Source organism: Pseudomonas sp. ZY71 (assembly GCF_036542145.1).
In the GTDB taxonomy this organism is placed as follows: domain Bacteria; phylum Pseudomonadota; class Gammaproteobacteria; order Pseudomonadales; family Pseudomonadaceae; genus Aquipseudomonas; species Aquipseudomonas koreensis_A.
This window is the reverse complement of sequence record NZ_CP144274.1, coordinates 228,945-286,615: the sequence shown is the minus strand read 5'-3', so window position 1 is coordinate 286,615 and position 57,671 is coordinate 228,945. Positions and strand designations below refer to the sequence as shown.

The 57,671-nt window shown below is 59.5% G+C and carries 50 protein-coding genes (1 of these 50 only partly in view); 25 read left to right on the top strand and 25 right to left on the bottom strand.

Going from position 1 to position 57,671, the window contains the following annotated elements; all coding sequences use genetic code 11:
- The 7 genes from VY732_RS01215 to tauD form a co-directional block, all read left to right on the top strand.
- Positions 1-1,443, top strand: partial view of a Tex family protein gene (locus VY732_RS01215; RefSeq protein ID WP_016986272.1) — the 3' portion only. 882 nt of this gene lie to the left of the window's left edge; only the last 1,443 of its 2,325 coding nucleotides appear in the window; its start codon lies beyond the left edge, outside the window; its stop codon occupies positions 1,441-1,443.
- Positions 1,443-1,826 carry a PaaI family thioesterase gene (locus tag VY732_RS01210; protein ID WP_331693498.1) on the top strand — a complete coding sequence of 128 codons (384 nt, stop codon included), beginning with the start codon at positions 1,443-1,445 and terminating at the stop codon, positions 1,824-1,826. The genes VY732_RS01215 and VY732_RS01210 overlap by 1 nt, the downstream gene beginning before the upstream one ends.
- A gap of 213 nt (positions 1,827-2,039) precedes the next feature.
- Complete coding sequence (gene gshA / locus VY732_RS01205) at positions 2,040-3,623, top strand: glutamate--cysteine ligase (RefSeq protein WP_331693496.1); 1,584 nt, start codon at positions 2,040-2,042, stop codon at positions 3,621-3,623.
- A 329-nt stretch (positions 3,624-3,952) separates the two neighbouring features.
- Positions 3,953-4,930 (top strand): taurine ABC transporter substrate-binding protein, encoded by a 978-nt coding sequence (gene tauA / locus VY732_RS01200; RefSeq protein WP_331693494.1) that lies wholly within the window; start codon positions 3,953-3,955, stop codon positions 4,928-4,930.
- Between the two features lie 16 nt (positions 4,931-4,946).
- On the top strand, positions 4,947-5,741 hold the full coding sequence (gene tauB, locus VY732_RS01195; protein WP_331693491.1) for a taurine ABC transporter ATP-binding subunit: 795 nt from the start codon (positions 4,947-4,949) through the stop codon (positions 5,739-5,741).
- Entirely contained in the window at positions 5,738-6,577 is an 840-nt protein-coding gene (gene tauC / locus VY732_RS01190) for a taurine ABC transporter permease TauC (RefSeq protein ID WP_137218321.1), read from the top strand. Before tauB ends, tauC begins: the two co-directional genes overlap by 4 nt.
- A 142-nt stretch (positions 6,578-6,719) precedes the next feature.
- Positions 6,720-7,562 (top strand): taurine dioxygenase, encoded by an 843-nt coding sequence (gene tauD, locus VY732_RS01185; RefSeq protein ID WP_331693488.1) that lies wholly within the window; start codon positions 6,720-6,722, stop codon positions 7,560-7,562.
- Positions 7,563-7,772: 210 nt separating this feature from the next.
- Here tauD and mgrA read toward each other — a convergent pair whose 3' ends face one another.
- The 3 genes from mgrA to VY732_RS01170 form a co-directional block, all read right to left on the bottom strand.
- Positions 7,773-8,810: an L-glyceraldehyde 3-phosphate reductase gene (mgrA, locus tag VY732_RS01180; RefSeq protein ID WP_331693486.1), complete on the bottom strand. Its 1,038-nt coding sequence runs from the start codon at positions 8,808-8,810 to the stop codon at positions 7,773-7,775.
- 110 nt (positions 8,811-8,920) lie between these two features.
- Positions 8,921-10,240 carry an LLM class flavin-dependent oxidoreductase gene (locus VY732_RS01175; RefSeq protein WP_331693484.1) on the bottom strand — a complete coding sequence of 440 codons (1,320 nt, stop codon included), beginning with the start codon at positions 10,238-10,240 and terminating at the stop codon, positions 8,921-8,923.
- A 1-nt stretch (position 10,241) separates the two neighbouring features.
- Complete coding sequence (locus VY732_RS01170) at positions 10,242-12,467, bottom strand: TonB-dependent receptor (protein ID WP_123592926.1); 2,226 nt, start codon at positions 12,465-12,467, stop codon at positions 10,242-10,244.
- Positions 12,468-12,672: 205 nt separating this feature from the next.
- Here VY732_RS01170 and VY732_RS01165 point away from each other — a divergent pair, with 205 nt between their 5' ends.
- A complete protein-coding gene (locus VY732_RS01165; RefSeq protein WP_123592925.1) occupies positions 12,673-13,710 on the top strand; it encodes a LacI family DNA-binding transcriptional regulator in 1,038 nt (345 codons plus the stop codon).
- A 5-nt stretch (positions 13,711-13,715) separates the two neighbouring features.
- Here the strand turns inward: VY732_RS01165 and VY732_RS01160 are convergent, their stop codons facing one another.
- On the bottom strand, positions 13,716-14,180 hold the full coding sequence (locus tag VY732_RS01160) for a type II toxin-antitoxin system HicB family antitoxin (RefSeq protein ID WP_401042953.1): 465 nt from the start codon (positions 14,178-14,180) through the stop codon (positions 13,716-13,718).
- The gene (locus VY732_RS01155) at positions 14,177-14,359 is read right to left on the bottom strand and encodes a type II toxin-antitoxin system HicA family toxin (protein ID WP_128606395.1); all 183 of its coding nucleotides are present in this window, start codon (positions 14,357-14,359) and stop codon (positions 14,177-14,179) included. Before VY732_RS01155 ends, VY732_RS01160 begins: the two co-directional genes overlap by 4 nt.
- Before the next feature lie 387 nt (positions 14,360-14,746).
- On the opposite strand from VY732_RS01155, the gene VY732_RS01150 reads away from it, so the two are divergent.
- A complete protein-coding gene (locus VY732_RS01150) occupies positions 14,747-15,007 on the top strand; it encodes a hypothetical protein (RefSeq protein ID WP_077570197.1) in 261 nt (86 codons plus the stop codon).
- A 24-nt stretch (positions 15,008-15,031) separates the two neighbouring features.
- On the opposite strand, the gene betT is transcribed toward VY732_RS01150, so the two are convergent.
- Together betT and epsC are read right to left on the bottom strand one after the other, a co-directional pair.
- On the bottom strand, positions 15,032-16,993 hold the full coding sequence (betT, locus tag VY732_RS01145) for a choline transporter BetT (protein ID WP_176470116.1): 1,962 nt from the start codon (positions 16,991-16,993) through the stop codon (positions 15,032-15,034).
- A gap of 467 nt (positions 16,994-17,460) precedes the next feature.
- Positions 17,461-18,387, bottom strand: a complete 927-nt coding sequence (gene epsC / locus VY732_RS01140) for a serine O-acetyltransferase EpsC (RefSeq protein WP_016983653.1) — start codon at positions 18,385-18,387, stop codon at positions 17,461-17,463.
- Between the two features lie 189 nt (positions 18,388-18,576).
- On the opposite strand from epsC, the gene VY732_RS01135 reads away from it, so the two are divergent.
- The 12 genes from VY732_RS01135 to VY732_RS01080 all read left to right on the top strand — a co-directional run bounded on the left by VY732_RS01135 (position 18,577) and on the right by VY732_RS01080 (position 30,951).
- Entirely contained in the window at positions 18,577-19,569 is a 993-nt protein-coding gene (locus tag VY732_RS01135) for a D-cysteine desulfhydrase (RefSeq protein WP_137218317.1), read from the top strand.
- A gap of 308 nt (positions 19,570-19,877) precedes the next feature.
- Entirely contained in the window at positions 19,878-20,678 is an 801-nt protein-coding gene (gene tcyJ / locus VY732_RS01130) for a cystine ABC transporter substrate-binding protein (protein WP_077570189.1), read from the top strand.
- A complete protein-coding gene (gene tcyL, locus VY732_RS01125; RefSeq protein ID WP_240049801.1) occupies positions 20,678-21,394 on the top strand; it encodes a cystine ABC transporter permease in 717 nt (238 codons plus the stop codon). The genes tcyJ and tcyL overlap by 1 nt, the downstream gene beginning before the upstream one ends.
- A gap of 2 nt (positions 21,395-21,396) precedes the next feature.
- Positions 21,397-22,146: an L-cystine ABC transporter ATP-binding protein TcyN gene (gene tcyN, locus VY732_RS01120; RefSeq protein ID WP_150692893.1), complete on the top strand. Its 750-nt coding sequence runs from the start codon at positions 21,397-21,399 to the stop codon at positions 22,144-22,146.
- 471 nt (positions 22,147-22,617) lie between these two features.
- A complete protein-coding gene (locus VY732_RS01115) occupies positions 22,618-23,382 on the top strand; it encodes a hypothetical protein (RefSeq protein WP_077570185.1) in 765 nt (254 codons plus the stop codon).
- Positions 23,383-23,650: 268 nt separating this feature from the next.
- The gene (locus VY732_RS01110; RefSeq protein WP_077570182.1) at positions 23,651-24,892 is read left to right on the top strand and encodes an SfnB family sulfur acquisition oxidoreductase; all 1,242 of its coding nucleotides are present in this window, start codon (positions 23,651-23,653) and stop codon (positions 24,890-24,892) included.
- Between the two features lie 25 nt (positions 24,893-24,917).
- The gene (locus VY732_RS01105) at positions 24,918-26,111 is read left to right on the top strand and encodes an SfnB family sulfur acquisition oxidoreductase (RefSeq protein WP_077570180.1); all 1,194 of its coding nucleotides are present in this window, start codon (positions 24,918-24,920) and stop codon (positions 26,109-26,111) included.
- Positions 26,111-27,469, top strand: coding sequence for an LLM class flavin-dependent oxidoreductase (locus tag VY732_RS01100; RefSeq protein ID WP_331693472.1), 1,359 nt, complete (start codon positions 26,111-26,113; stop codon positions 27,467-27,469). Before VY732_RS01105 ends, VY732_RS01100 begins: the two co-directional genes overlap by 1 nt.
- A gap of 119 nt (positions 27,470-27,588) precedes the next feature.
- Positions 27,589-28,398, top strand: coding sequence for a MetQ/NlpA family ABC transporter substrate-binding protein (locus tag VY732_RS01095; RefSeq protein ID WP_331693470.1), 810 nt, complete (start codon positions 27,589-27,591; stop codon positions 28,396-28,398).
- 2 nt (positions 28,399-28,400) lie between these two features.
- A complete protein-coding gene (locus VY732_RS01090) occupies positions 28,401-29,522 on the top strand; it encodes a methionine ABC transporter ATP-binding protein (RefSeq protein ID WP_331693468.1) in 1,122 nt (373 codons plus the stop codon).
- Entirely contained in the window at positions 29,512-30,156 is a 645-nt protein-coding gene (locus VY732_RS01085) for a methionine ABC transporter permease (protein ID WP_034151854.1), read from the top strand. Before VY732_RS01090 ends, VY732_RS01085 begins: the two co-directional genes overlap by 11 nt.
- Positions 30,157-30,324: 168 nt before the next feature.
- A complete protein-coding gene (locus VY732_RS01080; protein ID WP_331693463.1) occupies positions 30,325-30,951 on the top strand; it encodes a class I SAM-dependent methyltransferase in 627 nt (208 codons plus the stop codon).
- 206 nt (positions 30,952-31,157) lie between these two features.
- On the opposite strand, the gene VY732_RS01075 is transcribed toward VY732_RS01080, so the two are convergent.
- Genes VY732_RS01075 through VY732_RS01065 form a run of 3 tightly spaced genes read right to left on the bottom strand, consistent with a single transcriptional unit; the run spans position 31,158 to position 36,366 of the window.
- Positions 31,158-34,205, bottom strand: a complete 3,048-nt coding sequence (locus VY732_RS01075) for an efflux RND transporter permease subunit (protein ID WP_331693460.1) — start codon at positions 34,203-34,205, stop codon at positions 31,158-31,160.
- On the bottom strand, positions 34,202-35,266 hold the full coding sequence (locus VY732_RS01070; protein ID WP_331693457.1) for an efflux RND transporter periplasmic adaptor subunit: 1,065 nt from the start codon (positions 35,264-35,266) through the stop codon (positions 34,202-34,204). The genes VY732_RS01075 and VY732_RS01070 overlap by 4 nt, the downstream gene beginning before the upstream one ends.
- Positions 35,263-36,366, bottom strand: coding sequence for an efflux RND transporter periplasmic adaptor subunit (locus VY732_RS01065; protein WP_077570166.1), 1,104 nt, complete (start codon positions 36,364-36,366; stop codon positions 35,263-35,265). Before VY732_RS01065 ends, VY732_RS01070 begins: the two co-directional genes overlap by 4 nt.
- Positions 36,367-36,503: 137 nt before the next feature.
- On the opposite strand from VY732_RS01065, the gene VY732_RS01060 reads away from it, so the two are divergent.
- Complete coding sequence (locus VY732_RS01060; protein WP_331693455.1) at positions 36,504-37,700, top strand: AAA family ATPase; 1,197 nt, start codon at positions 36,504-36,506, stop codon at positions 37,698-37,700.
- Positions 37,701-38,003: 303 nt separating this feature from the next.
- Here the strand turns inward: VY732_RS01060 and VY732_RS01055 are convergent, their stop codons facing one another.
- From VY732_RS01055 to VY732_RS00995, 13 genes are all read right to left on the bottom strand, one after another.
- Positions 38,004-38,876 carry a transporter substrate-binding domain-containing protein gene (locus VY732_RS01055; RefSeq protein ID WP_016985632.1) on the bottom strand — a complete coding sequence of 291 codons (873 nt, stop codon included), beginning with the start codon at positions 38,874-38,876 and terminating at the stop codon, positions 38,004-38,006.
- The gene (locus tag VY732_RS01050; RefSeq protein ID WP_116029328.1) at positions 38,873-39,655 is read right to left on the bottom strand and encodes an amino acid ABC transporter ATP-binding protein; all 783 of its coding nucleotides are present in this window, start codon (positions 39,653-39,655) and stop codon (positions 38,873-38,875) included. The genes VY732_RS01055 and VY732_RS01050 overlap by 4 nt, the downstream gene beginning before the upstream one ends.
- Positions 39,652-40,311 carry an amino acid ABC transporter permease gene (locus VY732_RS01045; protein ID WP_331693454.1) on the bottom strand — a complete coding sequence of 220 codons (660 nt, stop codon included), beginning with the start codon at positions 40,309-40,311 and terminating at the stop codon, positions 39,652-39,654. The genes VY732_RS01050 and VY732_RS01045 overlap by 4 nt, the downstream gene beginning before the upstream one ends.
- Positions 40,292-40,957, bottom strand: a complete 666-nt coding sequence (locus VY732_RS01040; RefSeq protein WP_008083580.1) for an amino acid ABC transporter permease — start codon at positions 40,955-40,957, stop codon at positions 40,292-40,294. The genes VY732_RS01045 and VY732_RS01040 overlap by 20 nt, the downstream gene beginning before the upstream one ends.
- A gap of 931 nt (positions 40,958-41,888) precedes the next feature.
- Positions 41,889-42,686 (bottom strand): MetQ/NlpA family ABC transporter substrate-binding protein, encoded by a 798-nt coding sequence (locus tag VY732_RS01035; protein WP_007918708.1) that lies wholly within the window; start codon positions 42,684-42,686, stop codon positions 41,889-41,891.
- Between the two features lie 166 nt (positions 42,687-42,852).
- Positions 42,853-43,785, bottom strand: a complete 933-nt coding sequence (locus tag VY732_RS01030; protein WP_077570158.1) for a sigma 54-interacting transcriptional regulator — start codon at positions 43,783-43,785, stop codon at positions 42,853-42,855.
- 54 nt (positions 43,786-43,839) lie between these two features.
- Positions 43,840-44,421, bottom strand: coding sequence for an alpha/beta hydrolase (locus VY732_RS01025; RefSeq protein ID WP_077570156.1), 582 nt, complete (start codon positions 44,419-44,421; stop codon positions 43,840-43,842).
- A gap of 366 nt (positions 44,422-44,787) precedes the next feature.
- Positions 44,788-45,189: an ExbD/TolR family protein gene (locus tag VY732_RS01020; RefSeq protein WP_003220570.1), complete on the bottom strand. Its 402-nt coding sequence runs from the start codon at positions 45,187-45,189 to the stop codon at positions 44,788-44,790.
- Position 45,190: 1 nt separating this feature from the next.
- Positions 45,191-45,916 carry a MotA/TolQ/ExbB proton channel family protein gene (locus VY732_RS01015; protein ID WP_077570154.1) on the bottom strand — a complete coding sequence of 242 codons (726 nt, stop codon included), beginning with the start codon at positions 45,914-45,916 and terminating at the stop codon, positions 45,191-45,193.
- Positions 45,917-45,961: 45 nt separating this feature from the next.
- Complete coding sequence (locus VY732_RS01010) at positions 45,962-46,771, bottom strand: energy transducer TonB (RefSeq protein ID WP_331693444.1); 810 nt, start codon at positions 46,769-46,771, stop codon at positions 45,962-45,964.
- A 379-nt stretch (positions 46,772-47,150) separates the two neighbouring features.
- A complete protein-coding gene (locus VY732_RS01005) occupies positions 47,151-47,477 on the bottom strand; it encodes a hypothetical protein (RefSeq protein ID WP_137218308.1) in 327 nt (108 codons plus the stop codon).
- Between the two features lie 189 nt (positions 47,478-47,666).
- Positions 47,667-49,010, bottom strand: coding sequence for an aryl-sulfate sulfotransferase (locus VY732_RS01000; protein ID WP_331693442.1), 1,344 nt, complete (start codon positions 49,008-49,010; stop codon positions 47,667-47,669).
- Between the two features lie 23 nt (positions 49,011-49,033).
- On the bottom strand, positions 49,034-51,394 hold the full coding sequence (locus tag VY732_RS00995) for a TonB-dependent receptor (protein ID WP_331693441.1): 2,361 nt from the start codon (positions 51,392-51,394) through the stop codon (positions 49,034-49,036).
- A gap of 165 nt (positions 51,395-51,559) precedes the next feature.
- Here VY732_RS00995 and VY732_RS00990 point away from each other — a divergent pair, with 165 nt between their 5' ends.
- Positions 51,560-52,504 carry a LysR family transcriptional regulator gene (locus tag VY732_RS00990; RefSeq protein ID WP_116029333.1) on the top strand — a complete coding sequence of 315 codons (945 nt, stop codon included), beginning with the start codon at positions 51,560-51,562 and terminating at the stop codon, positions 52,502-52,504.
- A gap of 190 nt (positions 52,505-52,694) precedes the next feature.
- On the top strand, positions 52,695-54,311 hold the full coding sequence (locus tag VY732_RS00985; RefSeq protein ID WP_331693440.1) for an alkaline phosphatase family protein: 1,617 nt from the start codon (positions 52,695-52,697) through the stop codon (positions 54,309-54,311).
- A 197-nt stretch (positions 54,312-54,508) separates the two neighbouring features.
- Here VY732_RS00985 and VY732_RS00980 read toward each other — a convergent pair whose 3' ends face one another.
- A complete protein-coding gene (locus VY732_RS00980; RefSeq protein ID WP_331693439.1) occupies positions 54,509-55,417 on the bottom strand; it encodes a TauD/TfdA dioxygenase family protein in 909 nt (302 codons plus the stop codon).
- Positions 55,418-55,598: 181 nt separating this feature from the next.
- Here VY732_RS00980 and VY732_RS00975 point away from each other — a divergent pair, with 181 nt between their 5' ends.
- Positions 55,599-56,519 carry a LysR family transcriptional regulator gene (locus VY732_RS00975; protein ID WP_064117472.1) on the top strand — a complete coding sequence of 307 codons (921 nt, stop codon included), beginning with the start codon at positions 55,599-55,601 and terminating at the stop codon, positions 56,517-56,519.
- Between the two features lie 95 nt (positions 56,520-56,614).
- Here VY732_RS00975 and VY732_RS00970 read toward each other — a convergent pair whose 3' ends face one another.
- On the bottom strand, positions 56,615-57,628 hold the full coding sequence (locus tag VY732_RS00970) for an ABC transporter substrate-binding protein (protein WP_331693438.1): 1,014 nt from the start codon (positions 57,626-57,628) through the stop codon (positions 56,615-56,617).
- Positions 57,629-57,671: the final 43 nt, after the last annotated feature.

Genomic DNA, 57,671 nt, shown 5'->3' with positions numbered 1-57,671 from the left:
CTGCGTGACGGCGCCGAAACCGAGGCGATCAACGTGTTCGCGCACAACCTGCACGACTTGCTGTTGGCCGCACCGGCCGGCCCGCGCGCCACCCTGGGCCTCGACCCGGGCCTGCGTACCGGTTGCAAAGTTGCCGTGGTCGACTCCACCGGCAAACTGCTGGATCACGCCACGGTTTACCCGCACGTGCCGCACAACAAGTGGGATCAGACCATCGCCATCCTGGCCGCCCTGTGCGCCAAGCATTCGGTTGACCTGATCGCCATCGGCAACGGCACTGCCAGCCGCGAGACCGACAAACTGGCGATCGAGCTGATCAAAAAATACCCAGCGATGAAAATGACCAAGGTCATGGTTTCCGAGGCCGGTGCATCGGTGTACTCGGCGTCGGAACTGGCGGCCAAGGAATTCCCGGATCTCGACGTATCGATCCGTGGCGCCGTTTCCATCGCCCGTCGTCTGCAGGATCCACTTGCCGAGTTGGTGAAAATCGATCCGAAATCCATCGGTGTCGGCCAGTACCAGCACGACGTTTCGCAGCTGAAACTGGCGCGTGGTCTGGACGCTGTGGTCGAGGACTGCGTGAACGCCGTTGGCGTTGACGTGAACACCGCTTCGGTGGCGCTGCTGGCGCGGATCTCCGGCCTCAACGCCACGCTGGCGCAAAACATCGTCGCGCACCGCGACGAGCACGGTGCGTTCAAAACCCGTGCAGCGCTGAAGAAAGTCGCGCGTCTGGGCGAAAAAACCTTCGAACAGGCGGCCGGTTTCTTGCGCGTGATGAACGGCGACAACCCGCTGGATTCCTCGGCGGTGCACCCGGAAGCCTATCCGCTGGTGCAGCGCATTGCCGCTGAAACCGACCGTGATATCCGCTCGCTGATCGGTGATGCAAGCTTCCTCAAGCGTCTGGATCCGAAGAAATTCACCGACGAGACCTTCGGTCTGCCGACCGTGACCGACATTATTCAGGAACTGGAAAAACCGGGCCGCGACCCGCGTCCGGAGTTCAAGACCGCCGAGTTCCAGGAAGGCGTCGAAGATCTGAAAGACCTGCAACTGGGGATGATCCTCGAAGGCGTGGTGACCAACGTGACCGCGTTCGGCGCATTCGTCGACATCGGCGTGCATCAGGACGGTCTGGTGCATATCTCGGCGCTGTCGGAGAAATTCATCAAGGATCCGCGTGAAGCGGTGAAGGCCGGCGACGTGGTGAAAGTGAAGGTCATGGAAGTCGATATCCCGCGCAAACGCGTTGGCCTGTCGATGCGCATGGGCGACACCCCGGGCGAGAAAATCGACGGTGCCCGTGGCTCGCGTCCGGGCTCGGCGCAGCGCCAGCCTTCGAACAATGCGCCACGCAAGGAAACCGCGACCGCCGCACCAGTGAACAACGCGATGGCCTCGCTGTTCGCCAACGCCAAGCAATTGAAGAAACGTTGATGGAGATTCCGGCCGGGCTCGTCGAGAGCGCGTTTTTCAAGCTGTTGGGCTGCCGCCTGCACAGCCTGGAAACCGGGGTGGCGCAAGTTGCCCTGGTGCTGGAACCGGAACTGCGCAATCGCGGCGGCAAATTGCACGGTGGCGCGCTGTTCAGTCTGGTCGACATTGCCATGGGGCTGGCCTGCTCCAGCATTCACGGCTTCGATCAGCAGAGCGCGACCATCGAGTGCAAGATCAACTATATCCGCGCCGTTTCCGACGGTGAGGTGCTGTGCACGGCACGGGTGATTCACCCGGGCCGGCGCACGTTGGTGGTCGAAGCCGACGTGATGCAGGGCGACAAACTGGTCGCAAAAGCGCAAGGCACCTTCGCTGTCCTGTAGCTAGTCGTCATCAATTTGAGTTAATTTCGGCGCTGTGTCTGCGGCGTCGAACTTTTCCGCACGCGCAATAGCCAGATTCAAGGAGTGAAGTTGGCGATCGGCACGGGCCTTTACGGCTCAAAAACCAGGCGATAACGCCAGTTTCAACTTCACCCTTGTAGACCGTCCTGCCCACCCCCATATTGGGGCGACTGACGCGTGAAGGAATCCAAATTGAGCGAACTTCTCAACCGCCGCCTGGCTCTGCTCGGCGAGCGCGCTAACCTCTCTCTGCTCGAGCAGTGCCTGCACGGTATCGAACGTGAATGCCTGCGCGTGACCAGCGAAGGTCGCCTGGCGCAAACGCCGCACCCCGAAGCCTTGGGTTCCGCGCTGACCAACGAACAGATCACCACCGACTACTCCGAGTCGCTGCTGGAATTCATTACGCCTGCCCTGCCGGATCCGGCCGATACGCTGGCGAGCCTGGACAAGATTCATCGTTTTGCCTACAGCAAGCTCGGCAACGAGTACCTGTGGAGTCCATCGATGCCGTGCCCGTTGCCGGCCGAGGAAGATATCCCGATTGCCTATTACGGCACCTCCAACATCGGTCAGCTCAAGTACGTCTACCGCAAGGGCCTGGCCCTGCGTTACGGCAAGACCATGCAGTGCATCGCCGGGATCCACTACAACTTCTCCCTGCCGGAAAAGCTCTGGCCGCTGCTGCGCGAGACCGAAGGGTTTGTCGGCACCGATCGCGATTTTCAGTCGTTTTCCTACATCGCCCTGATCCGTAATTTCCGCCGCTACAGCTGGCTGTTGATGTACCTGTTCGGTGCGTCGCCAGCGCTGGATGCCGGTTTCCTGCGGGGTCGTTCGCATCAGCTGGAACAGCTTGATCCGGACACGTTGTATCTGCCGTACGCGACCAGCCTGCGCATGAGCGACCTCGGTTACCAGAGCAACGCCCAGGCCGGTCTGACGCCGTGCTACAACGATCTGGCGAGCTACACCGACAGCCTGCGCAAAGCCGTGGCCACGCCGTACGCGCCGTACGTTGAAGTCGGCACGCACAAGGATGGCGAGTGGGTGCAGCTCAACACCAACATCCTGCAGATCGAAAACGAGTACTACTCCAACATCCGCCCGAAACGCGTGACCTACACCGGCGAGCGGCCGATTCAGGCGCTGGTGGCCCGTGGCATTCAGTACGTTGAAGTGCGTTGCCTGGACATCAACCCGTTCCTGCCGATGGGCATCGATCTCACTGAATCACGCTTCCTCGACGCGTTTCTGCTGTACTGCGCGTTGAACGACAGCCCGTTGCTGACCAACAATTCGTGCGGCAACGCGACGTCGAACTTCCTCAGCGTGGTCAAGGAAGGTCGCCGTCCGGGCCTGCAATTGCAGCGTGACGGTGAATCGGTCGAGATGAAGACTTGGGCGGCCGAGCTGCTGGAACAGATTGCTCCATTGGCGGCGTTGCTGGATCAGAGCCATGGCGGCGATGCGCACAGCAAGGCGCTCGATGCGCAACTGGCCAAGGTCAGTGATCCGTCCCTGACGCCATCCGCACAGGTGTTGGCGGCGATGGCTGAGCACAAGGAAAGCTTTGCGCAGTTCTCGTTGCGTCAGAGTCAGGCGCATGCCGAGTTCTTCCGCAGCGAGCCATTGGCGGCGGATGAGCAGGCGAAGTTTGAGGAGTTGGCACGTACTTCTTTGGCTGCGCAGGCTGAGCTGGAGCAGAACGAGGTTGGGGATTTCGATGTGTTTGTCGGTTCGTATCAGGCGAGTATTTTGGCGATCAGTAACTAAAAGCCCCTCACCCTAGCCCTCTCCCAGAGGGAGAGGGGACTGATTCAGGTGCTCATGAAAGTTACGCTGACGTGAAATACCGAGTCGAACTCAGGCTCGAAAAGCACACAGATCTGCTCCCTTTCCCCTCGCCCCCCTGGGGGAGAGGGCTGGGGTGAGGGGGCAAAGATCTAACGTCGAACGAATAAATCCGAAACGCCCACAAACTCCCCCCGCTCTTAGATTTTTCCGCTCATAAGCTCATTCGAAAAAGTTATTTATTTACCGATTCTTAGATCATTTAGTCTCCTTTCACGCCGACGCTCGGTCGCCTGATATGGAGCTGTTCAATGAACCTGAATTTCCCGCTTCGCCTGCTCGCCGTAGCCTCCTTGGCTGCCGCGAGTTTTCTGGCTCAGGCCGCCGACCTCACTGTCGCCTACCAAACCACCGTTGACCCGGCGAAAGTCGCCCAGGCTGACGGCGCTTACGAAAAAGCCACCAAAGCCGATATCGCCTGGCGCAAGTTCGACAACGGCGCCGACATCATTGCCGCCATCGCCTCCGGTGACGTGCAGATCGGCTACCTCGGCTCGAGTCCGCTGACCGCTGCGATCACCCGCAAGGTCCCGGTCGAAACCTTCCTCATCGCCACCCAGATCGGCGCTGCCGAAGCACTGGTCGCCCGTGACGGTTCCGGCATCAAGACTCCGCAAGATCTGATCGGCAAGAAAATCGCCGTGCCGTTCGTTTCCACCGGTCACTACAGCCTGCTCGCGGCGCTGAAGCACTGGAACATCGACCCATCGAAAGTCACCGTGCTCAACCTCGCCCCACCAGCGATCATTGCCGCATGGAAACGCGGTGACATCGACGCCACTTACGTGTGGGATCCGGCGCTGGGCGTGGCCAAGGAAAACGGCAAAGTGCTGATCACCTCCGGCGAACTGGCCAAGTTCGGTGCACCGACCTTCGATGCGTGGATCGTGCGCAAAGACTTCGCCGAGAAGCACCCGGAAATCGTCACCGCGTTCGCCAAGGTCACCCTCGATGCCTACGCCGACTACCGCAAAGACCCGAAAGCCTGGCTCGCCAATCAGTCCAACGTCGACAAGCTGGTGAAACTCTCCGGCGCCAAGGCCAGCGACATTCCGTTGCTGCTGCAAGGCAACGTCTACCCGCTCGCGGCTGATCAGGTCGTCAGCCTCGGCGCGCCGACCACCAAAGCCATCACCGACACCGCCGCGTTCCTCAAGGAGCAAGGCAAGGTCGAAGCCGTTCTGCCGGACTATGCGCCGTACGTCAGCGCCAAATTCATCACCAACTGATCGGGAGTTAACCGCGATGGCCTTGCTACAGCTGGAGCGCATCAGCGCACAGTACCCGGGCAGCCCGACACCGGTGCTGGCGGATATTTCTCTGACCCTGGGGCCTCAGCAATTGCTGGTCGCCCTCGGCCCGTCCGGCAGTGGCAAGACCTCGCTGTTGAACCTGATTGCCGGTTTCGTCGAACCGAGCGCCGGGCGCATCACCCTCGACGGCGTGCCGGTCAAAGGCCCGAGCGCCGAACGTGGCGTGGTGTTCCAGGACGACGCGTTGCTGCCTTGGCAGGACGTGTTGGCCAACGTTGCATTCGGTCTGGAACTGGCCGGTATCGCCAGGAACAAGCGCGAAAAAATCGCCCGTGAAATGCTCGCACTGGTTGATCTCTCGGGTTTCGAAAGCCGTCGTATCTGGCAGCTTTCCGGTGGTCAGAAGCAGCGTGTCGGCCTCGCCCGCGCCCTCGCCGCTGATCCGCGTGTATTGCTGATGGACGAACCCTTCGGTGCCCTCGACGCATTCACCCGCGAGCAGATGCAAGAGCTGTTGCTGCAAGTCTGGCAGCGCACGGCCAAGCCGGTTTTCCTGATTACCCATGACATTGAAGAAGCGGTGTTCCTCGCCACTGACCTGATTCTGCTCGCGCCGAATCCGGGGCAGATCGTTGAGCGTCTGCACTTGGATTTCGGTCAGCGTTATGCCGCCGGCGAATCCGCCCGCGCGATCAAATCCGACCCGTGTTTTATCGAAACCCGCGAACACGTGCTGAGCAAAGTGTTCTCGCAACGCAGTGCCGGGCAACGGCAGGAGCGCGCATGAGCAGTTACGACGTTTCTTCGACTGCGGTAAAACCGGTCAGCGCATCGGCGGTGATTCCGGTGCGCCGTAGCCTCAGCACGCGCTGGATCAGCCTGCTGACGCTGTTTGCCTTGTTGGCGATCTGGTGGGCGGTCACCGCCACCGGATTGATCGAGCCGCTGTTCCTGCCGCCACCCTCCGCTGTGTTGCAAAAGGGCTGGTTGCTGGCGACCACGGGTTACATGGATTCGACCTTGTGGCAGCACCTCGGCGCAAGCCTGAGCCGCATCGGTCTGGGCCTCGGTTTTGCGATCCTGACCGCCGTGCCCGTGGGCATTGCCATCGGCGCCAATCGCATTGCCCGTGGCGTGCTCGATCCACTGATCGAGTTCTACCGCCCTATCCCACCGCTGGCCTATTTGCCGCTGATCGTGATCTGGTGCGGCATCGGCGAGTTGTCGAAAGTGCTGCTGATTTATCTGGCGATTTTTGCGCCGATCGCCATTGCCACGGCGACCGGTGTGCGCACGGTAGATCCGGCGAAATTGCGTGCAGCACAGTCGCTGGGCGCGACTCGCGTGCAGCTGATTCGCCATGTGATTTTGCCCAGCGCGTTGCCGGACATTCTCACGGGTGTGCGTATTGGTCTGGGCGTGGGTTGGTCGACCTTGGTTGCTGCTGAACTGATCGCGGCCACCAGCGGTTTGGGCTTCATGGTGCAGTCGGCTGCGCAATTCCTGGTCACCGACGTGGTGGTGCTGGGGATTCTGGTCATCGCCCTGATCGCCTTCGCCATGGAAATGGGCCTGCGCGCCCTGCAACGCAAACTGGTGCCATGGCACGGCCAGGCCCACTGACAAGTTTCATATGAACCCCCTGTAGGAGTGAGCCTGCTCGCGATTGCGGTGTGTCATTCACCACAGCATTGACTGCCAGTCTGCAATCGCGAGCAGGCTCACTCCTACAAAAGCTTGAACCCCGAATTCGAAGAGAAAGACCATGAGCAGCCTCAACATCACCCCATTAAGCTCGGCCCTCGGCGCACAGATCAGCGGCGTCGACATCAGCCAGCCTTTGAGCCTGGAACACCGCGACGCCATCGAGCAGGCGCTACTCAAATATCAGGTTTTATTCTTCCGCAACCAACTAATCGAGCCGCCGCAACAGGCGCGCTTCGCTGCGTACTTTGGCGATCTGCACATTCACCCGATCTACCCGAACGTGCCGGAACAGCCGGAAGTACTGATCCTCGACACCGCCGTCACCGACGTGCGTGACAACGCGATCTGGCACACCGACGTGACCTTCCTGCCGACCCCGGCGATGGGCGCGGTGCTCAGCGCCAAGTTGCTGCCGGAGTTTGGTGGTGACACGTTGTGGGCCAGCGGCATTGCCGCGTATGAAGCGCTGTCGGCGCCGCTGAAAGGCTTGCTGGAAGGGCTGACTGCAACCCACGATTTCACTCGCTCGTTTCCACTGGAGCGTTATGGCAACACGCCTGAAGCGCTGGCGCAGTGGGAAGAAGCCCGACGCAAGAATCCGCCGCTGTCGCACCCGGTGATTCGTACGCATCCGGTCAGCGGGCGGCGGTCATTGTTCGTCAATGAAGGCTTCACGTCGAAGATCAATGAGCTGTCGGAAACCGAGAGCGAAGCGATTCTGAAGTTTCTGTTCGCCCATGCGACGCGACCGGAATTCACCATTCGCTGGCGTTGGCAGCAGGACGATATTGCGTTCTGGGATAACCGCGTGACGCAGCATTACGCGGTGGATGACTACCGGCCGGCGCGACGGGTGATGCAGCGGGCGACGGTGTTGGGGGATGTGCCGTTTTTTCGTTGAGCCATTTTTACAGCCAAAAGCCCCTCACCCTAACCCTCTCCCAAAGGGAGAGGGGACTGACCGAGGTGTTTGTACAAGCTACATCGACCTGAAATATCGGGTTGAACTCAAGTTTTGAAAAGCATGAAGATCGGCTCCCTTTCCCCCTCGCCCCCTGGGGAGAGGGCTGGGGTGAGGGGGTTGGATCTTGCTGACCCAACCCGACCTTCATCACTCCGCCGTCGAAGGCCTCTCCCACAGATTGATCCCACCTTCCTGCGCAAACCGGTCAATCTCCGCCAACTCTTCAGCACTAAAGCTCAGATTCTTCAACGCCCCGACGTTCTCGATAATCTGCTCCGGCCGGCTCGCACCAATCAACGCCGAGGTCACCCGCGGATCGCGCAGCGTCCACGCCAGCGCCAGTTGCGCCAGGCTCTGACCGCGACGCTTGGCAATTTCATTCAACGCCCGCACATGAGCGATGTTGGCCTCAGACAAGTGCGAAGCCTGCAAGGACCCACCGCCCGGACGATTGACCCGCGCATCCGCCGGCACGCCGTTGAGGTATTTGTCGGTGAGCAGACCTTGCGCCAGCGGCGTGAAAGCAATCACACCCGTGCCGAGTTCATCGGTGGTATCCAGCAGGTCTTTTTCCACCCAGCGATTGAGCAGGTTGTACGCCGGCTGATGAATCAGCAGCGGTACTTTCCACTCTTTCAACAGCGCAGCGATCTCGCGGGTTTTCACCCCGGAATACGACGAGATACCGATGTACAACGCCTTGCCCTGTTGCACGGCGGTGGCGAGGGCGCTAGCGGTTTCTTCCAGCGGGGTGTCCGGGTCGAAGCGGTGCGAATAGAAGATATCCACATAGTCGAGCCCCAGGCGTTGCAGGCTCTGGTCGAGGCTGGCCAACACGTATTTGCGCGAGCCACCGCCCTGACCGTAAGGGCCGGGCCACATGTCCCAACCGGCCTTGCTGGAGATGATCAGTTCATCGCGGTACTGCTTGAAGTCTTCGCGCAGCAGACGGCCGAAATTGATCTCGGCACTGCCGTACGGCGGGCCGTAGTTGTTGGCCAGGTCGAAGTGGTTGATGCCCAGATCGAACGCGGTGCGCAGCAAGGCGCGCTGGGTGTCGATCGGCGTGCTGTCACCGAAGTTGTGCCACAGGCCCAGCGACAGCGCCGGCAGCACCAGACCGCTGCGCCCGACGCGGCGGTAAGGGATGGAGTCGTAGCGGTTTTCGGCAGCGGTGTAAGTCATCGAATCCTCTCTTGTCTGTCTTGAAATGGGTGTCGACTGCTTCGCGAGCACGCTCGCTCCCACCTTTGGAATGCATTTCCCTGTGGGAGCGAACCTGCTCGCGAAGGGTGCTACACAAATCTGTTGCCGGGGTGAGCCAGGCCAAGGTTCTGACGCAAGGTCCGGCCCTCATACTCCGTTCTGAACAACCCACGCCGTTGCAGTTCCGGGACCACGCCATTGGCGAAGTCTTCGAGCCCGCCGGGCAAGTGCGGCACTAGCACGTTGAAACCGTCCGCCGCGCCCTGTTCGAACCATTCCTGCAAGCGATCAGCGATCTGCTCGGGCGTACCGACCAGGCTGTAATGCCCGCGCCCGCCGGCAATCTTGCGACCCAATTGCGCAAGGCTCAGGTTTTCCCGGCCTGCCAATTCCGTCAGCAGTTTCTGCCGGCTCTGCTGACCGCTTTCGGTTAGCGGCAACTCTGGCAACGGCCCGTCCAGCGGGTACTTCGACAAATCGAAGTTGCCCAGCATACGCCCAAGCAAGGCGACGCCAACCTCGGGTTCGACTAATTGCTGAAACGTTTCATACTTTTCCTGCGCCTCGGCTTCGGTGCCGCCGACGACGACAAAAACTCCGGGCATGATTTTCAACGAATCGGTACTGCGCCCATACTTGGGCAAGCGTCCTTTGAGGTCGGCGTAAAACGCCTGGGCACTGGCCAGGGAAGTCTGCGCGGTGAATACCACTTCAGCCGTCTGCGCCGCCAACTCGCGTCCGGTTTCCGAAGAGCCGGCCTGAACAATCACCGGTTGCCCCTGCGGCGAGCGCGCGACGTTCAGTGGGCCTTTGACCCGGAAGTGCTCGCCGACGTGGTCCAACACGTGCAGCTTTGCAGGGTCGTAATACGCCCCGCTGGCCTTGTCGCGCGCAAACGCATCATCCTCCCAACTGTCCCAAAGCCCGGTGACCACCTGATGAAATTCCCGAGCGCGGCTGTAGCGTTCGGCATGGCCGATATGTTCGTCACGCCCGAAATTAAGCGCCTCGGCAGCATTGTCCGAAGTCACCAGATTCCACCCCGCTCGCCCTCCCGAAAGATGATCAAGCGAAGCGAATTTGCGCGCCACGTGATACGGCTCGTTGTAACTGGTGGTCGCCGTGGCGATCAGGCCGATGTGCTCGGTCACTGCACTCAGGGCCGAGAGCAACGTCAACGGCTCAAAGTGATCGGAGCGCGCCATGCGGCTGGCGATGTCCTGAGTCGGCGCGGCGACGCTGTCAGCGACAAACAACGCATCGAACTTCGCCGCCTCGGCAATTTGCGCCAGCCGCTTGTAATGGGCGAAATCCAGACCCGCATTCGCCGGCACATCAGGATGACGCCACGCCGCCACGTGGTGCCCGGTGGCCATGAGGAATGCGCCGAGTTTCAACTGTCTGCTCATCTCAGAAATCCTTGCGCAGTTGCACGCCGAAGTAGCGCTCGTCATCCCGTGGCACGGCGCGATAGATGTAATTGCCACCGCTGGCCAGCAACGGCGAATAGGATTTGTCGGTAAGGTTCTTGCCCAGCAGCGCCACGCGCCAGCCATTGCTGTAATCGGCCAGCGCGACACTGGCGTTCCATAGACCGTAGGCGCCCTGCTTGGTGTCGGCGTTCTGGCTGATGTCGTACTGCACTTCGCTCTGCCAGCTGTAGTCGGTGCCGAGTTCGATATCCAGACCGTTATCCAGCGGGATGCTGTAGTCGGCGCGCACGTAGCTTTTCCAGTCCGGGCTGAACGGCAGCGGTTTGCCGTTGACGTTGCACGACGCCGCCGCGCCCGCCGGGCAGGCGAACTCGTCGATGCGTGCGCGGGTGTAGGCCAGCGCGCCGGACAGTTTCAATTGCTGGGTGGCCTGCAAGGCGTAATCGAGCTCGACGCCTTCGGTGCTGACGCTGCCGGCATTGATCAGGCGCGTCACCACTTGCCCGGCGACGGTGTCGAAGAAGTTCGCCTGATAGTTGTCGTAATCGCTGTGGAACACCGCGAGGTTGGTGGTCAGGCGATTGTTCCAGGAAGTGGCTTTGATGCCCGCTTCCCAGGTGTTCGAGGTCTCCGGTTTCAGCGCTTCGGTGTCGCGCGGCTGCATGTTGAAGAACACGTTGTAGGCCGGGCCTTTGTAGCCGCGCGAGTAGGTCAGGTAAGTGGTGACCGTATCGCTCAAGTCGTACTGCACACCGAGGCGGCCGGACCAGCCGTCTTCGTCCACCGAACCGGAACTGCTGGTCGCCGGTTGGATGCCGCTGACGGTGGTCGCCGAAGTCGAGACGCGGCGGTGATCGTATTCGAGATCATCGTGGGTGTAGCGCAGGCCGGCGATGCCGCGAAAGTCCGAGGTGAAGTTCAGCGTGCTCTCACCGAACACCGCATAGCTGTCGCTGGTGGTGCTGTAATCGGCGACACCACGGTCGGTGCGCGTGGTCGTTGTCAGCGTGCGCTGATAGGTCTCGTCGTCCTTGCCGTGCATGTAGAACAGGCCGCCGACGTACTCAAGGAATTCACCCTTCGGCGAGGCCAAACGCAGCTCTTGCGAATATTGATCGAAGGCCAGATCGCCCTTGTCCGCCGTGCCCGGAAACGCTGCGGTTACCGTGCCGAGACGGTCGCCATCCTGATACTGCGTATTGTCCCAGCCACGCCACGCGGTAATCGACGTCAGGGTGTAATCGCCCAATTGCCAGTCGAGCTGGCCGGACAAGCCTTTGTTGGTGTCTTCGACATGGGAGCGGGTGTCGGTGTTGATGTCGCGGTTGTGGCTGCTCGCATTGACCGGGCTCAGCGCATTGGCGAAGGCCGGGGTCAGCGATTTACTGACAACGCCGTTGGGGCCGTCGTCGTGGGACTGCATGTAGTCGGCAATCAGGGTGAAAGTGACGTCGTCATTCGGCGTGAATTCGAGTTTGCCGCGCACGCCGCGATGGTTGTAGCCGTTGACCTCCTGACCGTTGTGCTTGTTGTCGACGTTGCCGTCGTAGGTGCCGAACAGGGTGCTGATCGAGCCTTTCAACGTATCCGGAATCAGGCTGCCGCCAATGCCGAAACGGGTACGACTTTCGTTACCGCTGTAGTACGACTGATCGATGTAGCCGTGGGTCTCGGCGGTCGGTGCTTTGCTGGTGATGTTGAGTACACCGGCCGAGGCGTTTTTGCCAAACAGCGTGCCTTGCGGCCCGCGCAATACTTCGACGCGTTCCAGATCCAGTAAGTCGAGAGTGGATTGGCCGGGACGTGCGTAGACCACACCATCGATCACCGTCGCCACGGTCGGTTCGACGCCCGGCGAGGTGGAAATCGTGCCGACGCCGCGCACGAACAACGAGGTGTCCTTGTTCGATGCGCCGGTGCGAAAGTTCAGCGATGGCACCTGCTGAACAATGCTCGCCACGCCGTTGCGGTTATCCCGTTCGAGCTGCTCGCCGTCGATCACCGACACCGCGACCGGCACTTTTTGTAGCGACTCCTCGCGGCGGGTGGCGGTGACGGTCACCGATTTGAGTGTTGGCTCCTGATCACTGCTCTCGGCAGCGAATGCGTTGGGCAACGGCAGCGCCGCCAACCCCGTAAATAACCAACCAGCGGCGCGAATCGATTGCGCCAGTTTGTGTGTCGCCCCAGGAATGTTGTGCATGTTTGCCCGCTCGAAATTAGCCCTTAACCGCTGCCGTTCTGCGACGACAGCGCCTGAATCGGTGTCTTGGGCATTCGCTCGAGCGAGTAGCAGACAGCGCGCTTTGTTAGCGCTACCATCGACAGTATTGGCAAGCTGCACATAGAGCGTCCAATACTGAAAAATTACTTTTATATGCGATTTGGTTTTTAAGAAGGATCGAGCCTTGAGCGAAGAAAAACCCCGCAAACGCCGTGGCGCCGGACGTGTGACCCTGAATGCCGTGGCGCGTGAGGCCGGGGTTTCGGCGATTACCGTGTCGCGCTATTTCAATCAGCCCGAGCAGGTTTCGCCCGAGCGTCGCGAGCGGATTGCGGCGGTGGTAGCTGAGTTGGGCTATGTACCGAATCTGGTGGCCGGCGGGCTGGCCTCGGCGCGGGGGAAAATCGTCGGCATGGTCATCCCGAACATCTCCGGGCCGATCTTCGCCAATACCATTCAAGGCTTCAGCGACACGCTCAGCCGTCACGGTTATCAACTGTTGCTGGCGTCGAGTTACTTCAGCACCGAGCAGGAGGAAAATGCGGTGCGGGCGTTTCTCGGCTGGTCGCCGGCGGCGCTGGTGTTGACCAGTCACTTTCACAGTGCGGGTACGGAAAAGATGATCGCCGAGGCCGATGTGCCGGTGATTGAGACCTGGGATTACCAGCCGGATCGCGAGCCGATGCAGATTGGCTTTTCGCATTTCGAGGTGGGCGTGACAGCCGCCAGATATCTGCTGAAAAAAGGCTATCAACGTATCGCCTTCGTGCAGAACAGCGCGGCGGGCGACTTCAGCGCATTGGAACGCCGCGACGGTTACGCAGCGACTTTAAAAGAATCCAGCCTGGAACCCTGGGTCTACGCCCCTGACGCTGATCGCGCACCATTCGAGGCCGGCAAACAGGCGATGGACACCCTGATGAACGCCTCACCGCGCCCCGACGCGATCATCTTCGCCAACGACAACCTCGCCGCCGGCGGCCTGCTCGCCGGGCAACGCGCGGGTTTGAAAATCCCCGAAGACTGCGCCGTTCTTGGCTTTGGCGACTACCCGTTCGCCGAGATGCTTTTGCCGAGCCTCAGCACGATCAAACCACCGGCGCTGGAGATCGGTGTACTCGCCGCAACACGCGTGCTGGAAAGCCTTGGCGTGTTGCCGAGCGACGAGGTGCAGCGGCTGAACCTGCTGCAGTGCCAAGTCATCGAACGGGAAAGCACCTGACTTCGCTATACCGACAGTTCGCGCAAGGCGGCCGCCGCGAGAAATCCGGAACGGGATCGATAGCGCTGGTCACGGCGGACTGTCTGGTCAATACGCTCAAGCAACTGCTCCGGCAGCGTGGCGTTAAAACGCACTGACTTGCCGAAATACGGGGTGATATCAAAATCGACCACTCCCCAGATCCCTCCCGCGTAATCCGGGTTATCGAGATGAGCATCAATGTCCCGCACTTGCGGTAACGGCGCGCTGTCGGCGACCAACCCCTCATAGTGAAGCGCCAATGCCTCCTGAGTATTTTCAAACGCCTCAGCGACCGTAGTGCCTGCGGAGAAACAACCCGGGACATCCGGGATGATCACTCCGTAGTCTGAGTCGGCATCCTTGTGCAGAACGACCGGGAATTTCATATGAGTGAGTCCTTCCTCTGACAGGCCCATAAAACGGCCTTCGTTTCCAATAACGGGCCTCATTTCAAGCCCGCCTGTTTCAAAATGCTGTTGATCGTGCCCTTGGGCAGATCCGAATCAGGGTGCTTGATCGTCACCCTTCCTGGCTTGCGCGGATGCTTGTATTGGTGGTGGCTGCCTTTCACCGCCACGAGATACCAACCATCGTCTTCGATCATCCTGATCATTTCCCGACTGCGCATTTCCTTTGCCCTGTTCGACAGCTAGAGCCATTTACTCTAGAGGGCGCAGGAGCCTTTGATACACACGATACACACTCAGATAAATATTAGCTCACTGAACAATCGCTCGGTTATGGGCAGATCAACGGCAGGCTTGGGCCAGCAAGAAAAACACGTCGCCGGCCAGACTCTCTGTAAGGGTCGCAAAATATGTCCAGTGGAGATGTGGCGGGACTGGATTGGCTATGCTCTAAAGAACACCGAGGTGGCCCCTTCGCGAGCAGGCTCGCTCCCACAGGGATTTCCTGTGTACATGAAATTTATGTCCAGCCGGGATCCATTGTGGGAGTGAGCCTGCTCGCGATAGCGGTCTTTCAGGCGATACCCATTCATCAGGCAGAACCCGCCATGCACACCGCCATCATCATCTTCTTCGGCCTGATCCTGCTCGCGCTGATGCTGTACATCGGCGAGCGCATCGGCTTCAGCCGCCAGACCATGGGCTACGGCTTCGCCGCGCTGTGGTTGGCGTTGACGGTGATCAATGGTGCGGTGGGCGTGGTGCATGCCGGACAGTCCGTGGGATCGGAAATAGCCATTGGCAGTGCGGTATTCGGCGTGCCGGTGGCGGCGATGGTGTTGTTCATGGTGCTGAGCGCCGAGTCGTAAAACGTCCCGGCGCCCAGTCGCCGATCAACGCACCAGATGCAGGAACTGCATGTGCCGCTCGTACTGATCGAGGATGTCGTTGATGATCTGCTCTTTGGTGTAGCCGACCAGATCGTAGTCCTGACTGCCCTCGCTCAAGTGCACTTCGGCGCGATAGTAACGACGATTGTTGAGCTGCTTGGAACCCATGCCGCCACGGGCGAACGACGGCGTGAAGTAGCCGCGCATCTGCACCTGATAGATGAACGGATGCGCATCACCATGACCGATTTCGAGGCTGACGCTGTCATTCGCCGGGTCCGGTTGGGTGACCACGTTCAGGCCTTTTTCGACGAACACCGCCGTCACTTCTTCAATCGCCGGGCGCACCGTGGTGTCCATGAAGCGGTACACCTCGTCCCGCGACGGGAAATGCACAGCCTGACTCAAGCGCTGTCGCCAGCCGCCCGTGCCGCGCCGAGAACCGGAGACCGGTGCCAGCGAATGCAACTGAGCGATCTGCTTCTGCGACTCGAGATAGAACGCCTTGTGCAGACCCCACATCATCAGCAGCAGAATCAGCGAGAACGGCAACGAAGTCAGCACTACCGCTGACTTCAGCGCATCAATGCTGCCGGAGAATAACAGCGCGCTGGTTATCAGCGCGGTCATCGCGCCCCAGAACACCCGCAGCCATTTCGGCCCGTCTTCGTCCGGGCTACCGCCCTTGGCCGACAGCGTCGAGAGCACCACAGTGCCGGAATCGGCAGAGGTGACGAAGAACACAAAGCTGATAAACACCGTCACGGCGATGACGGTTTTGCTCCATGGATAAGTTTCCAGCAGCAGGTAAATGCTCATCGACGGGTTGTCGATGGCCGACATGCCCAGCGCGCTCATGCCGTGGTTGAGCACCTGATCGATGGCGCTGTTGCCGAAGATCGACATCCACGCGAGAGTAAAACCGAGCGGAATCAACAGCACGCCGAAAACAAATTCACGGATGGTCCGGCCACGGGAAATCCGTGCGATGAACAGGCCCACGAACGGCGACCATGCAATCCACCAGGCCCAGTAGAACACGGTCCAGCCGCCGAGCCAGTCGCTCGGTTTGTCGTAGGCGTAGAGGTCGAAACTCTTCATCGGCAAGGCGCCGAGGTAGTCGCCAAGGTTCTGGATCAAGGTGTTGAGCAGGTGCTGGGTCGGCCCGGCGAACAACACGAACAGCAGCAGCGCACAGGCCAGCAGCATGTTGATGTCGGACATCACCCGCACGCCTTTATCGACGCCGGAGACGGCAACGATGATCGCCGCGCCCATCATCAGCGTGATCAGGCCGACCTGAATCCACTGGGTGTGAGCGATACCGAACAGGTAGTCGAGGCCCGAGTTGAGGTGCAGTACTCCGAAGCCCATGTCGGCACCCAGACCGAACACCGTGGCGATGATGCCGAAGCCGTCCACCGCGTAACCGATCGGGCCGTTGATGCGTTTGCCAATCAGCGGATACAGCGCCGAACGCAGCGCCAGCGGCAGGTTGTGGCGATAGGCGAAATAGGCCAGCGCCATGCCGACAAAGGCGAACACGCCCCAGCCATGCAGGCCCCAGTGCAGAAACAGAATCTGCATGGCCTGGCGCGCCGCGTCCGCCGTACCCGCCTCGCCTTGCGGCGGTTGCAGCATATGAGTCAGCGGTTCAGAGACGCAGAAGAAGAACAGCGTGATGCTGATCCCGGCGGCGAACAGCATGCCGGCCCAGGACAGGTAACTGAATTCGGGCTCGTCGTGGTCGGCACCGAGTTTTATCTTGCCGTAGCCGGATAAGGCGGTGACCACCACGAAGACCAGATACAGGGTCATCGCGAGCATGTAGTACCAGCCGACCGTATTGGCCGCCCAGTTTTGCGCTTCCAGCAGCCAGGCGCCGGCCTGCTCAGGCATGGCGATAACAACGAGACCAAACAGCAGAATGACCGTCGCGGCGAAATAGAACACCGGCGGATTCATGCGTACCAGACCGCTGGCGGGAGTTGACGATGCACTCATGAAACGTGCACCTCGAGGGGTTGAAACGTGGCTGAAATGATCGGACTCAGCAAAGGCAAGCCTCCTGTTGTGAGCGGGCAGCGAACCACCGGTTTAACTTGAATGAACGTTCAAGTTAAACATGGATAGGGGGGTAAGGACTAATCGTACGGCTAGGCGGTAGTTTTCCTACGCTAGCTCAAGGATGGGTATGACGTGGGTTTGAGGGTATTCGTTCAATAGCCCCTCACCCTAACCCTCTCCCAAGGAGAGAGGGGACTGATTGGGGGATATTGGGGAGATACGCCGACATGATCCTGCTGTACCGAATCCATCATCGACTCGGTGTTTCAGGTCGATGGATAACCCAAAACACCTCGGTCGGCCCCCTCTCCCTCTGGGAGAGGGCTGGGCGGGCGGCGTTCCGATGAGGGTAAGCCGTTAAAGCCCTACTTCTGCGTCCCGTCATCATGCTGCAAATTCGCCTGGGTCAAATTGCACCCCGCCGGCACACTGCGCGTCAGCCACACATTGCCGCCAATGGTCGAACCCTTGCCAATGGTGATCCGCCCGAGAATCGTCGCTCCGGCATAAATCACCACATCATCTTCAACGATCGGATGACGCGGATGACCCTTCTGCAACTGGCCGTCTTCATCCGCCGGGAAGCGCTTGGCGCCCAACGTCACCGCCTGATAAATCCGCACGCGCTCACCAATGATCGCCGTCTCGCCGATCACCACACCCGTGCCGTGATCGATAAAGAAGCTGCGGCCAATCTGCGCACCCGGATGGATATCAATGCCGGTCGCCGAATGAGCGATTTCCGCGCTGATCCGCGCCAGCAACGGCAAACCCGCGCGATACAAATGATGCGCCAGACGATGGTGAATCACCGCCAGAATCCCCGGGTAGCACAGCAGCACTTCATCAACACTGCGCGCCGCCGGATCACCGTGATAGGCCGCCAGCACATCGGTGTCGAGCAGCGTGCGCAGGCCCGGCAATGCGAGGGCGAAATCCTGCACGATCTGAATCGCGCGGGCTTCGACTTCGGTGTCGGCCTGCGCGCTATGGCGGGCGACGTAGCGCAGTTCCAGACGGGTCTGCGCCAACAAGGCATTCAGTGCGACATCAAGGGTATGACCGACGTAGAAGTCTTCACTCTCTTCACGCAAATCCACCGGTCCCAGACGCATCGGGAACAGCGCGCCACACAGCGCTTCAAGAATCTCCGCCATCGCTGCCCGCGACGGCAACTCGCGACCACCCTGCTCGCCGGACGCCCGGCCGTTCTGTGCCCGCCACTGATCCCGCGCGCTGCGCAGTTGACTGACGATGGTCTGCAATTGCCAATGGCTGGAACGCTCGCTCACGGTAAAGACTCCTCAGGGGCGGCCGGACTGTCTGGCCGCGTCAACGGCGACTACTTTACGGCAAGGCTGGGAGGGCGAATTAAGAACCGATAGTGCTGGGCTCAGTCGATTTAGCTATAAGCGATTGGCGGTTGCCCCTGCAAAAGCACGTGCCTATAGTCCTTTCATCTTCCAAGCCAGTACGGACTCATGATCAAACAACAGCTGGACCGCTTTACCCGCCTCGATCTGCTCAACCACCCGACGCCGCTGGAAAAACTCGAACGCCTGTCCACCTGGCTCGGCCGCGAGGTGTACATCAAGCGCGATGACCTGACGCCGCTGGCCATGGGCGGCAACAAACTGCGCAAGCTCGAATACCTCGCCGCCGACGCCTTGGCGCAAGGCGCCGACACGCTGATCACCGCCGGTGCGCTGCAATCGAACCACGTCCGCCAGACCGCTGCACTGGCCGCCAAACTCGGCCTGGGCTGTGTGGCGCTGCTGGAAAATCCGCTGGGCAGCGACGACAGCAATTACACCGGCAACGGCAATCGCCTGCTGCTGGATCTGTTCGACACCAAAGTCGAACTGGTCGACAACCTCGACAACGCCGACGAACAACTGGCCGCCCTCGCCGTGCGTTTGCGCAGCAACGGCAAGAAGCCGTATCTGGTGCCGGTGGGCGGTTCGAATGCTCTCGGTGCTTTGGGTTACGTGCGCGCTGGGCTTGAACTGGCCGAGCAGATCAAGGACACCGGGCTGGAGTTTGCCGCGGTGGTTCTGGCCTCGGGCAGTGCAGGCACTCACAGTGGTCTGGCGTTGGCGTTGAGCGAAGTGCTGCCGCAATTACCGGTGATTGGCGTGACGGTTTCGCGCAGCGAAGAAGACCAGCGGCCGAAGGTACAGGGTCTGGCGGAACGCACGGCAGAGCTGCTCGGCGTCGAACTGCCAGCCAGTTTCAAGGTCGAGTTGTGGGACGAATACTTTGGCCCGCGTTATGGCGAGCCGAATGCCGGGACGTTGGCGGCGGTGAAATTGCTGGCGAGTCAGGAAGCGGTGTTGCTCGATCCGGTGTACACCGGCAAGGCGATGGCGGGTTTGCTTGATGGGATTGGTCGTCAGCGTTTTGATGAAGGCCCGATCATCTTCCTGCACACCGGTGGGGCGCCAGCGTTGTTCGCCTACAAGGATTTCCTCTGACTGATCGCTCCCACGCTCTGCGTTGGAATGCAGCCCGGGACGCTCTGCGTCCCTTCGAGAGCTGGAACGCGGAGCGTCCCTAGAGGCATTCCCACGCAGAGCGTGGGAACGAACCTCATATTCCAATAAAGAATAACATTTCAAATATTAAGTATTTTCAAGTCTAAAGCAGACATCTTATAGTCTCGCCGCAGGCGAATTTCGCGCAAGACGCATAAGCTGCTTTAAGGCAGGATAGCGCTGTCGTCGAATCACCCATTCGCCAACTTTCCTTAAGCGTCTTCCATAAGAAAACACAGGGGCTTGTCATGAATTTTTCCGCACTACGTCGCAATCTGCTGGTGGGTTCGCTGGGCCTGGCGCTGAGCGCCGGTCTGATCGGCCAGGCAGTGGCCGGTGAGCAGTTGCAACAGATCAAGGACAAAGGCGTTATCAACGTCGGCCTGGAAGGCACTTACCCACCGTTCAGCTTCGTCGATGCCGACGGCAAACTGTCCGGTTTCGAAGTTGAACTCTCTGAAGCGCTGGCGCAAAAACTCGGCGTCAAAGCCAAGATTCAGCCGACCAAGTGGGACGGCATCCTCGCGGCGCTGGAATCCAAGCGTCTGGACGTTGTAGTCAATCAGGTGACCATCTCCGACGAGCGCAAGAAGAAGTATGACTTCTCCGAGCCGTACACCGTTTCCGGTATTCAGGCGCTGGTGTTGAAGAGCAAAGAAGCCGCGTTGAACATCAAGACCGCCAATGACCTGTCCGGCAAAAAAGTCGGTGTGGGCCTGGGCACCAACTACGAGCAATGGGTCCGCGCCAACGTGCCGGGCGCTGACGTGCGCACCTACGATGATGATCCGACCAAGTTCGCCGACCTGAACAACGGCCGCACCGACGCCATCCTGATCGACCGTCTGGCTGCACTTGAATATGCCAAGAAAGCCCCGAAAACCGTTGCTGCCGGTGAAGCTTTCTCCCGTCAGGAAGCCGGTGTTGCTCTGCGCAAAGGCGAACCTGAACTACTGGCTGCCGTGAACAAGGCCATCGACGAACTGCGTGCAGACGGCACTTTGAAGAAGCTGTCCGAGAAGTACTTCAACGCAGACGTCACTAAATAATGGAAGTTGGATTTCAATTCGAAGCGCACTTCCCGCAGTTGAGCCAGCAACTCGCCGAAACCACGGCGCTGTTGCTGGACTCCGCGCCCTTTCTGCTCAAGGGCGCGTACTACACGGTAGTCCTCAGCCTCGGCGGGATGTTCTTCGGCTTGCTGCTGGGCTTCGGCCTGGCGTTGATGCGCCTGTCGCGCTTCAAATCAGTGAGCTGGCTGGCGCGCGTCTACGTGTCGTTCTTTCGCGGCACGCCGTTGCTGGTGCAGTTGTTCGTGATCTATTACGGCTTCCCGCAATTGGGAATCGAACTGGATCCGTTACCAGCAGCGCTGATCGGCTTCTCGCTGAACATGGCCGCGTACGCCTGTGAAATTCTGCGCGCCGCGATCGGTTCGATCGAGCGTGGTCAGTGGGAAGCTGCTGCGAGTATTGGCATGACCCGCGCGCAAACCCTGCGCCGGGCCATCCTGCCGCAAGCGATGCGCACGGCGTTGCCGCCGCTGGGCAACAGCTTCATTTCGCTGGTCAAAGACACGGCACTGGCCGCCACCATTCAGGTGCCGGAGCTGTTCCGTCAGGCGCAACTGATTACCGCCCGGACTTTCGAAGTCTTCACCATGTATCTTGCCGCCGCGCTGATCTACTGGATTCTGGCCACGGTGCTTTCGCACTTCCAGAACAAGTTGGAAGAGCGGGTCAATCGGCACGACCAGGAGTCCTGACGATGATTGTCGTGGAAAAACTGACCAAGCAATTCAAGGGTCAGGTCGTGCTCAACGGCATCGACCTGGAGGTCAAGGAAGGCGAAGTCGTCGCGATCATCGGCCCCAGTGGTTCAGGGAAAACGACGTTTCTGCGCTGCCTGAATTTCCTTGAACAACCCACCAGCGGCCGGATCAAGGTCGGCGATATCGAAATCGATACCAGTCGCCCGCTGAACCAGCAGCAGAGTCTGGTGCGCAACCTGCGCCAGCACGTTGGCTTCGTGTTTCAGAATTTCAACCTGTTCCCCCATCGCACCGCACTGGAGAACGTCATCGAAGGCCCGATAGTGGTCAAGAAGATGCCGCGCGACGAGGCAGTTGCATTGGGCAAAAAGCTGCTGGCCAAGGTCGGCCTCGCCGGTAAGGAAGACGCTTATCCGCGTCGTCTCTCCGGTGGTCAGCAACAGCGCGTGGCGATAGCCAGAGCGCTGGCGATGGAGCCGGAAGTGATTCTCTTCGACGAACCGACTTCGGCGCTCGACCCGGAACTGGTCGGCGAAGTGCTGGCGACCATTCGTGGCCTGGCTGAAGAGAAACGCACCATGGTGATCGTCACCCATGAGATGGGGTTTGCTCGCGACGTGGCCAACCGTGTGGTGTTTTTCGACAAAGGCGTGATTGTCGAGCAAGGTGAAGCGAAAGCGTTGTTTGCCAACCCGAAAGAACAACGTACTCAACAGTTTCTCAGCAAGTTCTTGAATCACGCCTGAGAACTTTCATTGCTATACCGGCAACTTCCATGGATGGAAGTTACCTTTGTTAAAGCCTCGCCTCAGCAACACCCTATCCAGACAAAACATATCCGAAGCGGTACATATATATGTTCTGCAACAGATAATGCCGGTCTCAATCCCGCACCACCCGACATGACAACGCTCGAATAAATCCGCGCAAAACCCGCCAAAAAGCCCTAAGTTCCGTGGCTCATTTCTCCTGACCGCCTAGGCACATGACCACAGCAGCGTAGGAAACTTCTGATTAATTCGTAATTCACGGATTAGCTAATATCGTCTATTGACACCCCATCCCGCACACTCTTATCTAGTCGACAACTGGCACCACTTAGTTCAATAAACCCGTATTCAACCTGAATGAAAGTTCAAAGCTTTATTGCCAGTTTATTCACGCCTTTTGTTCTTCCAGAAACGGACTTCGCTGCAAGGCTTCAAGGAGAGAAATCGATGACCCGCACTTCGCATCCCCCCGAACTGGCAGCGCCGATCCTGGCGCCTGCGCAAAAAACCGGCATCAATCTGAGCGCCGCCGCACATTTTCTGGTCGAGGTGTCGCCCTACCCCGATATGGACAGCGGAGACCTCATCGAGCTGTTCTGGAACAAATGCTATGTCGCCTCCAGGGTGCTGACGGCGGATGACATCGGCACGGCAGTGCGCCTACGGGTGCCGGAGAGTTTCATCGCCAGCGGTACCGCGCGCATTCACTACCGGGTGATGCAGGTCGGTCAGGGTCCGGCGCTGTCGGCAGCGACGCGCGTGCAGGTCAAACTTGACTGCCCCGGTGGGCAACCCTCAACACTGAGCGCAGATGAAAACCAGCAACTGGCCCCGGTGACCATTCCCGACACCATTCGCCGTCAGGGTGTAAATCCAAACCAGATCAAACGCGGTGTGCCGCTGACCATCGAGCCGTACCTGAACATGGCCGAGGACGACGCCATCACCTTGCGCTGGGGTGATGTGCGCATGGATCTGGCGCCGGTCACCGCCGCGGATATCGGCTTGCCGATTCAGGTCTGGGTCCCACCGTCGGTGATTGTCGAAGCGGGCGAGGATCTGCGCCTGGACGTGACGTATTGCATCCTTGATCGAGTCGGTAACAACTCACGCTGGGCGCCGCCACGTACCTTGAAGATCGGCTGTGTAAATCCTTATCTGAAAGTCCCTCTGAGGCAGGAACTCAAGGCGGCCGAATCGCGCAAGGATTGATGTGTCTGGCCGAGGGTGGGGGGTTATCCCCCTCACCTGAAAACTCTTAACCAATCAGACCATCACCCCTTCTATACATATTCCTAAAAGTTAGTTTATTTAATTTTTATACACGCTTAGGGTATATGAACCGGACCACCGGACATTCTTTCGTTCGCCGCACTTTTGCGGCGTTTTTCATGAGATGTGAGGTAGGTAGTATGGTCCGGAACACAATCACCCCAGTGCAGATCGCCAGGGCATTGCGTGCAGCCAAGGAGCGGCACTGATGTCCAGTCTGGCAGACGCAAATGTCCAGTCGGATCTGGACATCGCCCCGTTGTTGTTGCCCGCGCAGGTCTTGCGCAACGACGCCCAAGCCATCAAGGCTGCCCATGAGCTGGCGCAAGTCGCCCGCGTGCAGGCTGCCAAACGCGACCGCCAGCGCAAGCTGCCGTGGTCGGAAATCGAACAGTTCACCCGCAGCGGATTAGGCAGCATCGCCATCCCGCGCGAATACGGTGGCCCGCAGGTTTCCTTTGTCACTTTGGCCGAGGTGTTTGCGATCATTTCCGCCGCCGATCCGGCGTTGGGGCAAATTCCGCAGAACCAGTTCGGCATCATCAATCTGGTGCTCGGCAGCGCCACCGAGGAGCAGAAAAAGCAGCTGTTCCAAAGTGTTCTGGAAGGCTGGCGCATCGGCAATGCCGGCCCGGAACGCGGCACCAAAAACACCCTGGAACTGAAAGCGCGAATCACCGCCGACGGCGACGATTACGTGATCAATGGCCAGAAATTTTATTCCACCGGTGCGCTGTTCGCGCACTGGGTGGCGGTCAAGGCACTCAACGATGACGGCAAGCAAGTGCTGGCCTTTGTCCGTCGCGGCACGCCGGGTTTGCGCATCGTTGATGACTGGTCGGGCTTCGGTCAGCGCACTACCGCCAGCGGCACGATTCTGCTCAATAACGTGCGCGTCGAGTCGAGCCTGGTCGTCGACAACTGGAAGATCAACGACTTCCCGAATACTCAAGGCGCGGTATCACAGCTGATTCAAGCCGCGATCGACGCCGGCATCGCCCGTGGTGCCATTGACGACGCCATCGAGTTCGTCAAAACCCGTGCGCGGCCATGGATCGACGCCAAGGTTGAACGGGCCAGCGATGACCTTTACGTGATCGCTGACATCGGCAAACTGAAAATCGAATTGCACGCTGCCGAAGCGTTGCTGCGCAAGGCCGGCAAAGTGCTCGATCAAGTACACGCCGCACCGCTCACCGCCGACTCTGCCGCCCGCGCCTCGATTGCTGTGGCCGAAGCGAAAGTGTTGACCACCGAGATTTCCCTGCTCGCCAGCGAAAAGCTGTTCGAACTGGCCGGCAGCCGCGCGACCCTCGCCGAATTCAATCTCGACCGCCATTGGCGCAACGCCCGCGTGCACACGCTGCACGACCCGGTGCGCTGGAAATATCACGCGGTCGGCGCCTATCGCCTCAACGGCGCTTTGCCTGCTCGCCATTCCTGGATCTGAGACGACCAGACATCTGGAGAAACCTATGACTTTTTCCCATCACGTCGCGGTCATCACCAGCGATGAGCAAGCCCTGATCGTCGCCAGCGACCTGGCCGAAGACTTCAAGCGCGACAGCGCCCTGCGCGACCGTGAACGTCGCTTGCCACTGCCGGAACTCGATGTATTTTCCCGCTCCGGTCTATGGGGCATCAGCGTGCCCAAGGAATACGGCGGCGCGGGTGTGTCCAACGTAACCCTGGCCAACGTCATCGCCCTGATCGCTCAGGCCGACGGCTCGCTCGGACAGATTCCGCAGAACCATTTTTATGCATTGGAAGTGCTGCGGGTGAACGGCAGCCACGCGCAAAAACAACGGCTATACGCCGAAGTACTCGCCGGCCAACGCTTCGGCAATGCCTTGGCGGAATTGGGCACAAAAACCGCCCACGACCGCGTCACCAGCCTCAAGCGCGACGGTGACGGCTATCGCATCAATGGCCGCAAGTTTTACTCGACCGGGGCGATTTACGCCCAGCGCATTCCGACTTCCGTGGTCGATGAAAACGGTGTGCAGCAACTGGCCTTCGTCCCGCGTGACAGCAAAGGCCTGACGGTGATCGACGACTGGAGCGGCTTCGGCCAGCGCACCACCGGCAGCGGCTCCGTTGTGTTCGAAGACGTATTCGTCGCGGCTGAAGACGTGCTGCCCTTCCAAAGCGCCTTCGAACGGCCAACCACGGTCGGCCCGTTGGCACAAATCCTTCACGCCGCCATCGACACCGGCATCGCCCGCGCCGCTTACGAAGACGCCCTGCACTTCGTGCGCAGCAAAACCCGCCCATGGATCGATTCCGGCAACGACAAAGCCACCGAAGACCCACTGACGCTGAAAAGCTTCGGCCACTTGAGTATTCGTCTGCACGCCACCGAAGCCTTGCTTGAACGGGCCGGCGAATTCCTCGACGCCGCACAAGCCGAGACCAATGCAGAAACCGTCGCCGCGGCTTCGATTGCCGTCGCCGAAGCACGGGCGATCAGCACTGAAATCTCTTTGGCCGCCGGCAGCACGCTGTTCGAACTGGCCGGCAGCCAGGCGACCCTGATCGAACACGGTCTCGACCGTCACTGGCGCAATGCCCGCGTACACACGCTGCATGACCCGGTGCGCTGGAAATATCACGCGGTGGGCAACTACTACCTCAATGACGAAAACCCTCCGTTGCGAGGGACGATCTGATGAGCGCGGCGAAAAAGAAGATCCTGCTCAACGCGTTCAACATGAACTGCATTGGCCACATCAACCATGGCCTGTGGACGCATCCGCGCGACACCTCAACGCGCTACAACACCCTCGAATACTGGACCGAACTGGCGCAATTGCTTGAGCGCGGGCTGTTCGACGGCTTGTTCATTGCCGACATCGTCGGTGTGTACGACGTCTATCAGAACTCGGTCGATGTACCGCTGAAAGAGTCGATCCAGTTGCCGGTCAACGACCCGTTGTTGCTGGTTTCAGCCATGGCCGCCGTGACCAAAAACCTTGGTTTCGGCCTGACTGCCAATCTCACCTACGAGCCGCCCTATCTGTTCGCCCGCCGCATGTCGACGCTCGATCATCTGAGCCGTGGTCGCGTCGGCTGGAACATCGTCACCGGTTACCTCGACAGCGCTGCGAAAGCCATGGGCCTTAGCGAACAGGTCGAACACGACCGTCGCTACGATCAGGCCGACGAGTACCTGGAAGTGCTCTACAAACTTTGGGAAGGCAGTTGGGAAAACGGCGCCGTACTCAACGACCGCGAGCAGCGGATCTACGCGCAACCGGAGAAAGTGCACAAGGTCGAGCACAAGGGCGAGTTCTATCAGGTCGAGGGTTATCACCTTTGCGAGCCTTCACCACAGCGCACGCCGGTGCTGTTTCAGGCCGGCAGTTCCGATCGCGGTTTGCTGTTCGCCGGGCGTCACGCCGAGTGCGTGTTCATCAGTGGCCAGAACAAGCCGTCAACCAAGGTTCAGGTCGACAAGGTCCGCGCCAGTGCCGTCGAAGCCGGGCGTAATCCTGAGGACATCAAGGTGTTCATGGGCCTGAATGTGATTGTCGGCGCGACCGAAGAGGCGGCATGGGCCAAGCACGCCGAGTACCTGAGTTACGCCAGCGCCGAGGCCGGCGTGGCGCATTTCTCCGCGTCGACCGGCATCGATTTTTCCCAGTACGAGATCGATGAACCGATCCAGTACGTGAAGAGCAATGCGATCCAGTCGGCTACCAAGAACCTGCAGAACAACGACTGGACTCGGCGCAAATTGCTCGACCAGCACGCCCTCGGTGGCCGTTACATCACCGTGGTTGGCTCGCCTGAGCAAGTGGCGGATGAGCTGGAATCGTGGATCGCCGAGACCGGCCTCGACGGTTTCAACCTGACGCGGATTGTTACGCCGGAGAGCTATGTCGATTTTATCGATCTGGTGATTCCGGAGCTGCAGCGGCGTGGGTCGTACAAGACCGCATATGACAGCGGCAGCTTGCGCGAGAAGCTGTTTCGCGGTGAGGCGCAGTTGCCCGAGCAACACACCGGCTCCGCGTTTCGCCGCTAAAAGCATCGCGAGCAGGCTCACTCCTACAGGGGAACGCATTCCAAATGTAGGAGTGAGCCTGCTCGCGATGAGGCCATAACAAACACCACAAATTTCATGCACTGACTGGAAAACCCATCATGACCAAAAAACGCCTGTCCCACCCAGTCAAAGCACTGGCCCTGGCCCTCGGCCTGTTCAGCTCGGCCATCTTCGCCGCCGACGCCCCGTTGAAAATCGGCACCACCGCCGCCTTCGCCATTCCGCTGGAAGCCGCTGTCGAAGAAGCCTCCAAGCAAAGCCTGAAAGTCGAGCTGGTGGAGTTCACCGACTGGATCGCACCGAACGTCAGCCTCGCCGCTGGCGACATCGACGTGAACTACTTCCAGCACATCCCGTTCCTCGAAAACGCCAAAGCCGCCGCGGGTTTTGATCTGGTGCCATTCGCCCCGGGGATCATCAACAACGTCGGCCTCTATTCGAAAAAATACAAAAGCTTCGATGAGTTGCCCGAAGGCGCCAGCGTCGCCATCGCCAACGACCCGATCAACAGTGGTCGTGGTTTGCAACTGCTGGCCAAGGCCGGTTTGATCACGCTGAAACCGGGCGTCGGCTACAAAGCCACCGAAGATGACATTGTCGCCAACCCGAAGAAGATCAAAATCCTCCAGGTCGAAGCCGTGCAATTGGTGCGCGCCTATGACGACGCCGATCTGGTCCAGGGTTACCCCGCCTACATCCGCCTGGCGAAGACCTTCGATGCCGGTTCGGCACTGCTGTTCGACGGTCTCGACCACAAGGAATACGTGATCCAGTTCGTTATCCAGCCGAAGAGCAAAACCGATCCGCGCCTGATCAAATTCGTCGACATCTACCAGCACTCGCCGGTCGTTCGCGCGGCGCTGGATAAGGCCCACGGCAAGCTGTATCAAGCCGGTTGGGAAAGCTGAGCATGACGGCCGCGATCCAACGGCGACTGGAGATTCCAGAGCCACACAATGCTGAAAAAACCGAGCTGCACCCGGAGTTGAATCGCGCCCACGTGCGTTTCATCGGTCTGGGCAAAACCTACAACGGCCGGCAAGGTCCGGTCGCGGCTTTGCAGGGCATTGATCTGGCGATTCAGCGCGGCGAAGTGTTCGGCATCATCGGCCGCAGCGGCGCCGGCAAGTCATCGCTGATCCGCACCATCAATCGTCTGGAACAACCGACCTCAGGGCGGGTGTTGATCGATCAGGTCGACATCGGCGGTTTCGATGAAGACCGGCTGGTCGCACTGCGCCGGCGCATCGGCATGATCTTCCAGCACTTCAACCTGATGTCGGCCAAGACCGTTTGGCAGAACGTCGAACTGCCGCTGAAAGTCGCGGGTGTGCCGAAAGAACAACGCGAAAAAAAGGTGCGCGAACTGCTCGAACTGGTTGGCCTGCAAGAAAAGCACAGAGCCTATCCGGCGCAACTTTCCGGTGGGCAGAAACAGCGCGTCGGCATCGCCCGCGCGCTGGTGCATGACCCGGATATTTTGCTCTGCGACGAAGCCACTTCGGCGCTCGACCCGGAGACCACCCAGTCGATCCTTGGCCTGCTGCGCGAGATCAACAAACGCCTGGGCCTGACCATCGTCCTGATCACTCACGAGATGGCGGTAATCCGCGAAATCTGCGATCGCGTTGTCGTGCTTGAGCACGGTCGGGTTGTCGAACAAGGCCCGGTCTGGGAAGTGTTCGGCAATCCGCAACACGAGGTCAGCCAGACCTTGCTCGCGCCGCTGCAACACGCCTTGCCGGAGGAATTGCAGAGCCGCTTGCAAGCCCAAGCGCCGTCCTCCGACGCCGCTGTGGTGCTGCGCTTGCAGTTCACCGGCAGCACCAGTGATGAGCCGGATCTGGCCGCGCTTTTCACAGCACTCGGCGGTCGGGTGAAATTGCTGCAGGGTGGCGTGGAACGAATTCAGGGCCATGCGTTGGGACAACTGCTGTTGGCTGTCAGCGGTTCGCCATTGAGTGCCGAGCAATTACGTGAACGCGCAGGGCAATGGGCGCAGCGAGTGGAGGTGTCGGGTTATGTGGTTTGATCGCTTGTTGCAGGGCTTTATCGACACGTTCCTGATGGTCGGTGTGTCGTCGCTGATCGCGTTGCTGGTGGGGATTCCGATGGCGGTGATTCTGGTCACCAGCGACAAGGGCGGGATCTACGAAGCGCCGGTGTTGAACCGTGCCTTGGGCGCGTTCGTGAACCTGTTCCGCTCGATCCCGTTTCTGATTCTGATGGTCGCGCTGATTCCGTTTACCCGGTTGATTGTCGGTACTACGTACGGTGTGTGGGCCGCTGTTGTTCCGCTGACGATTGCGGCGACGCCGTTTTTCGCGCGGATTGCCGAAGTGAGTCTGCGTGAGGTTGATCATGGTTTGATCGAAGCGGCGCAAGCGATGGGCTGCCGGCGTTGGCACATTGTCTGGCATGTGTTGCTGCCTGAGGCACTGCCGGGGATTGTCGGCGGTTTCACCATTACGTTGGTGACCATGATCAATTCGTCGGCCATGGCCGGGGCGATTGGCGCTGGCGGGTTGGGGGATATCGCCTATCGCTACGGCTATCAGCGCTTTGACAGCCAGATCATGTTGACGGTGATTGTGTTGCTGGTGGCTCTGGTGGCGGTGATTCAGTTGGGTGGGGACCGGTTGGCGCGGGGGTTGAACAAGCGCTGAGCTCATCCGGAATCATGCCGCGCCTCTGAAACCGCTTTCGCGAGCAGGCTCGCTCCCACATTTGGAATGCGTTCCCCTGTGGGAGCGAGCCTGCTCGCGATGGGTTGCGCAGCAGCCCCGCTTCATGGCGTATATTCGGCAAACCCCAATTGCCCGCGTATCCCCACCATGAAGCAGACCCCCACCGATCTCGAACAGATCACCGCCACCACCCTCGGCCACTACAACTCGGTGGCTGAAGACTTCCGTGAAGGCACCCGCGACCACGATGTCAGCCAGAACATCGATGCGCTGCTTCGGCATATTCAGGGTTCAGCGCCGTTCACGATTCTGGATTTCGGCTGCGGGCCGGGGCGGGATTTGCAGACGTTTACACGTATGGGGCACATCGCCGTCGGGCTGGACGGTTCGCAAGAGTTCGCGCGAATGGCCCGGGAGGACAGTGGCTGTGAAGTGTTGCAGCAGGACTTTCTGAAACTCGATCTGCCGGCTGAACGCTTCGACGGGATTTTTGCCAATGCGGTGCTGTTTCATGTGCCGTTGCAGGAATTGCCACGGGTGCTTGAGCAATTGCACGGGACGTTGAAGCCCGGTGGTGTGCTGTTCAGCTCGAATCCGCGTGGGGATAACCGCGAAGGCTGGAACGGGCCGCGTTATGGCTCGTATCACGATCTTGAGGCTTGGCGAGGGTTGCTGACGGACGCGGGGTTTGTCGAGCTTGAGCATTACTTTCGCCCGGCGGGGTTGCCGCGCGAGCAGCAGCCTTGGTTGGCCAGCGTCTGGCGCAAGGACTGAGTTGAGTCAGGAAAAGCCCCTCACACCCCAGCCCTCTCCCACAGGGAGAGGGCGCCGACCGAGGTGTCTCGCTTCATACATCGACCTGAGAGACCGAGTCGATTATGGATTCAGCGAAGATATTTCGGGTCGGCGTATCTCCAAGGCATCCCCCAATCAGTCCCCTCTCCCTTTGGGAGAGGGTTAGGGTGAGGGTCGCTGTTGACTCAATCCTTCTTCGGCTCGCGAATCTTGTACCAGGCCACATACAGCGCCGGCAGGAACAGCAACGTCAGCAACGTCGCCACCACGATCCCGCCAATCATCGCGTACGCCATCGGCCCCCAGAACACTTCCCGGGCGATGGGGATCATGCCCATGCTCGCCGCCGCCGCGGTCAGCAGGATCGGCCGACGCCGATGCTCGGTCGCCTCGACCACTGCATCCCACGGCGCATAGCCCTTCTTCTCGAACTCATCGATCTGCGTCACCAGAATCACCGAGTTACGGATGATGATGCCGATCAGCGCCAGAATCCCCAGAATCGCCACGAAACCCATCGGCGTGCCGGTCGGCACCAGTGCCAGCACCACGCCGATCAGCCCCAGCGGCGCGACACTGGCGACGAGGAACATCTTCTGCACGCTGTGCAACTGGATCATCAGAAAGGTCGCCATCAAAAACAGCATCAATGGCAGAACCTTGGCAATCGGCCCCTGGGCCTTGCCGCTCTCCTCGACCGTACCGCCGGTGGCGACTTTGTAGCCGACCGGCAATTTCTCGGCGAAGGCATCAATCGACGGCTTGAGCAGTTTCACCAGATCGGTCGGCTGGATCTCGTCGCGCACCGAGGCCTTGATGGTGATGGTCGGCAAGCGGTCGCGACGCCACACCAGCGGCTGTTCCAGCTCATAGCGCACAGTGGCGAACGCCAGTAACGGTATCGATGTGCCGTTGGGCGTAACGATCTGCAGATTCTGCAGGGTTTCCGGCGTACCACGCTCCGAATTCACCGCCCGGCCGACCACATTGATCAGGTAGATGTCGTCGTTGACCTGGGTCAGCGGCGCGCCGCTGACGATGCTGTTCATCAGGTTCGCCACGTCTTCGGACGACAGCCCGAGCTGGCGTGCCTTGTCCTGGGCGATGTCGATGCGCAGGACTTTGCCCGGCTCGTTCCAGTCGTAAATGATTTCGCCAATGTGCGAGTTCTTGTCCAGTTCGGTGGCGAGATCGATGGCGTGCTTGCGCACTTGATCGATGTCCTTGCCACTGACCCGGTACTGGATTGGCCGCCCCACCGGCGGGCCCATTTCCAGCGCCTGGACGTAACTGCCGATGCCGACGAAGTCCTTGTGCAAGCGCTCGCGCAGACGCTGACTCAGTGCCTCCCGGGCCTCGAAGTCTTTGCTGACGATCACCAGTTGTGCGTAGTACGGGTTTTGCAATTGCTGGTCGAGCGGCAGGTAGAAACGGATCGCGCCCTGACCGATGTAGGTGCTCCAGCGCACAATGTCCGGGTCGCCTTTGAGGGTTGCTTCCAGCTTGTCGACGGCTTTGCGTGTTTCGTCGATGGAGGCATTTTGTGGCAGGTTCAGGTCGACGAGAATTTCCGGGCGGTCCGATGCCGGGAAGAACTGATTCTGCACAAAGCGCATGCAAAAAATCGACAGGGCAAACAGCAGCACGGTGATACCGATCGCCCACCAGCGATTGCGCATCGCCCACAACAGACCGCCATTGAACGCACGCCCGACGCGGCCCGGCTCGGCGTCATGGGGTTTCACGTTGGCGCTGAGAATGTGCACGCCGATCACCGGCGCGAAGAACACCGCGACAATCCACGACACAATCATGGCCACGGCAATCACCGCGAACAGCGTGTAGGTGTACTCACCGGCGGAACTGGCGTTGAGGCCGATGGGCACGAAACCGGCGACCGTCACCAGCGTCCCGGTGAGCATCGGGAACGCCGTCGAGGTGTAGGCGTACGTCGCAGCCTCCTCCTTGCTCTCGCCCATTTCCAGGCGCGTGACCATCATCTCCACGGTGATCATCGCATCGTCGACCAACAGGCCGAGGGCGATGATCAATGCGCCGAGAGAAATCCGCTGCATGGTGATGCCACTGTATTCCATGAACACAAACACCATCGCCAACACCAGCGGAATCGAGCACGCCACCACCAGGCCGGCGCGCACGCCGAGGCTGATAAAACTCACCACCAGCACGATGATCACGGCTTCGAACAGCGCGCTGGTAAAGCCACCAACGGCCTCCTCCACCACCACCGCCTGATCGGACACGGTGTGCACACCCACGCCAACCGGCAAGTCTGCGGTCAGTTCATCGATGCGCTGGTGCAACGCCTTGCCGAATTCCTGAACGTTGCCGCCCTTCTGCATGGCAATCGCCAGACCGATGGCCGGTTTGCCGTCAAAGCGAAATTCCGGGGTAGCCGGATCGGTGTAACCGCGAGTGATGTCGGCGATGTCAGCCAAACGATAGAAACGGTCGTTGAGCTTGAGATTGACCTCGGCGAGATCTTTTTCCGAGGCGAATTGCCCCGAAGTGCGCACGGAAATCCGCTCAGGACCGGCCTCGATCACACCGGCCGGGGTCACGGCGTTCTGCGATTGCAGGCTCTGCACAACCTGACGCTGATCGATACCCAACGCCGCCAGTTTGCGGGTAGAGAAGTTCAGATAAATCACTTCGTCCTGCTGGCCGATCATTTCGATCTTGCCCAGCCCCGGTACATTGCGGATCTCGGCCCGCGCCTGTTCTACGTAATCGCGCAACTGGCGCATGGTCAGGCCGTCGGCGGTGAAGGCGTAGACCGAGCCGAACACATCACCGAACTCGTCGTTGAACCCGGGCCCCTGAATACCTTTGGGGAACTGCCCGCGAATGTCGTCGATCTTCTTGCGCACCTGGTACCAGATTTCCGGGATGTCCTTGGCGCTGGTGGTGTCGCGCAGGTACACGTACACCGTCGATTCGCCGGGGCGCGTGTAACTTTTCACGTAGTCGAGGGAGTCGAGTTCTTCGAGTTTTTTCTCAATGCGGTCGGTGACCTGCGCGAGGGTTTCTTCCTGGGTCGCGCCCGGCCATTTGGTCTGGATCACCATGGTTTTGATGGTGAACGACGGGTCTTCTTCGCGGCCCAGATTGAAGTATGAGAACACGCCCATCAGCAACGCGACGAACATCAGGTACCAGACGAATGACTGATGCTTGAGGGCCCATTCGGAGAGGTTGAAAGAGCCTTTCATTGACTGTCCTCGTCAAGTTTTACCGATTGTCCGGGTTTGAGGCTGTTGACGCCGGCGCTGACCACGCGCTCGCCGTTCTTCACGCCACCCGCAAGCACCACACTGCTGTCGGTGCGGCTGATCACGCTGACGTCGCGGGGGCTGACGGTTTTGCTCTGGGTGTCGATGACCCAGATCCGTGGTTTGCCGTCGACCTCCTGCAAAGCGGTAGCCGGCAATTCGATGCGCGGTTTGATCGCCGAACTGAGGGTCACGCTGATCGCCGTGCCGAGGCGGAAACCGTCCGGTGTCTCGGCCAGCGTCAGGCGTGCGCGACGAGTACGCGTGGCGCTTTGCGCCTGCGGTTCGATCTCGCGAAGGGTTGCCGTGGTGTTGATGCTCGGGTCGAGTTGCCCGGCCACCAGAAACACCACGTCGGAGGGAATCTGATCGACCAGGGTGTCGGGCAGATCGATCACCGCTTCCTTGATGTCCGGTTGCGCCAGGGTCACGACCTGCTGGCCCGCCGTCACCACTTGCCCGGCTTCGGCGTTCCACGCGGTGACCACGGCTTTATGGTCGGAACGCAGTTCGGTGTAGCCGAGCTGATCCTTGCTTTGATTGACCGCCGCCCGTGCCTGGTCCAGCGAGGCCTGGGTGGTTTTCAAGTCCGTGGTGGCGATGTCCAGTTGTGCCTGCGCCCCGACGCCACGATCGAACAGCGCCTGCTGACGGCGGGCATTGGCCTGGGCATTGATCAGTTGCGCCTGAACCTTGGCCAGGTCGCCCTGGGCCGAACGCAATTGGTTCTGCTGATCAGACGGATCGAGGGTGGCGAGCAGCGTGCCCTTTTGCACTTCGGCTCCGACATCGACGTTGCGGCTGGCGATGCGGCCACCGACGCGGAAACCGGTGTTGCTTTCATAACGCGCCTGGATGCTGCCGGCGAAACGCCCGAGGCTTTCCTCGCTCAACGCTTGAACCTTGACCGATAACACCGGACGTACCGGCTCCGGAGGTGGCTCGCTTTTCGAGCAGGCCGCCAGCAACACCCCCACGGATAACAGCCCCAGACGCTTCATGGCTGTGCTCCCGGTTGCAGACCCTTGTAGGTGTTTTCAGCGATTTCGACTTTCATGCCGGGATGCAGCAACTGCCCACCGGCGACGATGACTTTCTCCCCGCCCTTGAGGCCTTCGCTGATGATGACCTTGCCGATCAGGTAGCGGCCGACGGTCACGTTGTGCAACTGCGCTTCACCTTTATCGTCGACCATCCACACCGCCGGATCACTGATGTTTTTCGTCAGCGCTGACCACGGCAGTTCGACTGCCGACTTGCCGCTGCCCTTGGCGGTGGCGCTGACCACCGAGCCCAGCTGCATCCCCTGTGGCAGGCTGTCGAGGCTGACTTTGACTTGCACCGTGCCGGACTGCGCCGACACCGCCGGGGTGATTTCACGCACCGTGCCGGTGGTTTTGATGGCAGGGTTATCGAGCAGGCTGACGACGATCGAGGGATCCGCAGGACGCTCGGCCAGCAGCGACTCGTATACGTTGAACACCGCGTCACGGTCGCCATCGCGAGCCAGACTGAAAATCGGCGCAGTGGCCTGCACGACCTGGCCGACTTCGGCTTGGCGCTCGGTGATCACCCCCGGAGCATCGGCAATCAACGCGGTGTAGCTCAACTGATCTTTGGCATTGGCCAATTGCGCCTGCGCCGCGCTCAAGGCGCTCTGGCTGCTGCGTAACGCGGCTTGGGCGGAATCGTATTCGCTCTGGCTGGTGTAGCCCTTGGGCAGGAGTTTTTGCTGGCGCACGAAGGCCGCAGCGCTCTGTTTCACCCGGGCTTGTTCAGCAACGACCTGGGCTTGAGCCGAATCGACGTTGGTCTGTAAATCCTTGGGGTCGAGTTTGGCCAGCACCTGTTTGGCGGTAACCCGGTCGCCGACGTCGACCATGCGCTGGATGATCTTGCCGCCGACGCGGAACGACAGTTCGGTCTGCACGCGCGCCTGCACGTCCCCGGTCAATGTCACCGCAGCCGCGTAATCCGTGGGTTTCACTTCCTGTACGAAGACCCTGGGCAGGTATTCCTCAGGAGCTTTTTTCTCGCCGCATGCGGTCAGCAAAGTGAACAGACTCAGCATGACCGCTGTTTTCAAACCGGGACTCGCCATGCAGACTCCTTCCTGTGTACGAACGTGCAAGTGACGATACGACTGTGAGCTTAGAACAGGGTTCAACGTTCGCCCGTTCGTCCCCCATGTTTTCCTGCGGCAGCTCCTACAATAGGCGTCTCAAGAGAAGGAATTCCATGCTCAACACTCTGGCAGTGGCCAATTACCGCTCGATCAACAAACTGGTGATCCCGCTCGGCCGGCTGAACCTGATCACCGGCCCCAACGGCAGCGGCAAATCCAATCTCTACCGGGCCTTGCGCCTGTTGGCGGAAACCGCTCAGGGTGGCGTGGTCAATGCGCTGGCCCGTGAAGGCGGGCTGGAGTCGACCTTCTGGGCCGGGCCGGAAACCATCAGCCGGCGTATGCGCAACGGCGAAGTGCCGATCCAGTCGACGGTGCGCCAAGGTGTGAAGCGCCTGCGTCTGGGATTTGCCGGGGAGGACTTCAGTTATTCGATCAGCCTCGGCCTGCCCGATTCCAACGGGCACTTCATGTTGCCCGAACATTCACGGCCGATCCCCTCGCGTTTCAGCCTTGACCCGCAGATCAAGCGCGAATGCATCTGGGCCGGTGCGCTCTACCGTCCCGCCAGCCTGCTGGTGGATCGTGACGGCCCGATGATCCGCGCACGCGCCGAGCGCCAATGGGATGTGCTGGCACAGCACACGCCGAACTTTGACAGTCTGTTCGATCAGGTCGGCAGCCTGCGCAGCTCACCGGAAGTGTTCCAGATGCGTGAGTTCATTCGTCGCTGGCGCTTTTACGATCACTTTCGCAGCGATGCCGATGCACCGGTGCGCCAGCCGCAATTGGGCACACGCACGCCGGTGCTGCATCACGACGGCCGTGATCTGGCGGCGGCGTTGCAGACCATTATCGAGATTGGCGATGGGGATGCGATGCGTGCGGCGATTACCGATGCGTTTCCGGGCGCGCGGGTGCATATCGAAGCGCAGGCCGGTGGACGGTTTGCCATCGAGTTTTATCAGGAAGGTTTGTTGCGGCCATTGTCGGCGGCGGAGCTGTCGGACGGGACGTTGCGCTATCTGCTGCTCGTCGCGGCATTACTGACGCCACGGCCACCGTCATTGATGGTACTGAACGAACCGGAAACCAGTTTGCACCCGGATCTGCTGCCAGCGTTGGCGCGGTTGATTGTCCGTGCCTCGGAGCAGTGTCAGGTGTGGGTGGTGTCGCATGCGCGGCGGTTGATTTCGGCGTTGCAGGAAGATCCGGAGTGCAACTGCATTGTGCTGGAGAAGACACTGGGGCAGACCGGGATTGTCGGGCAGCGGGTGCTGGATGAGCCGGCGTGGAACTGGCCGGATTGAGCGTTCAAGCCAAAAGCCCCTCACCCTAACCCTCTCCCAGAGGGAGAGGGGACTGATTGGGAGATGCTCAAGAGTGACGCCGACATGAAAATGCATCTGTGAATCCAAAGACGAAGCTACGCCGACGCGAAATGCATCTGTGAATCCAAAGTCGAAGTGACGCCGACGCGAAATGCGTCTGTGAATCCATAATCGACTCGGTTTGTCAGGTCGATGTCTGATGCAAGACACCTCGGTCGGCTCCCTCTCCCTCGGGAGAGGGCTGGGGTGAGGGGCAGGCCTCACCACCGACCTGACAGACAATCACCCCTGCCACTTGCCGCCTTCAACAATCACACTCTCAGGCTTGGTGTCATCACTCAGCTCTTTACGCACATATTGGTCGTACAGCTTGAGCAGATACTTCTCCTCACCCAGCTTGGTCAGCTCGGTATTCACCCAGTCACGCAATTCGATATTGCCCTTCTTCACCGCCGGCGCAATCGGCGCTTCGGCACCGAGCTTTTCATCGAGCACGCGATAGCCCGGGTTCTGCTTGGCCCAGCTGAACAACACCAGGTTGTCCTGTGCATAAGCATCGCCACGACCGTTGGCCAAAGCTTGCAGCGATTCGGAGTTTTTCTCGAATTTCAGCAGTTTCCAGTCCGGATGATTCTTGGTCAGCCAGATATCAGCGGTGGTGCCAGTGGTGACGATGGTAGTGCGGGTCGCCAGATCATCGAGGTTTTTCACCGAGCTGCTTTGCGGCACCAACGCCTGCACCGCGACCTTGAGGTTTGGGTTGGTGAACTCCACCGCTTCCTTGCGCTCAGGCGTGACGGTCATGTTGGCGAGGATCAGGTCGACCTTGTCGCTTTGCAGAAACGGAATACGGCTTGCCGGCTCGACGGCAACGAACTCGACCTTGTTTTCATCGCCGAGCAGATCCTTGGCGAAACGCCGGCCAATGTCGGTATCGAAACCGACGTAGCGCCCAGCCTCATCGACAAAACCGAATGGCGGCTTATCGGTAAAGACGCCAACGATCAGTTTGTCGCGAGCCTTGATCTTGTCCAGGTAACCGGCCGGCGCAGTGCTTTCACTGGCGACTTTCGGCTTCGGCGGTTCTTCGGTTTTGCTGCAACCGGCAAGCAAGGCGAGGCTCAGTAGAGGCAGTAAAAAAGCGGCAGTTTTCATAACAGTTCCAGTTCCTTTGTCGGATTCGTTTTTGGCAGTGTTGCAACGAAGGAGAACTTCTCCAGAAACTGCTGCGCGCGTGCGGTTTGCGGGTTCGTAAAGAAAATCTCGGGCGGGTTCTGTTCAAGGATGCGCCCGGCATCCATGAACACGATGCGGTCGGCCACCGCGCGGGCGAAGGCCATTTCATGGGTGACAATCAACAGGGTCATGCCTTCACGGGCCAGGCCCTGGATGACCTGCAAAACTTCCTTGACCATTTCCGGGTCGAGGGCGGCGGTGACTTCGTCGAAGAGCATCACCCGTGGGTTCATGCACAGCGATCGGACGATGGCGATGCGTTGCTGCTGGCCGCCGGAGAGCTGACGCGGGAAGGCATCGCGCTTGTCCAAAAGTCCCACGCGTTCAAGCAGCGCTTCGGCTTGTTGCTGGGCTTCACGGCGCTGACGCTTCTGCACCTTGAGCGGGCCGAGCAGCAGGTTGTCGAGCACGCTCATGTGCGGGAACAGGTGATAACTCTGGAACACCATACCGATCTGCTGACGGATCTCGCGCCAGTCGGTGGCCTTGTCCAGCAGCTCACGGCCGATAAATTTCAGGCTGCCGCTGTGCGCCTCCTCCAGACCATTGAGGCAACGCAGCAAGGTGCTTTTGCCGCAGCCGCTGGGGCCGAGGATGACGATCACTTCGCCGCTCTGCACTTGCAGGTCGATGCCGTTGAGCACTTGCTGCTCGCCATAGAATTTGTTGAAACCGTGAAACTCGATCAATGCGCTCATGCTTGCGTCCAGCGCCGCTCCAGCACGCGCGAGGCGGCCGACAACGGATAGCAGATGAAAAAGAAAAACAGGAACAGCGCGCCGTAGATCAGCACCGATTCGTAGGTGCGTTCGATGATCTGCTGCCCGACCTTGATCACATCGACCACACCGATGAGCACCGCCAGCGAGCTGGTCTTGATGATCCGTGTGTAGACGTTGATGGTCGGCGGCGTCATGCGTTTCAGCGCTTGCGGCAGCAGCACGTAACCGTAGAGTTGCGCGGTGTTCAAACCAATCGACAGCCCCGCTTCACGCTGGCCGCGTGGTAACGAACGCAGCGCACCGCGCGCCACTTCGCCCACCTCGCTGGCGCCCCACAGGGACAGCACCAGCACCGCGCACCAGAAACTCGGAATGCTCAGACCAAAGAAAATCGGCAGACCGAAGAACAACAGGTACAACCAGACCAGCACCGGGATCGCCCGGAATAGCTCCAGGTACACCCGCAGAATCGCGTTCAACCACGTCACGTTCAACGTGCGCAACACCCCGTAGAGCACGCCGCCGACGGTGCTGATGGCGATGCTCAGAAACGAGATCGACAGAGTTTGCCCGGCGCCTTTGGCCAATTGCGGCAACGACACCCAAAGCAATTCAAGACCCGAACTGGCCATGCTGGAGCCTCCTTTCCAGACGGCTGAGCAGCAGCGACAACGGCAAGAACAACAGCACGCAGATCAGCGTCAGCACGGCGAGCATTTCGTAGGTTTTGTAATACAGCGCGATGTAGCTCTTGGTGGTGTAGAGAATTTCCGGCACCGCCACCGCCGAGACCACGGTGGTTTCCTTGAGCAGGAAAATGAAATTGGCGAACAGCGACGGCAGGCTGAGAATCCCCGCTTGCGGCAGGATCACGTAGCGCAGCAACTGGCCGTGGGACAGACCGATAGAGCGCCCTGATTCCAGTTGCGCCTGCGGCACCGCGTCGACGCCGGCGCGCAGCACTTCGGTGAGGTAGGCGCCGCCGAGAAAGGTCATGGTGATGATTGCGGCGGTGAAACCGGAAACCTGGATCCCCACTGCCGGCAAGGCGAAGTAGACGAAAAACAACTGGATCAACAGCGGCGTGTTGCGCGCCAGTTCCACATACAGGCCGACCAGTTTTTGCAGGTATGGCGTGCGGAACACCAGAATCGTCGCGTTGAGCAGCGCCACCAGCAACGAGGTGCCAATGGCGATAAAACCCACCTGCAGCGTCACGCCCACGGCCTTGAGAAACGCCGGCAGGGTGCTGAGGATAAATGCGTAATCGAAAGTCATGAAACGTCCTGGACGCCGCTCGGTAAGCGACGGTGGTGCAGTCCGTGGACAGCGGATGGCTGTCCGGCAAGCACCGACTTTATAGGTATAAAAACAAGAATTTAAATACCGTTAAAGCATATTGATATCACCCAAAAAACTATCCTGTGGGTTTGCCGGGAAGGAATAAGAAGGCTATTTTCCTTTGCGCTGTAGGACGGATCTTTTTTTCACGAAAGCCCTCCAAGGACGAACAGCTTTTGGCCAGACTCCCCCGGCCAAACCCATAACAAGGAAGAAAACATGGACGTAAAAGTGCCGCAGCGACTGGATCCGCAGGAGATTGTGAAATTGTTGGTGGCGTTGAGGCGGGCGTTGAAGGCTGCAGCGTAAGTCAAAAGCCCCTCACCCCAGCCCTCTCCCGGAGGGAGAGGGAGCTAACCGAGGTGTCTTGCGTCATACATCGACCTGAAAGATCGAGTCGATTATGGATTCGGCAGAGATCTTTCACATCGGCGTACTTCTACAGCATCCCCCAATCAGTCCCCTCACCCCAGCCCTCTCCCGGAGGGAGAGGGGGCCGACCGAGGTGTCTGGCGTTTTACATCGACCTGAAAGACCGAGTCGATTATGGATTCGGCAGAAATCTTTCACATCGGCGTACCTCTACAGCATCCCCCAATCAGTCCCCTCACCCCAGCCCTCTCCCGGAGGGAGAGAGAGCCGACCGAGGTGTCTGGCGTATTACGTCGACCTGAATCATCGAGTCGATTATGAATTCAGCAGAGATCTTTCACGTCGGCGTACCTCTACAGCATCCCCCAATCAGTCCCCTCTCCCTCTGGGAGAGGGCTAGGGTGAGGGGCTTTTTCAACGCACACACAAAAACGCCGATGCCCATCACTGGCCATCGGCGTTTTCACACCTTGAAGGGGTTCACTCAAGCGTCAGATCAGAACGCCGGCAGTACCGCGCCGTTGTACTTCTTCTCGATGAACGCTTTGACTTCCGGGCTGGTCAGGGCTTTGGCCAACTTCTGGATCGCGTCGCTGTTCTTGTTGTCCTCACGGGCCACCAGGAAGTTCACGTACGGCGAGTCAGCGCCTTCAATCACCAGCGCATCTTTCTGCGGGTTCAGTTTGGCTTCCAGCGCGTAGTTGGTGTTGATCATGTCCAGGTCAACTTCTTTCAGAACGCGTGGCAGCAGGGCCGATTCCAGTTCCTTGAACTTGAAGTTGTGCGGGTTCTTGGCGATGTCTTTTGGCGTTGCCAGAGCGTTTTTCGGGTCTTTCAGCTCGATCAGGCCAGCCTTCTGCAGCAGGATCAGGGCGCGGCCGCTGTTGCTGCCTTCGTTCGGGATGGCGATGGTGGCGCCGTCCGGCAGTTCAGCCAGGGTCTTGTACTTGCTCGAATAACCACCGAACGGTTCAACGTGAACGCCCTGCACGGTCACCAGGTACTTGGACTTGTCGTCCTTGTATTTGCCCTGGTTGAAGCTGTTCAGGTACGGCAGGGTCTGGAAGTAGTTGGCGTCCAGACGCTTCTCGCCGACCTGTACGTTCGGCTGAACGTAGTCGGTGAACACCTTGATTTCCAGATCCACGCCTTCTTTGGCCAGGGTCGGTTTGATCAGCTCAAGGATTTCAGCGTGCGGCACCGGGGTCGCGGCAACCACCAGTTTCTCGCCGGCATTGGCCAGGGAAGCAGTCAGAGCAGCCGCCAATGCGGTAAACAACAGAACCTTTTTCATGCAGTGTCCTTATCGAAAATCACGGTCGTCATCGACGACGGCATTAATACGTGTGCCAGTGAAGTGATATCGCTGGCGTGGGTCGGACAATACCGGGATTTTTTATTCCCGGACAATAACGTTTATTCAGCTTCATATTCCATTTTGTTCATGTTGAACGAAACGGTTACAACGCCTCACCCAAACGAATCAGCAAATCTTTCAATGCCTTACGCTCATCGACGCTGCCGCCGATGTTGATTTGTGCAACCAGCCGTTCGATCTGAAGCTGCGGCCCAGACACCTCGGGCAGATTCAGGTGCTCCGGCAGAATCTCGTCGCCGGTGCTCACCAGCAAGGCAAAGTGAATGACGTTTTCCAGCTCGCGGGTGTTGCCTGGCCAGCTGTGTTGTTCGAGCACGTGCTGCGCGGCTTCGCTGATCAGCGGCACGGGCAGGTCGAGGCGTTGGCTATAGATGCCGAGGAAATACTCGGCCAACGAAAGAATGTCGCCAATACGCGCGCGCAAGGCGGGCAGTTCCAGTTGCCCTTCGCTCAAGTAGTGATAGAGCCGCTCATGAAATTTGCCGGCGTCCACTGCTTGCGCCAGATCGATGCTGGTCGCCGCGACCAGGCGCACATCCACCGGACTCGGTTGATGTGCACCGACACGGGTGACTTCGTGGTTCTCCAGGGCGGCGAGCAGTTTGATCTGGATCGGCAGCGGCAAATCGCCGATTTCATCGAGGTACAGCGTGCCGCCGTTGGCCGAACCGAACCAGCCTGCACGGCTGCTGGCCGAGCCGCTGTAACTGCCGGCGGCATAGCCGAACAGTTCGGCATCGGCGTAGGTCGGGCTGATCGCACCGCAATTGACCGAAACGAACAGGCCGCTACGGTCACTGGCGCGATGGATGTGGCGAGCGAGCAATTCTTTACCCGTACCGGTCTCGCCACGGATCAATACCGAGGTCGAGCGCGGCGCCAATTGCTCCAGCTCTTCACGTAACTGACGTGAGCGTGGGTCGACAAACACCAATGCCTTGGCGCGAATGCTCAGGGGGCTTTTTTCCGCGTCAGGAAAGGTCAGCAATGGCTGACCGAAGGTTTCGAAACTCATGGCAGACTCCCGCCCAAAACCGCCGGGAGACGGGGGCGTTGAAAGAAATAAAAATCAGGCGCGGCGGCGAGCGTGGTGTTCCATGCGGTTTTGCAGGCGATAGAGATAAGCAAAACCCTGCTCCCAGCGCTGATGCCCGGACTTGACGTTGATGTGTCCGGCACCGGCGAGAATCCCCGCCTCGGCGCCCCAGTTGCGCGCCAGCTCAAGCGCTCGCGGTGCACTGACGGCAGCATCGTTATCGGAGCTGACCACCTGGCTTGGAAATGGCAGCAGATCGGTCGGAATCGGTGCGAAATTGCGCAGCGCCGGCGCGCACGCCGGGCGCTCGACATCGGCCGGCGCAACCAGCAATGCGCCGCGTACCTGACGCAGGTATTGCAACGGCGCCGTGGCCGCCCAGTGGGCAACCGTGACGCAGCCAAGGCTGTGGGCGATAAGGATCACCGGCGTACTGTCGGCAGCAATCGCCTCGGCCAGTGCCGCGACCCAATCTTCACGACGCGGCGTCAGCCAATCGGCCTGCTCGACTCGCGCGCTGTTCGGCAGGCTGTTCTGCCAGTGACTTTGCCAATGATCTTCTGGCGATCCTTGCCAGCCCGGCACAATCAGGTAGCGGATTGATTCGTTGCGCATGGGGAGCTCTCCTGCGTCGTGTCTGTTCCTGAACGAGTATAGGGAGGGGATTTATATTCGTTAAGGAATAAGAAGCTATTTATTAAGATCTGAATTGAATATGAGTATTGTGTATGACTTTAGATCCTTTCCCCCTCACCCCAGCCCTCTCCCCCAAGGGGGCGAGGGGGAAAGGGAGCCGATCTATGCGGTTTTCAGATTTGGAGTTCGACTGGATATTTCAGATCGGCGTATAGCGGCCAAACAACGCGGTCAGTCCCCTCTCCCTCCGGGAGAGGGCTAGGGTGAGGGGCTTTTCTCCCTGCCAGAAATAAAAAAAGGGCCGCACCCTGCCAAGGAGACGGCCCCGGAAAAACGTTGAATCTGTTACCGCGCAGTAATCACCGACAACTTGGTAATCCCAGCCCGTTCAATCGAAGCCATCGCCCGCGCCACTTCGCCGTAGTTCACCCCGTCATCGGCCTGCAATTGCACGCGCACTTCCGGGTCCTTGGCCTTGGCCGACTTGAGGTTGAATTCCAGCAAGTCCGGCTGAATCTCATCCTTGTTGATAAACAGTTTGCCGGCGCCGTCGATGCTCACCACCAGCGGATCCTTCTGCTCGACCGGCGCCACCGCTTCAGTCTTCGGCAGGTTGATCGGGATCGCGTTGGTCAGCAGCGGCGCGGTGACGATAAACACCACCAGCAGCACCAGCATCACGTCCACCAGCGGCGTCACGTTGATCTCGCTGAGTACCTCATCACTGTCTTGCGTGGAGAAGGCCATATCAGGACGCCTCCTTCACTTTTGCTGCGTTGCCCGGCGCGGCGACCTTGTGCGCGGTCGGATGGATCAACACGCGGAACGCACTCTTCTGCGCCAGGCTGTAGAAGTCGTGGGCGAAGTCATCCAGATCCGCCGCCGTCAGTTTCAACCGGCGCAAAAAGTAGTTGTAAACCAGCACCGCCGGCACCGCGACGGCGATACCCACGCCCGTTGCGACCAGTGCCGCACCGATCGGGCCGGCCACCGTTTCCAGGCTCGCCGAGCCAGCCGCGCTGATGCCTTTCAACGCCTCCATGATTCCCCATACCGTGCCGAACAAACCAATGAACGGCGACGTACTGCCAATACTGGCGACCACTGCCAGACCGGTTTCCAGCGAACGGCGTTCGCGGACAATTTGCTGACGCAGGGCGCGCTCCAGTCGATCCTGATGGTTGATCGCCTGGCTCAAATCCGTGGCCTGTGGCGCCTCACCTACTTGAATCGCTGCGTAACCGGCCTGTGCCACCCGGGCCGCAGCGCCGGGTTGGGTTTCGCTCAATTCAGCGGCGGAATCGAGACTCGACGCCGCCCAGAAACGTTTATGAAACTTGCGATCCTGTGCCTTCAGACGCCCGAACTGCACAGCCTTGAGCAATGCCAGACCCCAGGTGGCGACGGAAAAAACCACCAGCAGCCAGATCACCGCGCTTTCGATGGATTCCAGTGGAGATGCCAGTAACGTCATGATGTATTCCCTCGTGTAAACGTTTCGCGCGAATTTGGTTTCGGTTTAATGAATCTTGAAATCGATGGGCACGCTGACCCAGCCGTCCTGGGCGACATCACCCTGCTTGGCCGGGACGAAACTCCAACGTTTCACGGCGTTCAGCGCCGCGTCGTCGAGCTGCTGCCGGCCGCTGCTTTTGGCTATCTGGATCTCACCCGGTTTGCCGCTGGCCAACACATGCACGCGCAGCAACACCGTGCCTTCCCAACCGCGACGCTGGGCCAGTGACGGGTATTCCGGTGCCGGGTTTTTCAGGTACGCGGCATTCGCTGAGGCCGGGGTTACCGGTGCCGGCGCGGGAGGTGCAGGTGGCGCTGGCGCTGCAACCGGGGCTGCCGGTTGTGGCGGCGCCGGTGGTTGCTCAACCGCTTTCGGTGCTGGTTTGGGTGCCTGTTTAACCACCGGTTTAGGTTTCGGAACGGGTTTGGGCGGCGGCGGTTTTACCGCGAGTTCGTCTTCCACGGGCGGTGGTGGTTCAACCACTGGCGCAGGTGGCGGCGGCTCGACTACCGGTGGCGCTGGCGGTGCCGGGCGCGAGAACTCGATGGTCATCGGCGGAATTTCCGGTGGCACGATCGGCAGCACTGGCGTCGGCTTCTGGCTGATCCAGTAGATCACCGCGCCATGCACCACCAGCGCGAGCACGCCGAGCAGAATTGTTTCGCGCCGACTCAGAATGCCCTTGGGCGCACGCTGCAAACGCAACTGCCCCAACGGCACACGATGCGGCCGGCCGAGATCGACCAACTCGCCACCCGACGTCTGACGCCACAGCAATTCCTCTGCGCTGGCGGCGGTCTGGACATTGCCCATTGATTCACTCCCTGCGGTCTTTTTGCGTTCTCTACAAAAACTGCCGATCAACCGTTTTGTTGAATCCCCCACGGCGAATCGATGGGTGAATCATTGGGCTTGACGCTTATCTCCGAAAGTAATCTTTAACGTTATGCATAGGTCTTTATGGAATATAAAAATTGATCAATTCTGCCAAAGCCACGCGCCACGCGGGCTGCAGCGATGCGTGAAAAAGAGCATGCTTTTCAGGCATTGAAAGTATTCATGCAACGCATCAAATTCGCCTGACCCGGTTTTGCAGGACGACTAATACCAAGTAGATAGTTGATTATTATTTTCCAGAAACAGCAAAAAGGCCGGGCACTTTCGTGCACCGGCCTTTTTGCTTAATCAACTGTTATTGCTTGAGGAACTCCCCTGCCAGGCCAACAACATCACCGTCAAAGTTGGTGCGCGAGCCAACCGCACGAACTTTCGAGTAATTGTGATCCGGCGAGAACAATGTCCAGGACTGATAGCCTGTGCCTTCATTCAACGCCGCGAACGTGATGATCGTAGGCTGCCCGGTGCTGTTCTGGAAATGGTAGTGACCATAAGCGATGTCGTAATTCACGCCATTCTGGCTGAATTTTCCGCTGAAGGTGCCGTTGGAATCGTTGCCATCGGTAATCGTCAGTTTGGCGCCAGCGTTAGCGTTTACATAATTGCCATTAATGCTCGACATAACGAGATTTCCTTTATCGTTGGATAAGTGTCTTCCGATGAGAGCAAGTTTCCTCCTGGAAACTCACGACAGTCAGGATGGTTGGACATTCAATTATTGTCCACGCGAGTTACTAACCAAATTGCAATAAGCACTGTTCAACCCGCTCATAACTTATCGCCGTTCGATCGAGCATTAATTCCAATTCAACTAACGACTGGCATTGGTTTGCTGCACACCGACAACCGGGGCATTAACCGCCGTCTCGGAGCGTGGCGTACCCGTTGGCACCCAGTCATAACTCACAGGCAGTGACCGATACACCCAGTTGCTGATCGCGTCGCTGCCTGGCGCCTTGCCGAGATAGGGGCTGACGTATTCCCAGACGTTTTCACCGCTGGCTGTCACTTGGAAAAACCGTCCATTCATACCTTCGTCGATCAGCGTGTTGCCGTTGGGCAAGCGCCGCGCACTGCTGATAAACGAGCTGTAAAACGCCCAGCCCGGCTGCTTCGAATTTGCCGCGCTGTACTGCCAGACGATTTCGTTTTTCACCGGGTCGATTTCCAATACCCGCGAACCGGAAATCAGTCCAAGGGCGACGTTCGGGTAACCCGCCGAACCCTGGTTATCGAACACCAGTACGTTGCCGGCTCCAGGCAATCCGGCCGGAATGATGTGCGCATCATGCTGACCGACAAACTGATCCACCGGACGCGGCAATTTCTGCGCGGTTTTCGGGTTGATCAGCGGCAAATTCGGGCCAAGACGCCAGACCACTTTGCCGCTGTTTTTATCGATGATCGCGATGAAGTTCGCGTTGCGTGAATCGATCAGCAGATTGTCCGGATTGAAGCGCTTGTCACCGGCATCGAACCACTTGTTCGGCCCGACCAGACTGAGGTTGTTGATGTGCAGGTAGTCCGGATTCTCACTGGCACGGACCAGCTTCAACTGCTCGGCGGTGAAGCCGAATTCATTGAGATGCTCCGAGGCCAGCCACTGCCATTTCACCGCGCCGTCGGGGCTGACTTCATAGATCGCATCGTCGATCACCTCGGGCACTTTGAAGCCTTTGACCGTGTGCACCTTGTTCGCCAGCACCATGGTGTTGCCGTTGCTCAAACGGCGCTGATCATGGTGCTGTTGCGCGGCGCCACCGGGCGCCTTGTCGCCCCACTGCCAGACGACTTTGCCGCTCCAGTCCAGCTCGCCGACGCTCTGATTGCCCAGACCGTTGCCGGCCGAACCGAGTTTTCCGGGATCCTTGTCACTCAGTTGCAGCAACACATGCCCGCGCTCGCCGCCGACCAGTTTTGGATCGATGATCGCTGACGGGAAACCTGCCTGTGGCCAGGTTTTCACCTCGTTGCCGTTCATGTCGATCAAGTGCGTCTGTTTGTCGGCGCCGCTGAAAATCACGTACTGGTTGAACGCCTTGTTCGGGTCGTAACGGGTGACACCCGTCGGGTAAACACTCGGTGCGGCGAAGGCGCCGGCACTGAGCACTGCGCCGGACAGCAACACCGGCAAAGCGGTTTTGATACGCAACATGATGCAGCTCCTTGAGTGACGAATCAGAAGTCGTAGCGACCGGTGACGCCCAACGTGCGCGGCGTGCCGAGCAAGCCTTCATAGCCGCCATTGCCGCCCGTCCACAGGGTTGTGTAATAGGTTTTGTCGAAAGCGTTTTTCAGCCACAGCGACACGTCCCACTGGCCCTGATTGAAGTCGCCACGCAGGCCGGTGGAGAAGTTGACCACGGCGTAACTCGGGATCTGGCCGTAGTCGGAATCCTCGACCGTACCGACGGCTTTGGAGCGGAACGCATAGCTGGCGGTGACGTAAGGTTCGAAGCCGTTATCCAGATTCCATTTGTATTCGCCGTTGGCGTTGCCGATCCATTTCGAGGCGCCGACCACTTGATGGCCGCTAAGGTCGCAAGACGCTGGAGCACCCGGCGCCTGACTGACTTCCGGCGGGCACGGGGCATCTTTGTACGAGAGGTAACTGACGTCGTTGTAGGAGCCGTTGATGTTCAGAGTCAGGCCGCGCAACGGGATCACCGTGCTCTCGAACTCGACGCCGCGCGAACGCACGGAGCCGGCATTGGTCAGGTATTGCACGCGGTTTTCCGCGTCGTAGGCGTTGGTCTGGTAAGCGTTGACCTGCGTCCAGAACACGTTGGCATTGAGTTGCAGACGGTGATCCCACAGCGTGCTCTTGAAGCCGAGTTCGGCGTTGTTCGCGCGTTCAGTGCCGATCAGTAGCGAATCGGCGCCGGCCACCGGCGCAGAACCGACGGCGAGGTTAACCCCGCCGGATTTCTCGCCGTGGGATAACGTGGCGTAGCCGAGCACATCGTCGGTGATCCGGTAGCTGAGATTGAGCAGCCCAGAGGGACTGGAGCTGTACTGATTCAAATCGCCGGAATCGTAAGCGCCGGCACGACCACGTCGTGCGGTGGCCGCCGCGCCTGTTACAGCAGCGCCACCAATCGGCGCATCCCTCGTGACCCAAGCGGATTTTTCTTCATAAGTGCCACGCACCCCGGCGGTGAAATCCAGCCGCTCGCTGAGGTGCCATGTGCCTTGGGCGAACAGCGCAAAACTGTCGGTCTTGATATGGCCGTTGCCAATGCTGGTGACGTTGGCCAGCGCACCGCGCGCGGTGCCATTCCAGATATCGGCTTGCGGGCCGTAATAAGCGAAGGATTTATTGTCCAGATCCGAACCGAAGTAGTAGGCGCCGACGACGTAATCGAAGAACTCGCCCTTGGGCGAGGCCAGGCGAAATTCCTGCGAGTACTGTTTATCTTCCACCGACACCCCGGCGTTATAGCTCGCCGGCACGTTGAGACCGTCGTCGTTGCGCGGGGTGAAATTCCAGAAGCGATAGGAGCTGATCGAGGTCAACGTGAAATCGCTCGGAAGCGTCCAGTTAGCCTCCACCGAGGTGCCACCCTGATGCACGGTGACATGCTGGTCGTTGTCCAGATTGACCTTGCGGTGCGAACCGTTGACCAACGTTGCCCCGGCCGCGTTGGCGCGCGACTGGTACAGGTTGACGCCGTTGATGGTCGGCCCGGTATTGTAGAGCACACGGGTGCCGGCGCTGGAATCCTCTTCGTTGTAGTCGCCGATCCAGCGCAGGTTGAAATCTTCGTTGGGCTTGAACAGCAGTTGCGCGCGGAAGCCCTCGCGCGAGCCGCCATTCAAATCATGGCCGTCGTATTCGTTTTTGATGTCGCCGTCGCTACGGGTGCGATAGGCCGAAAAACGCCCGGCCAGTTGATCATTGAGCGGCCCGGAAATGGTGCCCTTGGTCTGGAAATACCCGTCCTCGCCGACCGAGGTTTCGATGCTGCGCTCAGGGGTGAAGGTTGGCGCGCGGGTGCTGATGTTGATCACCCCGGCGGTGGTGTTTTTGCCGAACAGCGTGCCCTGCGGCCCACGCAAGACTTCGAGCTGTTCGATGTCCATCAAGTCAAACACCGCCATCCCCGGACGACCCAGGTAGACGTTGTCGATGTACAGACCAACGCTGCCTTCAAGACCATCGCTGGCCGGGTTATTACCGAGGCCGCGGATCGACACGCTGGACTGGCGTGCGTGCATGTAGGCGACGTTGACGCTGGGCACCAATTGCTGCAAATCCTGAATCCGGTAGACCCGTTGCGTCTCCAGATTCTGCCCGCTGACCACGCTCATGGGCGTCGGTACGTCCTGCGAACTTTCCTCGCGGCGGCGGGTGGTGACGGTCACGGTTTCCAGTTGCGAACTGTTGGCGGCAGGCTTGCCGGCCGGCACTGGCGCCGGGGTTTCAGAATCGGCGGCGTAGCCGTGAGTCCAGCTCGCGCTCCCTGCCAGCAACAGGGCCAGAGGCAGACGTTTGAGCCGTCGTGGCGTTAGGGGTGACGCAAGGTTCAACGGACTCATGGCGCGGCTCCTGGTCAAAAAACACACAGACATCTTTAACGCTGTATATTCTTTTAAGTTATTTATTTATGTATTTACAGATATTTACTGCATAAGAGATTGCCTTTATAAGGAGTCGACCTAATGCATATCCAATGCATTTCCCGGATATTTTTTATGTGAAAAATGCATATCGACTTGCGCCAACTTCGTCACTTCATCGCCCTGGCTGAACAACGCAGCTTCGTCGCCGGCGCGCAGGCGGTGAACCTGTCGCAGTCAGCGTTCAGCCGCAGCATTCAGGCGCTCGAGCACAGCGTCGGCTGTCAGTTGGTTGATCGCGGGCGCAAGGAATTACCGCCGACCAAACAGGGCCAGGTGCTGCTCGAGCACGCGCGGCGACTGGTCAGTGGCGCGCAGCAGATGGCCAACGAGATCAGCCAGTTCAACGGGCTTGAGGCTGGGGAATTGCGCTTCGGTTGTGGGCCAGCGCCGGCGGCGGGTCTGATTCCGCGGGCGATTGGCAGCTTCATCGGGCGCTATCCGAAAGCGCGGGTGCAGTTTCAGGTCGATGACTGGCAGAGTCTGAGCAAGCGGTTACTCAGCGAAGAGTTTGAATTTTTTGTCGCGGACACTCGGCACTTCGAGGCAGATCCGGATTACCTGACCCACCGGTTGCGACCGCGCAAGTGGCATTTCTGCTGCCGTGCCGGCCACCCTTTGGCCGGGTTTGAGCGGGTCACGGCCGAGCAATTGATGAGCTATCCGCTGGCGGTGAGTATTCGTCCGCCGAACCTGCGCAAGGTCATTGTCGACCTCAGTGGGCGGCCGGATTTCACGCCGAATGTGGAGTGTGAAAACAGCTCCAGTTTGCTCAGTGTGGTGCTGCGTTCAGATGCGATCGGGATTGTCGGGGCATATTCCGATGCACTGCATCAAGCGAAGGGTGAGTTGGTGTGTTTGCGCATTGAAGGGTTGGCGGATGATCTTGAGGAGTTGTACACCCGCTATGGGATTGTCAGCCGCGCGGGGTATCGGTTGTCGCCGTTGGCGGAGGCGATGATTGAGCAGATCAAGGCGATTGATGCGGTGGATGAGGAGGTGTGTTCGCTGGATAGACTTGCCGTCTGATCGACCGCTATCGCGAGCAGGCTCACTCCTACATTTGAAATGCATTCCCCTGTAGGAGTGAGCCTGCTCGCGATAGCGCCAGTACAGGCACCCATGCATTTCCTGCATAAAACCCATTCCCCAAATGCACTTGCCGAACACCCCCACTGAAAGCGAAAAACCTCGCCTGTCCCACTGACCGGTCAACCCCATGCCCACCCCGCCAAACCCCGTGCGCAACGTGCTGTACATCATGTGCGATCAACTGCGCCGCGATTACCTGTCCTGCTACGGCCATCCGCACCTGCACACACCCAACATCGATCGACTCGCTGCCGCCGGCGTACGTTTCAGCCACGCCTACACCCAAGGCACGATCTGCGGCCCGTCGCGGATGTCGGCTTACACCGGGCGTTATGTGAGCAGCCATCAAGTCGCGTGGAACGCCGTGCCGTTGCCGCTGGAAGAACTGACCATCGGCGACTATCTGCGCCCGCACGGCATTCGTACCGCGCTGGTCGGCAAGACCCACGCCACCGCGAATGTCGATGCCTTGCAACGGCTGGCGATCAATCCGCAGAGCGAGCAGGCCGAAATCCTCAACGAAGTCGGCTTCGAACCCTACATGCGCCACGACGGCATCTACCCCGACGACCCGCTGTTCGACGACAAACGCGAATCCGCGCCCTACACCCATTACCTGCGCGAGCACGGTTTCGACGGCAAAAACCCTTGGCACGACTGGGCCAATGCTGCCGAAGGCGAAAACGGTGAAATCCTCAGCGGCTGGCAAATGCGTCATGCGAATTTGCCAGCACGAATTCCCGAGCAACACTCAGAGACTGTCTACACTACAAATCGAGCCATCGACTTCATCACCGAGCAAGGCGAGAAATCGTGGTGTTTACACCTTTCCTATATCAAACCGCACTGGCCCTACATCGTACCAGCGCCGTACCACGCCTTGTACAGTACGAAATCGATTCTCGAAGCGGTCCGCGCGACGCCCTCCGAAGCCAGCAAACACCCCGTATACACTGCCTTTCGCCAGCATGAGGAAAGCCTCAACTTTTCCCGCGATTCAGTACGATTGACTGTAATCCCTACGTATATGGGTCTGATCAAGCAGGTGGATGATCAACTCGGGCGGCTGTTCGATTTTCTGCAGAGCAACGGTCGCTGGGATGACACGTTGATCGTGTTTACCAGCGATCACGGCGACTTTCTCGGTGATCACTGGCTTGGCGAGAAGGAGTTTTTGCTGGAGCAGGCGGTGGGGGTGCCGTTGATCGTGCGCGACCCTCGGGCGGCGGCGGATGTCACCCGAGGAACCGTCGATGATCGACTGGCGGAAACCATTGATGCGTTGCCGACGTTTCTTCAGGCATTGGGATTGCCGGGGGCAGAGCATCGGCTTGAAGGGCGTTCGTTGATCCCGCTTCTGCACGGTGAAAATCCGGACTGGCGCCGCTATGCGATCAGCGAATACGACTACGCCTTCCAAGCGCCGGCGCGTGAGCGTCTGGGCCAGCCGGTTGATCGTTGCCGGATGACCATGGTGCGTAGCGAGCGCTGGAAATACCTGGCGTACGACGGCTTTCGACCGCAGTTGTTTGATCTGCTGAATGATCCGCAGGAGTTGCGTGATGTGGGGGATGACCCGGCGTATGCGGCGGTGCGCGAGGAGCATGCGGGGTATTTGTTTGAGTGGGTGCGGGGGTTGAAGCGACGGACGACGATCAGTCATCAGGAGATTGATTTGCGTGGGCAACGGTTTCGTTATGGAGAGCCGGAGTCCGAGAAGGTTGTTCAGATTGGTGTTTGGTAGCGGGAAGAGCCCCTCACCCTAACCCTCTCCCAGAGGGAGAGGGGACTGACCGAGTTGTTTTTTAGCTATACGCCGACCTGATTCTGCTTTGCCGAATCCAACATCGAACGGATTGTTCAGGTCGATGCATCCCGAAAGACAACTCGGTCGGCTCCCTCTCCCTCTGGGAGAGGGCTGGGGTGAGGGGCTGTTGATCTTCAGTCACGACCTTTGATGGTCTGGCTACGCTGCCCATTCGCGCCCACTGGCACTTCACCCTTGAGCGTCACCCGACGCACCACCCGATCCTGAGTGCCGTAATCATCAATCGCATAATGCTGCGTCGATCGGTTATCCCAGATCGCCACATCACCGGCCTTCCAGCGCCAGCGCACGGTGTTTTCCTGACGAATCACATGGCTCTGCAACAGCCCGAACAGATGCGCCGAATCCGCCTGCGAATAACCCTTGATACGTTTGACGAAATGCCCCAGCAGCAAGCTCTTTTCGCCACTGATCGGATGCACGCGGACTACCGGGTGCTCTGTCTCGTAAACGGTGGAGGTGAAGACCTTGCGATAGCGCTCCAGCTTCTCTGCCGAGACGTCCGGTTTCGCGCTGGCATAGTCGTATTCGTTGCTGTGCACGGCGACCAGTTTGTCGGCCAGTTCACGCAGCTCGGTCGGCAAGCCGTTGTACGCCGTCGCGGTGTTCGCCCACAGGGTGTCGCCGCCGAAGGCCGGGGCCACCACCGAGCGCAGGATCGAGGCTTTCGGGTAGGCGTCGACGAAGGTCACGTCGGTGTGCCAGGAGTTGGCGCGCTGGCCTTCGGCACCGTCCAGTTCGAGCAGATAACGCGTGCCTTCACGGGTCGGCACGGTCGGGTGCGCCACGGGTTCGCCGAGCAGATGGGCGAAGGCTTCCTGCCGCTGATCATCCAGCTGGGTCTGCTCACGGAAGAACACGACTTTGTACTGAACCAGCGCCTGCTGAATCGCTTCGACCGTGGCGGCGTCCAGCTCACCGGACAAATGCACGCCACGAATCTCGGCGCCGATACGACCGGCCACCGGATGAATTTCCAGCGCGTGGACAGCGGGTTTTACTGCGAGTGCGGCATTGCTCATGGGTAGGCCCTCATCGACTGCTTACGGTTGGACGGCAGCGAAACAACGCTCTATCTATATTCCATTTGCATCTAATAGATATTCACATGCTTCGTTGACGGAATAAGAGCTTGCATTTAAAACCTCTAGCAACCCTCGTCGCAAATGCCTTCGAGCTATTTTTAGGATGCCGGAAAAGCATATGGATCTTCGCCAGTTGCGTTACTTCATCGCCCTTAACGAACACCGCAGTTTTGTCCGTGCGGCGGACGCGATGGGCATCACTCAACCGGCGTTCAGCCGCAGTATTCAGGGGCTCGAGCAGGAGTTCGGCTGCGTGCTGGTGGATCGCGGCAACAAAGATTTGCGCCCCACGCCTGAGGGCCAGGTGGTGCTGCAACACGCCCTGAGCCTGGTGCAAGGCGCGGCGCTGCTCAGTGCTGAAGTGACGCAGATGACCAAGCTCGATGCCGGCGAGGTGCACTTCGGTTGCGGCCCGGCGCCAGCGGTGAAACTGGTGCCGGATGCGGTGGCGCAATTCATCAACGCGCACCCGAAAGTGCGCACCTGTTTTCAGGTGGATAACTGGGAAAAACTCAGCCGCGCGTTGAGCCGTGAAGAGATCGAATTCTTCATCGCCGACATCCGTCATTTCGAGTCTGATCCGAACTTCCAGACCCAAGCGCTGACACCCAAGCGCGGGGTATTTTTCTGCCGGCCCGGGCATCCGTTGCTGGCCAAGGAAAGCCTGTCGACCAACGACATGTTCGACTACCCGCTGGCGACCACGCTGATCCCGCCGGGGATTCGCAAATTATTGGCGAACCTCAGTGGGCGCATCGATTTTTCCCCGACCATCGAGACCGAGCATTTTCCGGCACTGGTGAAAGTGGTGCTGCAATCGAATGCGATTGGCGTCGGTACGGAAGAGGCGTTTGTCGAGGACATTGCCAAGGGTTCGCTGGTGTTGCTGCACTGGCGCAATTTGCCGCAGAACCTGGAGAGCATGAATGCGCGCTGCGGGATTGTCAGTCGCACCGGGTTTCGCCTGTCGCCGGCGGCGCGGGCGCTGATTGAGACATTGGTGGCGGTGGATCGGCAGGAAGTCAGTGTCGCTGTTTAGTACGCTATCGCGAGCAGGCTCACTCCTACAGGGGAACGCATTCCAAATGTAGGAGTGAGCCTGCTCGCGATGGCACCGGGTCAAACGCTAGAGATTCAGAGTTTGGCCGCCGCCAACTCAGGCGCCACCCAGTCATTCACCTTGAACGGCTTGCGAATCAGCTTCTGCTGCGCCGCCAGATCCACTTTGTCCTGCAAGCTGCCAAGGAACACCGGATCCAGTGTCGAAGGAAACACCTCGCTCAATTTCTGATCCTTCAGATCCTCGGTGAGGATCACCGGCGGATAACTCGCCAGCCCCGAGACCAATTGCACGTAGGCAGCCTTGTTGCTGTCCTGGGTCAGCCACTCGACCGCCTGCTGCTGCGCCTTGAGCAATTTCGCCACCGCCTCCGGGTGCGCATCGACAAACTTGCCCGTGCCGACCAATACCGACTGCACGCTGCCTGCGCCACCGAGATCCTTGGTGTTCAGCGGCAACTCGGCCAGCCCTTTGGTCTGTAGCGCCGCCAATCCGGAACTGCCCCACGATGCATCGATCTGCTTCGCTGCCAGCGCAGCGGTCGCGCCGGTGAAGTCGAGGTTGATGACTTTCAGATCCTTCTCGCTCAAGCCTTGGCTGGCCAGTGCCGCATCAAACGACAACTGTGTTGCAGTGCCCCTGAAGATCGCCACGCGCTTGCCTTTCAAATCCTGCAGGGTCTTGATCCCCGAACCCGGCACCACGCCCAGATACTGCTTCACCCCACGTGCAGTGGCACTGAGCAAGCGGGTGTCGAGGCCATTGGACTTGCCGATGATTGCCGCCAGATCGCCCAGATACGCCAAATCAACCTGACCATTGGCAAATGCCTCGTTGATCACCGGCCCGGCACCTTTGAAGAAACTCCACTGAATCTTGATGCCCTGATCAGCGAAGGCTTTTTCCAAGATCTGCTGATCACGCAGCACATCAACCACGCCACCGCCGCTGTGCTGGGTGCCGGCGCTCAGGTCGGGCACGGCGATTCTGATTTCCTTGAGTTCATCAGCGTGAGCGGTGAACGCCAGCAGGCCCGCCAGTGCAGGAACGGCAAACAGACTGAAAACACGTTTGTAGGGGAGGTTCATGGGTGCAGCTCCTTGATCACGACGGGCGTTGAGGAGCCGAAAG

Bases quoted from the DNA above. Each gene is read 5' to 3' on its own strand.
- VY732_RS01210 (WP_331693498.1), top strand. From the start codon at position 1,443: ATGGAGATTCCGGCCGGGCTCGTCGAGAGCGCGTTTTTCAAGCTGTTG.
- tauA (WP_331693494.1), top strand. From the start codon at position 3,953: ATGAACCTGAATTTCCCGCTTCGCCTGCTCGCCGTAGCCTCCTTGGCT.
- tauB (WP_331693491.1), top strand. From the start codon at position 4,947: ATGGCCTTGCTACAGCTGGAGCGCATCAGCGCACAGTACCCGGGCAGC.
- tauC (WP_137218321.1), top strand. From the start codon at position 5,738: ATGAGCAGTTACGACGTTTCTTCGACTGCGGTAAAACCGGTCAGCGCA.
- tauD (WP_331693488.1), top strand. From the start codon at position 6,720: ATGAGCAGCCTCAACATCACCCCATTAAGCTCGGCCCTCGGCGCACAG.
- mgrA (WP_331693486.1), bottom strand. From the start codon at position 8,810: ATGACTTACACCGCTGCCGAAAACCGCTACGACTCCATCCCTTACCGC.
- VY732_RS01175 (WP_331693484.1), bottom strand. From the start codon at position 10,240: ATGAGCAGACAGTTGAAACTCGGCGCATTCCTCATGGCCACCGGGCAC.
- VY732_RS01170 (WP_123592926.1), bottom strand. From the start codon at position 12,467: ATGCACAACATTCCTGGGGCGACACACAAACTGGCGCAATCGATTCGC.
- VY732_RS01160 (WP_401042953.1), bottom strand. From the start codon at position 14,180: ATGAGGCCCGTTATTGGAAACGAAGGCCGTTTTATGGGCCTGTCAGAG.
- VY732_RS01155 (WP_128606395.1), bottom strand. From the start codon at position 14,359: ATGCGCAGTCGGGAAATGATCAGGATGATCGAAGACGATGGTTGGTAT.
- VY732_RS01150 (WP_077570197.1), top strand. From the start codon at position 14,747: ATGCACACCGCCATCATCATCTTCTTCGGCCTGATCCTGCTCGCGCTG.
- betT (WP_176470116.1), bottom strand. From the start codon at position 16,993: ATGAATCCGCCGGTGTTCTATTTCGCCGCGACGGTCATTCTGCTGTTT.
- VY732_RS01135 (WP_137218317.1), top strand. From the start codon at position 18,577: ATGATCAAACAACAGCTGGACCGCTTTACCCGCCTCGATCTGCTCAAC.
- tcyJ (WP_077570189.1), top strand. From the start codon at position 19,878: ATGAATTTTTCCGCACTACGTCGCAATCTGCTGGTGGGTTCGCTGGGC.
- tcyL (WP_240049801.1), top strand. From the start codon at position 20,678: ATGGAAGTTGGATTTCAATTCGAAGCGCACTTCCCGCAGTTGAGCCAG.
- tcyN (WP_150692893.1), top strand. From the start codon at position 21,397: ATGATTGTCGTGGAAAAACTGACCAAGCAATTCAAGGGTCAGGTCGTG.
- VY732_RS01115 (WP_077570185.1), top strand. From the start codon at position 22,618: ATGACCCGCACTTCGCATCCCCCCGAACTGGCAGCGCCGATCCTGGCG.
- VY732_RS01110 (WP_077570182.1), top strand. From the start codon at position 23,651: ATGTCCAGTCTGGCAGACGCAAATGTCCAGTCGGATCTGGACATCGCC.
- VY732_RS01105 (WP_077570180.1), top strand. From the start codon at position 24,918: ATGACTTTTTCCCATCACGTCGCGGTCATCACCAGCGATGAGCAAGCC.
- VY732_RS01100 (WP_331693472.1), top strand. From the start codon at position 26,111: ATGAGCGCGGCGAAAAAGAAGATCCTGCTCAACGCGTTCAACATGAAC.
- VY732_RS01095 (WP_331693470.1), top strand. From the start codon at position 27,589: ATGACCAAAAAACGCCTGTCCCACCCAGTCAAAGCACTGGCCCTGGCC.
- VY732_RS01090 (WP_331693468.1), top strand. From the start codon at position 28,401: ATGACGGCCGCGATCCAACGGCGACTGGAGATTCCAGAGCCACACAAT.
- VY732_RS01085 (WP_034151854.1), top strand. From the start codon at position 29,512: ATGTGGTTTGATCGCTTGTTGCAGGGCTTTATCGACACGTTCCTGATG.
- VY732_RS01080 (WP_331693463.1), top strand. From the start codon at position 30,325: ATGAAGCAGACCCCCACCGATCTCGAACAGATCACCGCCACCACCCTC.
- VY732_RS01075 (WP_331693460.1), bottom strand. From the start codon at position 34,205: ATGAAAGGCTCTTTCAACCTCTCCGAATGGGCCCTCAAGCATCAGTCA.
- VY732_RS01070 (WP_331693457.1), bottom strand. From the start codon at position 35,266: ATGAAGCGTCTGGGGCTGTTATCCGTGGGGGTGTTGCTGGCGGCCTGC.
- VY732_RS01065 (WP_077570166.1), bottom strand. From the start codon at position 36,366: ATGGCGAGTCCCGGTTTGAAAACAGCGGTCATGCTGAGTCTGTTCACT.
- VY732_RS01060 (WP_331693455.1), top strand. From the start codon at position 36,504: ATGCTCAACACTCTGGCAGTGGCCAATTACCGCTCGATCAACAAACTG.
- VY732_RS01055 (WP_016985632.1), bottom strand. From the start codon at position 38,876: ATGAAAACTGCCGCTTTTTTACTGCCTCTACTGAGCCTCGCCTTGCTT.
- VY732_RS01050 (WP_116029328.1), bottom strand. From the start codon at position 39,655: ATGAGCGCATTGATCGAGTTTCACGGTTTCAACAAATTCTATGGCGAG.
- VY732_RS01045 (WP_331693454.1), bottom strand. From the start codon at position 40,311: ATGGCCAGTTCGGGTCTTGAATTGCTTTGGGTGTCGTTGCCGCAATTG.
- VY732_RS01040 (WP_008083580.1), bottom strand. From the start codon at position 40,957: ATGACTTTCGATTACGCATTTATCCTCAGCACCCTGCCGGCGTTTCTC.
- VY732_RS01035 (WP_007918708.1), bottom strand. From the start codon at position 42,686: ATGAAAAAGGTTCTGTTGTTTACCGCATTGGCGGCTGCTCTGACTGCT.
- VY732_RS01030 (WP_077570158.1), bottom strand. From the start codon at position 43,785: ATGAGTTTCGAAACCTTCGGTCAGCCATTGCTGACCTTTCCTGACGCG.
- VY732_RS01025 (WP_077570156.1), bottom strand. From the start codon at position 44,421: ATGCGCAACGAATCAATCCGCTACCTGATTGTGCCGGGCTGGCAAGGA.
- VY732_RS01020 (WP_003220570.1), bottom strand. From the start codon at position 45,189: ATGGCCTTCTCCACGCAAGACAGTGATGAGGTACTCAGCGAGATCAAC.
- VY732_RS01015 (WP_077570154.1), bottom strand. From the start codon at position 45,916: ATGACGTTACTGGCATCTCCACTGGAATCCATCGAAAGCGCGGTGATC.
- VY732_RS01010 (WP_331693444.1), bottom strand. From the start codon at position 46,771: ATGGGCAATGTCCAGACCGCCGCCAGCGCAGAGGAATTGCTGTGGCGT.
- VY732_RS01005 (WP_137218308.1), bottom strand. From the start codon at position 47,477: ATGTCGAGCATTAATGGCAATTATGTAAACGCTAACGCTGGCGCCAAA.
- VY732_RS01000 (WP_331693442.1), bottom strand. From the start codon at position 49,010: ATGTTGCGTATCAAAACCGCTTTGCCGGTGTTGCTGTCCGGCGCAGTG.
- VY732_RS00995 (WP_331693441.1), bottom strand. From the start codon at position 51,394: ATGAGTCCGTTGAACCTTGCGTCACCCCTAACGCCACGACGGCTCAAA.
- VY732_RS00990 (WP_116029333.1), top strand. From the start codon at position 51,560: ATGCATATCGACTTGCGCCAACTTCGTCACTTCATCGCCCTGGCTGAA.
- VY732_RS00985 (WP_331693440.1), top strand. From the start codon at position 52,695: ATGCCCACCCCGCCAAACCCCGTGCGCAACGTGCTGTACATCATGTGC.
- VY732_RS00980 (WP_331693439.1), bottom strand. From the start codon at position 55,417: ATGAGCAATGCCGCACTCGCAGTAAAACCCGCTGTCCACGCGCTGGAA.
- VY732_RS00975 (WP_064117472.1), top strand. From the start codon at position 55,599: ATGGATCTTCGCCAGTTGCGTTACTTCATCGCCCTTAACGAACACCGC.
- VY732_RS00970 (WP_331693438.1), bottom strand. From the start codon at position 57,628: ATGAACCTCCCCTACAAACGTGTTTTCAGTCTGTTTGCCGTTCCTGCA.